Origin of the sequence: Streptomyces sp. NPDC046215, assembly GCF_040646215.1 — a bacterium.
In the GTDB taxonomy this organism is placed as follows: domain Bacteria; phylum Actinomycetota; class Actinomycetes; order Streptomycetales; family Streptomycetaceae; genus Streptomyces; species Streptomyces stramineus.
This window is the reverse complement of sequence record NZ_JBEYZW010000037.1, coordinates 1-56,870: the sequence shown is the minus strand read 5'-3', so window position 1 is coordinate 56,870 and position 56,870 is coordinate 1. Positions and strand designations below refer to the sequence as shown.

The following is a 56,870-nucleotide window of genomic DNA, read 5'->3' as shown; positions in this document are numbered from 1 at the left end:
GCACCGCGGTCGACCGCAGCCCCAACACCGCCGCGCGCGTCGCGGCCGAGCTGGGCCTGCCCTCCCCCGCCGTCATGGACCTCAACGTCGTGTGCGCCGGCTTCACCCACGCCCTCGCCTCCGCCGACCACGCCATCCGGGCCGGGGCCGCGCGCAACGCCCTGGTCGTCGGCGTGGAGAAGTTCACCGACGTGGCGGACTGGACCGACCGGACGACCTGCGTCCTGGTCGGCGACGGCGCGGGCGCCGCCGTGGTCACCGCCAGTGACGAGCCCGGCATCGGGCCGGTCATCTGGGGTTCGGTGCCGGGCATGGGCCACGCCGTCCGGATCGAGGGCACCCCGTCCCGGTTCGCCCAGGAGGGCCAGTCCGTCTACCGCTGGGCCACGACCCAGCTGCCCCCGATCGCCCGCCAGGTGTGCGAGCGCGCCGGGGTCACCCCGGAGGACCTGGCGGCGGTCGTCCTGCACCAGGCCAACCTGCGGATCATCGAGCCGGTCGCCCGGAAGATCGGCGCGGTGAACGCCGTGATCGCGACGGACGTCACCGAGTCGGGCAACACCTCGGCGGCGAGCATCCCGCTGGCCCTGTCGAAACTGGTCCAGCGCGGCGACATCCCGTCGGGTGCGCCGGTCCTGCTGTTCGGCTTCGGCGGCAACCTTTCCTATGCGGGGCAGGTCATTCGCTGCCCTTAGGGGTTGCGTGCCGGTCATTCGGCTGCGGGTCTGTCGGTTGCCGCCTGCGGCGGCGAGCGCCCTGCGGGCGCGTCCTCAATCTCCCCCAGCTACCGCTGGGAGGTGCCCCCGGACGGGCTGAATAGCCCGTCCGGCGCTTGAGGACGCGCCCGCAGGGCGCTCGCCGCCGCAGGTGGCCACGACGGGCCCCAGCCGTAGGCCGCGGCGGCCTACGCCGCGCGGACGCGGGCGACCGGGTGCAGCGCCGCGTACTCCAGCGGCGCCGACGGGTCGATGGACACGTCCAGCGGCGCGGGCTCCGCCCCCGCCCGGACGAGCAGGTCGCCCACCGCGGCGATCATGGCGCCGTTGTCGGTGCACAGCCGCAGCGGCGGCACCCGCAGCGCGATCCCCCGCGCGGCGCAGCGCTCCTCGGCCAGGGACCGCACCCGCGAGTTGGCGGCCACCCCGCCGACCACCACGAGGGTGCCCACCCCGTGCTCGACGCACGCGGCGACGGCCTTGCGGGTGAGGACGTCGGCGACGGCCTCCTGGAGGGAGGCGGCGCCGTCCGCGACGGGCAGCTCCCGTCCGGCCTGCCGGTGCTGCTCCGCCCAGCGGGCGGCGGCCGTCTTCAGCCCGGAGAAGGAGAAGGCGTACGGGTCGTCGCGCGGCCCGGTCAGCGGCCGGGGGAACGCCACCGCCCGTGCGTCGCCCTCCCGCGCGGCCCGGTCGACGGCCGGGCCGCCGGGGTAGGGCAGGCCGAAGACCCGGGCGACCTTGTCGAAGCACTCGCCCGCCGCGTCGTCCAGGGTGTCGCCGAGGTGGACGATCGGGTCGCGGGCCAGATCCCGGACGAGCAGCAGCGAGGTGTGCCCGCCGGAGATGATCAGCACCATGCAGGGGTCGGGCAGCGGCCCGTGCTCCAGGGTGTCGGCGGCCACGTGCCCGGCGAGGTGGTGGACCCCGTACAGCGGCACGCCCAGCGAGTACGCGAAGCCCTTCGCGGCGGCGACCCCCACCTGCAGCGCCCCCGAGAGGCCGGGGCCGGTGGTCACCGCGACGGCGCCGATGTCGGCCATGGTCAGGCCCGCGTCGGCGAGCGCGGCGTGCACGACGGGCGCGGCCGCGTGCACGTGTGCGCGGGCCGCAATCTCCGGGACGACGCCGCCGAAGCGCGCGTGCTCGTCCATGCTGGAGGCCACGGCGTGGCCCAGCAGCTTTCCGTCCCGCACCAGACCGGCACCGGTCTCGTCGCAGGACGACTCGATACCCAGCACCACCGGTGAACCCACCATGCCGCGCCTCCTGCCATCCATTGGTAAATGCACATTCTATGCAACAAGGCGCCGGTCCGCCGGACCGGCAATGCCACCGCCCCTGCCACCGCCCGCCCCGTCCGCGACCCGGCGTTCGCGCCCCTCCCGCCCTCCGTCAGCTCTAAGATCAACTTCGTGGGAGCGCGGGGACGCGCCGCGGACACGGGAAGAGAAGAAGAGAGATGGCCGACGCTATCGTCGCTGGGGCAACGGGACGGCACGCACTGGCGCTGCGCTGCCGGCGGATCACCGACTCCGGCTGGTTCTCCACCGTGGTCTTCACCGCCATCCTCGCCAACGCCGCCGTCCTGGGGCTGGAGACCTACGCCGGCCTCGTGACCCGCTGGCACGACCTGCTGAACCTGGCCGAGCACGGCTTCCTCACCGTCTTCGCGGCCGAGCTCGCCCTGCGGGCCCTGGCCCACGCGGACCGGCCCGGCGACTTCTTCCGCGACCCCTGGAACCTCTTCGACCTCGCCGTCGTCCTGCTGGCCGTCCTGCCGGTGACCCGGGACAACGCCACGGCCCTGCGCCTGCTGCGGCTCGCCCGCGTCCTGCGCGCCGCCCGCTTCCTGCCGCAGCTGCGCGTCATCATCGTCGCCGTGGGCAAGAGCCTGCCCGGCACCGTCAGCTTCGTGCTCGTCGGCGCCCTCCTGCTGTACGTGTACGCCATGGTCGGCTGGGTCTTCTTCGCCGATGCCGATCCCGAGCACTACGGCTCCATCGGACGCGCGGCCCTGACCCTCTTCCTGCTGATGACCCTCGACGGCCTCGGCGACGCGGTGCGCGCCGGGCTGGAGATCTCCCGCTGGAGCATCCTCTACTTCGCCTCCTACGTCCTGCTTTCCTCTTTCGTCCTGGTCAACCTCCTCATCGGCGTGGTCATCCAGTCGCTGGAGGAAGCACACCGCTCCGAGGCCCGGCGCGAACGGTCCGCCGCGGCGTCTCCGCAGGACGACGGCGCCCAGGACGACACCGCGCTGGTCCACGAGCGGATCGCCGCCGCCCGCGCGGCCCTCGACGACCTGGAGGAGCAGCTCGCCGCGCGGCGGCCCGGCGCGCGGAACTGAAGACCGGTGCGCGCCGGGCGGGCCGGAGCTCTCGGCCGGATCCCGGCTTCGCCACCGTCGCCGCGGGTCAGTAGAGTTCCGGTACCCCTGCCCGCAGTGAATTCCCGAGGTGCGCCCCAGTGAGCCACGCCCCCGTGACCGTCGTCGGCATCGGTGCCGACGGCTGGCCCGGCCTCGCCCCCGGCTCCCAGGAGGCGCTGCGCCGCGCCGAGGTGACGATCGGCGGCCCCCGGCAGCTTGACCTGCTGCCCCCCGACTGCGCCGGCGAGCGCGTCGCCTGGCCCTCCCCGCTGCGCCCCGCCGTGCCCGGCCTGCTCGCGGAGCACGCCGGCCGGCGCGTGTGCGTGCTGGCCAGTGGCGACCCCATGTTCTTCGGCATCGGACGCACCCTCCTGGACGCCCTCGGGGACACCGCCCGTCTGCGGGTGATGCCGCACCCCTCCTCCGTCTCCTACGCCTGCGCCCGCCTGGGCTGGCCGCTGGACGACACCGACGTGCTCAGCCTCGTCGGCCGCCCCCTGGCCGCGCTCACCGCCGCCCTGCACCCCGGCCGCCGGCTCCTGCTGCTCAGCGCGGGCGCCGGCACCCCCGCCGAGGTGGCCGCGCTGCTGACCGCGCGGGGCTTCGGGCCCAGCCGGATGACCGTGCTGGAACAGCTCGGCGGCGAGCGGGAACACCGCGGCGACGGCACGGCGGACGGCTGGGCGCACCCGCCCGGTGACGCGCTGAACGTGATCGCCGTCGAACCCCGCCGCGCGCCGCACGCCCCCCGGCTGCCCCTGACCCCGGGGCTGCCGGACGAATCCTTCGAGCACGACGGGCAGTTGACGAAGCGTCACGTGCGGGCGGTGACGCTCGCCGCCCTGGCCCCCGCCCCCGGGGAGCTGCTGTGGGACGTGGGCGGGGGCTCCGGCTCCATCGGCATCGAATGGATGCGCGCCCACCGCTCCTGCCGCGCCGTCACCGTCGAGCGCGACCCGGTACGGGCCGCGCGGATCACCCGCAACGCCGAAGCGCTCGGCGTCCCCGCGCTGCGCGTCGTCACCGGCGCCGCCCCCGCCGCGCTGGCCGGGCTGCCCGCGCCCGACGCCGTGTTCGTCGGCGGCGGGCTCACCGCCCCCGGCCTGCTCGCGGCCTGCTGGGACGCCCTGCCTGAAGGGGGCCGGCTCGTCGCCAACACCGTCACCCTCGAATCCGAGGCCCGGCTCGCCGACTGGTACCGCCGCCACGGCGGTGAGCTGACGCGCCTCGCCGTCGCCCGGGCCGTCCCCGTCGGGGGCTTCACCGGCTGGCGGCAAGCCATGCCGGTCACCCAGTGGGCCGTGGTCAAGACCGCGGAAGCCGCCGCCGAACCCGCACAAGGAGACCTCCAGCCATGACCGTGTACTTCATCGGCGCCGGCCCCGGCGCCGCCGACCTGATCACGGTGCGCGGCGCGCGGACCCTGGCCCGCTGCGGGGTCTGCCTCTACGCGGGCAGCCTCGTCCCCCGGGAACTGCTCGCCGAGTGCCCGCCGGACGCCAGGCTCGTCGACACGGCCCGGATGGACCTGGACGCGATCACCGAGGAGTTCCTCGCCGCCCACCGGGCCGGCCAGGACGTGGCCCGGCTGCACTCGGGCGACCCGGCCGTCTTCAGCGCCGTCGCCGAGCAGATGCGACGGCTCGACGCGGCCGGCATCCCCTACGAGATGGTGCCCGGCGTCCCCGCCTTCGCCGCGGCGGCCGCGGCGCTCGGCCGGGAACTGACCGTGCCCACCGTCGGCCAGACCGTCATCCTCACGCGCATCGCCCAGCAGGCCACCCCGATGCCGCCCGGCGAGGACCTCGCCACCCTCGGCCGCAGCGGCGCCCTGCTCGTGCTCCACCTCGCGGCCCGCTACGCCGACCGCATCGTCGCCGAGCTCCTGCCGCACTACGGCCCCGACTGCCCCGCGGCGGTCGTCGCCCTGGCCAGCCGCCCCGACGAGCTCGTCCTGCGCGGCACGCTCGCCGACATCGCCGGGCAGGTGAAGGAGGCGGGCGTGGTCCGCACCGCCGTCATCCTCGTCGGCCGGACGCTGGGCGCGGAGCAGTTCCCGGACAGCCACCTCTACTCGGCGCACCGCGACCGCGACCACGCGCAGTGCAGCGCGGCCGCGGGCGGGGCGGGGGAGTAGGCGCCGGGGGAGCTGCGCTACTCCCGCGTAGCGCCGACGCCCCGGCATCCCGTCGGCACCCCGACCGGCCGGGCGATACAGGGATAGCCTGGACATATCACCCGGGAGGCGTCATGGCATTCCTACAGTTGGTCGACTGCAAGACCCGCCGGTACGAGGACATGGACCGGCTCATGGACAGCTGGCTCGAACTCACCGAGGGCAAGCGCACCGCCACCCACTCGATCGTCGGCCGGGACCGCGCCGACGGCGACCACTACGTGGAGATCATCGAGTTCCCCTCGTACGAGGCGGCGATGAAGAACTCCGGCCTGCCGGAGACCAACCGCGTCTTCGAGGAGATGGTGGCGCTCTGCGACGGCACCCCCACCTTCACCGACCTCGACGTGGTCCGGGACGAACAGCTCCACAAGGCGGCGGCCCGCCGCTTCTTCGAGGAGATCGCCCCCGGCGGTGACCTCCGCCTCGTGGATGAGCTGTTCGCCGCCGACTACCGCGACCACGACATCAGCAAGGAAGCGGAGGCCACGGTCGGCTCCGAGGTCATCAAGGCGGACGTCGCCGGCTGGCGGAAGGCGTTCGACTTCGGTTTCACCCTGCAGAGCCAGCTGGCGGAGGGCGACCAGGTCGCCACCCGCTGGACGTGGCGGGCCGTGCACCACGGCGACTTCATGGGCATCGCGCCCACGGGCCGCGAGGTGGTGATGACCGGCGTCACGATCTTCCGCTTCCACGCCGGGCGGATCCAGGAAGGCTGGTGGTTCTACGACCTGATGCGGCTGATGCGGCAGGTCGAGGCGGTGGAGGAGTAGTACCCGCGCTGTGGGGCGGGTCACTGAGCGCGGCGCCGTCGTGTGGTCCACTTGACCGTTCGTGACGTTCAGTCAACCACGCGACAGCGAAGGCTACATCTATGTCCAAGCGCATAACGGGGATGCGCCGCACGCTTCTCGGTCTCACCGCGGCCGTGGCCGCGGGGGCGGTCCTGACGGCCGGTCCGGCCGTCGCCGCCGGTCCGGCCACCGAGCCGGACACCGGCCGGGCCGCGGGATCGCACGCGCCGACGCAGGCGGCCCTGGACGGCCTCGTGGCCGCCGGAATGCCCGGCGTCGCGGCCGGGACCCGGACGCCGCAGGGCACCTGGTTCGGCACGTCCGGCTATGCCGACACCGAGGCCGGACGCAAGCGGACCGCTGCCGACCACTTCCGGGCCGGCAGCATCACCAAGACCTTCGTCGCCACCGTCGTGCTGCAGCTGGAAGCCGAGGGCAAGCTGAGCCTGGACGACTCCGTCGAGCGCCGGCTGCCCGGCGTGCTGAAGGGCAACGGCTACGACGGCAGCAACATCACGATTCGTCAGCTCCTGAACCACACCAGCGGGGTGTTCGACATGGTGTCGACCCCCGAATGGAACGCGACGATGAACGGCCCCGCCTTCTTCGAGCACCGGTACGACATCAAGACGCCCCAGCAGATCGTCGACATGGCGCTGAAGTACCCGGCGGACTTCGCGCCGGGCAAGGGCTGGAAGTACTCCAACACCAACTTCGTCCTCGCCGGGATGATCATCGAGAAGGTCACCGGCAAGCCGTACGCCCGCGAGGTCGAGCGGCGCATCGTCAAGCCGCTGGGGCTGCGCGAGACGACCTTCCCCGGCACCGACCCGAAGCTGCCGGCACCGCACCCGGTCGGCTACTCCAAGCTCTACGCGGCGAACCCGGGCCCGCAGATCTTCGACGCCACCGAGTACCGGCCGTCGTGGTCCGGTGCGACGGGGGAGATCGTCAGCACGAGCGGCGACCTCAACCGGTTCTTCGCCGCCCTGATGCAGGGCAAGCTGCTGCCGCGTCAGCAGATGGACGCGATGTTCACCACGGTCGCGACGGGCGAGCAGTACCGCTACGGGCTGGGGCTGATGTCCCGCTCGCTCTCCTGCGGCGTGACGGTCTGGGGCCACGACGGCGTCGTCTGGGGCTCCCTCTCGGGCGCGGCGGCCACGCGGGACGGCAAGCACGCACTGACCTTCAACATCAACGGCGACTGGCTGGCGGAGAGCCCGCCGTTCGAGAACATGTTCGAGGGCGAGTTCTGTGGGACGAAGGTGGGGGCGCCGGCGCGCGGCTGACGGGGTTGGGGGATCGGCGGACGGGCTCCTCAGACACCTCTGAGAGCGGTCACCCGCCCGCCGAGCCGCCGCCCAGGTCGAGGACCATCGAGTCGTACACCGGCGCTTCGTCCCACGGCTGGGACCGGCCGACCCGCCGGTACCCCCACGCCGCGTAGGCCGACTGCGCCGGCAGCGCTTCCGGTTCGGGCCGCATCGTCAAAGTGACCCGCTCGGCCACCGGCCCGGCGAGCAATTCGGCATGCAGAGCCGTGGCAATTCCGCGCCGCCGCCAGGGCTTGCGCACAGCCAGCTCGATGATGACGAACGTCCGATCCCCGGTCTCCCGAGTGCAGTCTTCCGGCAGCGGTTCGAGCAGCCCGTCCCACCACCCGGTGTCGGCGGGTAGCAGGTATCCGAACGTGAACCCGATAACCTCCGCCCCTTCGCAGGCCAGGGCCAGGCGGAATCCGGGCCGCTGTGCCTGCCGTTGAAACCTTTCGATGAACTCGGCGATCTCGCGGGGCCCCTCACAGTACGGCGGCTCGACATAGACCTCCTCATATGCGGGCAGGAACCTGTCGAGCTGCCGGGCTGCATCCGTCCCCTTCCAGAATTCGTACGTCACCTCGGACACCGGTCTCCTCTCAGCGGACGTAATCGGCCAGCGCCTCGGCCGACTCCCTTGCGCTCGCCGTATCGACGCCGGTGAGCAGATCTCGGACTTCGGCGAGGCGACGTAGGACGCGTCCGGATTCCACCTCGGCGAGATGTTCCATACTGGCGACGGCTTCGGCGGCCCCTTCTTCGACATCCTCAGCCTGCACCAGGCTCCGGGCGAGGGTCAGTCGGTACAAAGCCCGATTACGGCCGTACGTACGGTTTTGATGGGCGAGCGCAGCACGCAGAAAGGGGACGGCGGCCCGATGGTGCCCCGCCTCGGCGTTGAGTAAGCCGTGTGTGTAATCAAGTTCTGCATGCCCATGGAAGGCCGCCCACTCGGGTGCCGGCCGCCCCGGCCGATCGGCCAGCCGCATGGACTCCGCGAGCCGGCCCCGGGCTGCCCTGTGATCCCTCATCCGGGCCAAAGCGCGTGCTTCGCGGGCGGCGATCAAGGACAGCAGGGTCGGTGATCCCAGAGGAGCAGCGCGGTGGTAAGCGGCGCGGGCCAGGTCATACCCATCACGCGGCCGGTTCTCGTGAACGGCCTGCATGCTGAGGCTGGCGAGCACGAGAATCTCCAGGCCGTCATCACCCAGCACGGTGGCGGCGGTGAGCGCTTCGCCCCAATACCGGCGCGCGGCCTCCTGATCGTCTGCATCGTAGAAGAGCCATGCGCATTGCTCGGCAGTCTCTCCTGCGAGGAGCTGAAGCTGACGGCCGATGGTATCCGGGTACGTCCCATTGTTGATGATGCGGCGGATCCGGCGCAGATGGCGGATCGCAAGTGACCTGACGGCGTCGCCCCCGTAGGCGTCATCGAGAGTGTAGAGCGAGCGCAGACCTTCGCGGAGCTCAGTGATGTGCGGCGTGCCGATCGCCGTCGACGGCCCGAGGGTGAGGCCGGCAGCGGTGCCGAGCGTGTCGGCGACGAAATGACGTCGGTCCACACGCGTCCCCTCCTCCTGTCTGCCCGCCGCCTCCACCGCATCGGGCTCTGGCCCCGGAAATCCCATGGCCAGGGGGCTCATGCCGAACATTGCGTGCAGCACCCGCCAGGCTCGGGCACGAGGTCGTGGGGGGCCGGGTCGGCGCCACCGACGCAACTGTCGGTCGGTTAAGGCTACTTGCTCGCCGACCATGCGGGCCGTCTCCTGGAAAGCCCGTAAGAAGGCGGTGGGCTGATCCCATCCCCGTGCCGCGCACTCACGAGCGAATGGCGTGTCCTGCTCCGTCATCTGTACCCCCGATGAGCCTGCGGGTACCGACCGTAGCGACTGCGGCCGGTGCCGAAGGTCCGCTTTCCAGGAAGACCGTCCAAAAGTCCGCCAAAGTCCGGCCCGGAGTCCGCCGCATGGATCGCACACGCAGTTCTCTGTTCATGGGACCGCATGAGAAGAGGAGGAGCGTGGCCATGACGAAGCACCCCAAGAGAACAGGGCACGGCCAAGACCGGTGCCGAGCCGTGCAACCAAGTGGGGTGCGCCGGTGCCGGTAACGCGCCCCTCCCACTCGCACACCACGGAGAGCTGTCGGATCGGCCGGCACCGGGACTGCCTCGGGGCGACACCGCTGCGCCGGATCGGCTCGCCTTCCCGCTCGGCTCAGACGGAGCCGCTTCCCTGCAAGTGCACCTGCCATCGGCCCGAGGTGACGCGATGACCCAGACTTCCCCCGACACCACCTGGGACGCCGCCCGCTGGCTCCTGTGCCGCACAGACCTCCCGTACCGCGCCCGTGACACCTGGGCCCGGGGAGCCAGTGCCGGCATCCGCGTCAGCGAGCACTTCGACGCCCTGTACCTCCCGGCTCCCCTGGTCGAGAGGGCGCTGGTCATCCGCGACCGTGACGCCGTCGAGGCCCACCTCCGCGACGCCGGTCTCACCCACGGCGTCATCGTCCCCCGGACCCGGCTCGACTACGTCCTGCTCGTACCGCCCGGCACGAGCGCCACCTGGGCCGAGCCCCGGACGGAATGCCGCGGCCGCGGCTACCCGAGCCACTACGTCACCGCGCCCCCGCCCACCCGCCGCGAGCCGCCCGGCGCCTACTGGATCCTGCCTCCTCCGACGGACCGGGCTCAGCTCTGCCCTCCGGAGCTGGTACGCGACCTGCTCACCCACCGGAGGCCCCAGTGAGCGGCGCCGACCAGGGTGTGGGCGGGTGGCTGTCCCAGGGACTGCTCTTCCCCTCCGGCCGACAGGCATGGAAGCAGGGGCAGCCGGTTCAGGCGCTCACCGGGCATCTCTTCGATGCCGTCCAGATCGCCGCGTCGGCGGTGGAGAACCTTGCCGGAGAACCGGGGGACCAGGGCGCGCAGCGGGCGTTCCGCGAGCGCGGAGTCCACTCCGCCGTGATCGCCGACCCGCTCGGCTGGTACTACGCCCTCGTACCGCCGGGCACCGCCGAAGGGTGGGACGGCGACGCCCTCTGCATCGGCTCGTCGCACAGCATCGCGGTACCGGCCCCTCACCGCACGGACCCACCAGGCGTGCACTGGCTTCTGCCCCCGCCCGAGGGCGAACGGATGCTGTGCGACGCCTACGCCGTGTGGCAACTTACCGCTAGTGAGGACGAGCGGCAGTGAGATGGTGCTCGTGGTGCAAGGAGAGTCGGGAGGGGACCGTAGCGGTAGGTACGGTCGATGGCGACTGCGTGGCCTGCCACTATTACGCGTGCGAGGACTGCAGAGACAGGCACGGCATCGTGCCGCTCAGTCGGCAACAGCCGCAACGGCTGGACGGGGCCCCGCAGTACTACCGGTGCTGAATCGGGGAACCCGCCCGCGCCCGGCCACCGAAGCCCGACCGGCCGGTCGTCACCCGAACCCGGCCAGAACACCCCGCACCCACGCCGCCGCCCCCGCCGGGTCCTCCGCGACCGGTACCCCCTCCGGGGCCGGCGGGCGGCGGACGACCACGACCGGCACGCCCGCCTCGCGCGCAGCGACCAGCTTCGCGGACGTCGCCGCCGCCCCGCTGTCCTTCGTGACGAGGACGTCGACGGCGTGCCGCCGCAGCAGCGCCCGCTCGCCCTCGACCGTGAAGGGCCCCCGGTCGAGCAGGACCTCCATGCGCGGCGGCACCGGCGGCTCGGGGGCGTCCACGGACCGCATGAGGAACCACATATTCTCTAGGTGGGCGAAGGCGGCCAGGCCCATCCGGCCCGTGGTCAGGAACGCCCGTTCCCCCAGCGTGGGCAGCACCCGCGCCGCCTCGTCCAGCGAGCCGACCGGGTGCCAGTCGTCGCCCGGGCCCGCGACCCAGCCGGGGCGGCGGAGGGCGAGCAGGGGAACATGGACCCCGGCGGCCGCTCGTGCCGCGTTGAAACTGATCGTGCCGGCGAAAGGATGGGTGGCGTCGATGAGTGCGTCCACCTGCTGCTCGCGCAGCCAGCGGGCCAGGCCCTCGGGCCCCCCGAACCCCCCGATCCGCACCTGCCCCGCCGGCAGCCGCGGCTCGGCGACGCGTCCGGCGAGTGAGCTGGTGACGCGCAGGGCGGGGTCACCGGCCAGGACGTCCGCGAGCCGCCGCGCCTCGGTGGTGCCGCCGAGGATCAGGACGTGGCGTGGCCTGTGCACCGCTGCTCTCCCGTGTCGGGTCCGCCGGGTGCGCGGCGCGTCGTCCGCGTCCGGCCCGGCCGGTGCCGCCGTGGCACCGACTGGTCAGGGTACGGGGCCCGGCCTGCCCGGCCCCGGCCGGGGACGCGCCGCGGCGGCGGTGCCGCGTGGCTGAGTCCCAGGCCCCCACCGGCGCGCGGGGCGCGCAGCTCGCGCACACGGGGATGCGGCACGGCTGGACCACCGGCGCCTGCGCGACCGCGGCCACCACGGCCGCGTACACCGCGCTCCTCACCGGCGACTTCCCCGACCCGGTGACGATCACCCTGCCCAAGGGGCAGACGCCCGCCTTCGCCCTGGCCGCCGAGAAGCTGGGGGACGGGCGGGCGATGGCGGCGATCGTCAAGGACGCCGGCGACGACCCGGACGTCACGCACGGCGCGCTGATCCGGGCGACGGTACGGCCGCTGCCGCCCGGTTCCGGAGTGGTGTTCCGGGCGGGCCCCGGAGTGGGGACCGTCACCCGGCCGGGGCTGCCGCTGGACGTCGGGGAACCCGCGGTCAACCCGGTGCCCCGGCAGATGATGCGGGAGCACGTGGCGGAGGTCGCGGCCCGGCACGGCGGCACGGGCGACGTGGAGATCGAGGTGTCGGTCGACCACGGCGAGGAGATCGCCCGCTCCACGTGGAACCCGCGCCTGGGCATCCTCGGCGGCATCTCCATCCTCGGCACCACGGGCATCGTCGTGCCGTACTCCTGCTCGGCGTGGATCGACAGCATCCGGCGCGGTGTGGACGTGGCCCGTGCGGCGGGCCGCACGCATGTGGCGGGCTGCACGGGCTCGACGTCGGAGAAGGTCGCGGTGGCCGTGCACGGCCTGCCGGAGGACGCCCTGCTGGACATGGGCGACTTCGCGGGGGCGGTACTGAAGTACGTACGCCGCCACCCGGTGGACCGGCTGACGATCGCGGGCGGCTTCGCAAAGCTCTCCAAGCTGGCGGCGGGCCACCTCGACCTGCACTCGGCCCGTTCCCAGGTGGACAAGGGCTTCCTGGCCGAACTGGCCCGCCACGCCGGCGCGGACGAGGAACTGGTGGCGGCGGTCGCGGGCGCCAACACGGGCTTGGACGCCCTGCAGCGCTGCGCGGCGCGCGGCGTCCCGCTCGGCGACCTGGTGGCGGCCACGGCACGGGACGAGGCGCTGGCGGTCCTGCGGGGTGCGCCGGTCACGGTCGACGTGATCTGCATCGACCGCGCGGGCACGATCGTGGGCCGCGCGGAACCGAGGGGCCCGCGGGACGGCTGACCACGCCGTACTCACTGGCGAGCGTGGCCGGCGCCCGTCAGAATGCCCGTACACCTTCGCCCGGCGGGCCTTCGAGGCCGCCCTCACGAAGCCGGTCCGGCTGACGGAAGACCCCTTGGCCGAGCTCAGGCGGACGATGTGACCGACCGATGCGGTCAACTCCCTGTCCGACGATACGTGGCGTTGGTGCAGCCTCCGGCGACCTCATCCTCGTACAGTTCCGGGTTGTCCGGCGTCCCGCCGACCATCAGGTGCTGGTCCGTGGAGGGCACGTCTTCCTTGGGGGTCCCCTCGTTGAAGTGCAGTGTGAGTCTTGGGTACTTCCCGGCGGAGGTCTCGGCCTCGGCGTAGCTCCAGTCCCCCGAGCCGTCGAAGAGCCGCGCTTTGCCGGCGCTGTCCTGCCCCGCCTTGCCCGTGCTGTCGACGGCGAAGAGATCGAACGGCCACTTCTCCACACGCAGGGTGTCCGCTCCCTCGTCACGGGGAGCACCGGGGGCGAGCCGGATCTTCATTCCATGAGGGCCGGTGTACGTACCGGGGAGGTGACGCTCCAGCACCAGGGGATTCGGCTCGGGACAGCCGTCCGATACGGCCCCGACGATGACGGTGCAACCGACAGGAATGAGCACACACAACGCCAGGGCGAGGGCGAGCCGACAGGGCCACGTGCCGAGCGCCCGTTTCAGGACGGCCGGCGGCTTCATGCGGTGAGTCATGACGGCCCCTGGGGCCAGTTCCTCTCGGCTCGACCACACATGTGGCTATCCCTTCATCATGTCCTTCATGGACGCCACCTCGCCGGCCGGCGGCGGCTGTACGTTCACCTTGAGGCCGTACTCCAGAAACTCGAGCGTCGTGGTGCTTTCGCCCTTGGAGCCCTTGCTGGATTCCCTGGTCTTCGCGGGCAGGTCGTTCGCGTCCACCCATACGTCAAGGTCGAGCGTCTTCGCGCCGCCGTACATCGCGGGCTGGGCATAGCTGTCCCGCTGCTTTTCCGTCAGCAGGTCGCCCTTGTACGCCGCGAGTTCCGAAAGGGTGACTGTTCCCTTGTAGTGGGTGGTCTTGCGCCCGCCCACCTTCTCTTCGCCGACCTTCTTGACGTCCTTCGACGTCGCGAGGACCGCGGCCTGGAGGCCCGCGGAGCGCATCGAATCAGACTTGGGGGCCTGACGTGCTTCGCCGACCTCGACCTTCATCCATGCCTTGCCGCCGACGGGTTCACCGCTCTTGATGTAGAGGTTGCCGCCGGTGTTCATCATGCGGATCTCGCCGGTCGGGTTGTCGGCCGACTTGGGGCCGGTGCCCTTGAGGTCGGAGGCCCACGGCTTTTCCGAATAGAGCATCTCCAGCGAGGTCTCGCCTTCGTGGTCCTTGCTCGTGCCCTTGGCCTTGTAGGAATTCTGCTCCGCCGCCTTCCCGGCCGCGGCCTTCAGGTCGGCGACGGGGTCAGCCTTGCCGTTACCGCCTCCTCCACAGGCCGTCAGACCCAGCACCAGACCGGCCGCCACGACAACCAGGGAACTACCGCGGAACGTTCTCAAAGCACTACCCATCTTCACTCAACGTCGAAAAGGAACTCCGGCGTCGTTCTCGGCGGAACGCCCGACAGCCGCCCTTGCGGGTGGGAGGAGGAAAGGGTTCCGCGCCTGGGGAGCCGACACCGGCAGGCGAAGTGCGATCTTATGTGCAAAAGCGCGTCACCGACACCACTTTTCCGATCACGTCCGGCATCCCGCCCCCACCCCGAACCGCCGCCGGTACGCCGACGGCGTCAGGCCCGTCTCGCGGCGCAGCAGGGTGCGGAGGTTGGCGGCCGTGCCGAGGCCGCTGCGGCGGGCCACCACGTCGAAGGGGGACTCGCCCCGTTCGAGCACCCGGCAGGCCAGGGCGAGCCGCTCTCCCGTGAGCCAGGCCAGCGGCGTCGTGCCCAGTTGTGCCCGGAAGCGCCGGTGCAGGGTGGCCGGGCTGACCGCGGCCCGTGCCGCGAGGTCGGACACCGTGAGGGGCGTGTCCAGCCGTTCCTGGGCCCAGGCCAGGACCGGGGCCAGGGAGTGGTCCGGCAGGTCGGGCACCGGGCGCTCCACGAACTGCCGCTGCCCACCGTCCCGATGGGCCGCGAAGACCAGGCGTCGGCTCACGGAGTTGGCGACCTCCGCGCCGTGGTCGCGGCGGACCACGTGCAGCCCGAGGTCGAGCGCGGCCGCGCTCCCGGCGGCGGTGAGGATGTCCCCGTCGTCCACGAACAGCACGTCCGCTTCGAGCCGGACGGAGGGGAAGCGGGCCCGGAAGGCGTCCGCCCACTGCCAGTGGGCGGTGGCCCGGCGCCCGTCGAGAACCCCGGCCTCGGCCAGGGTGAAGGCGCCGCTGCAGAAGCCGATCAGGCGCGCGCCGCGCGCGTGAGCCCGTCGGACGGCGTCGAGCACGGCGGGGCGGCGCGGCACCTCCACGTCGGGCCGGTTGGGAACGATCAACGTGTCCGCGGAGTCGGCCGCCTCCAGGCCCGCGACGCCGGTGAGGGTGAAGAATCCGTCGCGCATCAGCGTGCCCGGCTCAGGGGAGCAGAGCGCGAAGTCGTAGAGGTCACGGCCGAGCTCGGGTCTGCGGAGGCCGAAGACCTCCGTCGCGCAGCCGAGCTCGAAGGGGTTCGAGTTCTCGTCCACGATCACGACGACCCGGTGCGGGGCCGTCCCCCGTTCCGCTTGCGAGGATTCTTTCGTCATGTGCGATTCCTAGCACTTACGCCGCCCGGGTGACTGACGAAGGATCATCTTCATGAGCAACGCACCTGTTTCCCTCAGCACGGCGCTGGCTTCCTTCGACGCCCGGTGGAGCCCCCGCATCGTCACGCGGGTCAACGACTACGACGTCCGCATCGCCAAGGCGGAGGGGGAACACATCTGGCACGTCCACGACGACACCGACGAGTTCTTCATGGTGCTCGACGGCGAACTGCACATCTCCTTGCGCGAGCCCGCCGGGGAGCGCACGGTCGTGCTCCCGCAGGGCTCGGTGTTCACCGTCCCCCGGGGGACCGAGCACAAGCCGCACGCTCCGGCCGGTGCTGCGCTCCTGTTGTTCGAGCCCACGGGAACGCCGACCGTGGGGGACCGCCACGACGCGATCCCGGACCACGTGGACGCCACGACCGGCCACGCGCTCGGCTCCTGACCCGGCCGGGGCCCCTCGCTCGCCACGCGGGGGGAGCACGGCGTGTCAGCGTGCCTAACCGCCGACGTTTACGCAGGTGGGAGGGGGTGTGGGTCGCCTGTCGGCGACTCGGCGACGGCGCGCGGAACCTTTGACAGCCCCTGCCTCACGGTGTTTAGTGTGCGATGTCGGTTCGGCATATACGACGTGCCGTCCGGCCGTGCAGCACGCCGTGCAAAGCGAGAGCCCCGCCCCCGTAGCCCGCGAAGCCGTTGGGGATGAGGCTCTCTACATCACCGCGGGGCCTCGACCCACCGGGCCGGGGCCTTTCGCGTCAGGTGACGGTCAGACCCACTCCCGCACGGCCCTGACGGCCGTGTAGAGCGGGCCGAGCCAGCGGGCCCAGCGGTAGAGCCGGTCCCACCTGTCGCCGCGGTGACCCTCCGGACCGTAGGAGCCCATCGGCCACCCCTTCCCGGGGCCCAGCGTTCGTGGACCCCATGGAGTGACCCACGAAGCACGGAACGGTCCCGGCAAAGCGCTTGGTAACCCCATACATTACCGGCACATCACCCATTTCACGGTGAGCCATGACCCCAACGGCCCAGCCGTGCGCCCGGAGCCCGCCCGGCCCCTGAGGGGCCATCAGCCCGGTGCCGGCCGGACGGGTGCCGCCGCCGGCGCTCCGGAGCCCGCCCGGCGCGGTGCCGCCCGCCGCCGCGGATCCTCGATTGTCAGTGGTCGTCCTTACCGTGGAACGGTGACCAACAAGGTGCGGTATACGAGCGGGGACGCGACGGCTCCGGAGGGCGCCGGCCCCATGGTGCCGGCGCATGTGTGCAACGACGCGGGCGGCTGGGGCAAGGGGTTCGTGAAGGCGGTGTCCCGGCGGTGGCCGGAGCCGGAATCCGCCTATCGTGCCTGGTACCGGGGCCGCGACGAGCCGGGGAGCGACTTCGCCCTGGGGGCGGTCCAGCTCGTCCCGGTGGGGTCGGACGGGCCCGGCAGGTGGGTGGCGAACATGATCGGTCAGCATGGTGTCGCCCGCCGTGGGCGGCCCGGGGTGCCCATACGCTACGAAGCGATCGACGCGGCCCTGCACACCTTGGCCGGGCACTGCATACGCCTCGGCGCCTCCGCCCACATGCCCCGCATCGGCTGCGGCCTGGCCGGCGGCACGTGGGACCGCGTCGAGCCGCTCCTGCGAACCCGCCTGGTGGAAGAGGGCGTTCCCGTCACTGTCTACGACATGCCGGGCGCCTGAGCCGACCGGGTGAACCGTGACGGTTCCCTGCCGGCTCGGCCGAGCGGGCACGGCTGACCCGGAGCCGCCGACGTCCCGCTGCCCCGTTCCTCCCACCCCTCGTCCCGCAGAGCCGCTGAACGCGCCCCATCGGCAGCCGGTTCCCCCCGGCCGCCGGTGGGGCGCCCACCTCACCCCTCCGGATACCGCCGCGGTGTCCAGACGATCTCCTCCGTGCCGTCCACACCCCGCCGGACCGCCCGCGTCTGCGTCGAGCCCACGATCAGGATCGTGCGCATGTCCACCTGCTCCGGGTCCAACTCCCCGAGCGTGACGATCCGTACGCTCTCCTCCGGGCCGCCCACGTCGCGGCCCAGCACCACCGGCGTGTCCGGCGTGCGGTGTTCCAGCAGCAAGTCGCGGGCCTTGCCCACCTGCCAGAGGCGGCTGCGGGAGCCGGGGTTGTACAGGGCCAGGACCAGGTCCGCCGCCGCCGCCGAGCGGAGCCGGGAAGCGATGACCTCCCACGGCTTGAGGCGGTCGGACAGGCTGACGACCGCGTAGTCGTGGCCGAGCGGCGCCCCCGCCCGGGACGCCGCCGCATGGGCCGCCGTCATGCCCGGCAGCACCCGGACCGGCACCTCGCGGTACGGGCCCTCCGAGGCGACCTCCAGCACCGCCGTGGCCATCGCGAAGACGCCCGGGTCGCCGGAGGAGACCACCGCGACCCGCCGGCCCTGCCGGGCGAGGTCGAGGGCGAACTCGGCGCGCTCGGACTCCACCTTGTTGTCCGAGGGGTGGCGCCGCTGGCCGGGCCGGACGGGCACCCGGTCGACGTACGTGCTGTAGCCGACGACGTCCTCAGCCGCCGCCAGCTCGCCGCGCGCCTCGGGCGTCAGCCACAGCGGGCCGGCCGGGCCGAGGCCCACGACGACGACCTCGCCGCGCCCGGCCGCGGGCTTCGCGTCGACGCGGCTGGGCAGGACCGCCACGGAGAAGTACGGCACCGACTCCGGGTCCACCTCCGCCAGCGCCTCCGTGCGCTGCCCCGGCATCGTGGCCCGCTCGACGTAGCGGGCGTCCGCCAGTCGGCCCGAGCGCTCCAGGGCGCCCCGCACGGCGGGGAACGTCCGGCCGAGCTTCATCACGACGGCGGAGTCGGTCGAGACCAGGCGGGCCGTCAGCTCCTCCTCGGGCAGGGTGCCCGGCAGGATCGTCAGAACCTCCTCGCCCTCCACCAGGGGTGTGCCGAGGGCCGCCGCGGCGGCGCTCACCGAGGTGACACCCGGGATCACCTCGGTGGGGTAGCGGTCCGCGAGCCGCTTGTGCATGTGCATGTACGAGCTGTAGAAGAGCGGGTCGCCCTCCGCGAGCACCGCGACCGTGCGCCCGGCGTCCAGGTGCGCGGCCAGCCGGGCGGCCGCCTCCTCGTAGAACTCCTCCATCGCGCCCCGGTAGCCGCCGGGGTGGTCGGTGGTCTCCACCGTGACGGGGTAGACCAGCCGCTCCTCGATGTGGTCCGCGCGCAGATGGCGTTCGGCGATCGAGCGCGCGATGGAACGGCCGTGCCGGGCGCTGTGGTACGCCACGACGTCGGCCGCGGCGATGACCTCGACGGCCCGCAGGGTCAGCAGGGACGGGTCGCCGGGGCCGAGGCCCACGCCGTACAGCCGGCCCGTCGTCATAGGCTGCTCGTTCACTCTTCCTCGCTCGCCATCGCGTTGATCGCGGCCGCGGCCATGGCGCTGCCTCCGCGCCGGCCCCGCACCACCAGGTAGTCCAGGCCCAGGGGGCTGTCCGCGAGGGCGTCCTTGGACTCGGCGGCACCGATGAAGCCCACGGGTATCCCGATGACGGCCGCCGGGCGGGGCGCCCCCTCGGCAATCATCTCCAGGAGCCGGAAGAGGGCCGTCGGCGCGTTGCCCACGGCGACGACCGCCCCGTCGAGCCGGTCGCGCCACAGCTCCAGCGCGGCGGCGCTGCGCGTGGTGCCCATGCGCCGGGCCAGCTCCGGTACGGACGGATCGGCGAGGGTGCACAGCACCTCGTTGCCGGCGGGCAGCCGCTTGCGGGTGACGCCGCTGGCGACCATGTTCGCGTCGCACAGGATCGGCGCCCCGGCGCGCAGCGCCGCCCGGCCGCGGGCCACGACCTGCGGGCTGAAGGCGAGGTCCCGTACGAGGTCGACCATCCCGCAGGCGTGGATCATGCGGACGGCGACCTGGCTGACGTCCGGCGGCAGGGCGCCGAGGTCCGCCTCGGCGCGGATGGTGGCAAAGGACTGGCGGTAAATTGACGCGCCGTCCTTTTCGTAGTCGAACACTCTGCCTCGCTCGCTGTTTCGCTCTGGGGGTCGTACCGCGTCAGCCGCTGGGGCTGTGGCTCCGTAGGGGAGCGCCTTGTCCTGCTATGCCGTTGATGCCCGGGCCGGTGCCGGTGCAGACCGTGCGGCCGCCACCGCCCCGGCCAGCTCCGCCGCCGAGGCGGCCCGTGCCGTGGTGCCGGCCGCGGGGGCCCGGACGGTGACCTCGTAACCGTCGGCGGTCGCCAGGACGTCGACCCAGCTGCCGCCGGGCCGGCCACAGCGCCGCTCGCACCCGGACCAGTACACCGGCAGCCCGGCCGGGCCCCGGTGTCCCGGGTCCGCCACGAGGCAGGCCGCCGCGTCCGCCCGTACGTCCGCGAGGGACTTGGCGCAGCCGGGCCGGCCCGCGCACGCGCCCGCCCGGTGCCAGGGCGACGCGGCGGAGGTCACCAGACCGGCCGCCGCGAGGGCCGCCAGCCGCGCCGGAGCCCCGGGCCCGGAGGGCTCCCCGGCGGGGCGGCCGGGGACGACGATGCCGCGCCAGGGTGTCACACGCAGCTCGCCGCTCCCGTACGCGACGGCGGTGCGGGCGAGAAGCCGCCACTGGGCGGACGTCAGCCGCCCGAGGGGCGCCCCCACCGACAGGGCGGTGGTCCCGCCCGGGCCGTCGACGAGCCCGGGCTCCACCGGGGCGCCGGACGGGAGGGCGACCGCGGCCGGTTCCGCGGCGATGCCGGCGGCGGCGAGCCGCCGGCCCAACGCGTCGACGCGCGGCCGGTGTTCGACGGGCAGCTCCCTGACCCGCCAGGCGGTCGCGCCGTGCGCGCGCCGTTCGGCGAGGAACCACTCGGCCGCCAGGACGGCGGCACGTGGCCCGTCGGCGGCGGCGATCCGCAGGCCCGGGGAGGCGGCGGCGTAACAGAGCACCGCCCGCCCGCCGCCGACTGCGATCAATGTCACATCGGGGGCGAGGGCCGCGATGTCGCCCCGGCCGTCGTCCAGGCCGAACAGGAAGCGCCCCGACAGTTCGGTGACCTCCGGGTTCGCGCACAGCAGGCCGTCGAGCTCGCGGGCCCAGCCCTGCACGTCCCCGTGCCCGGCGCCGTCGAGGCCGCACAGCGGTGACGCGGCGACGTTGCGCACCCGCTCGTGCCGGTCGGACGGCAGCAGCCCCGCCTCGCGCAACCGTTCGCCGAGCGCGCCGCCGCACCCGCCGGCGAGGCCCCGCAACTGCACGTTGCCGCGCGAGGTGAGGTCCAGATTCCCGTCGCCCAACTCCTCGGCCAGCTCCGCCAGCACCAACGCCTGACGAGTCGTCAGCAGCCCGGCGGGCACGCGGACGCGGGCCAGCGCCCCGTCGTCCGCGGCGTGCAGCCGCAGCGCACCCGGGCAGGCGTCACCACGGACCCGGGGCGCCCGCCCGGCGGCGGTCGTTTCCTCCCGGTCCGAGGGGGAAGAGGGGGTGACGGACATGGCGGCGAGCATACCGACGATCGCATCCGGCACACCGGCCCGTACGGCGCCTGCCAGCGCTTACTATGCTGAGCGGCGACCGGTTCCCGTCCTTCGGCTACCGGCCGCCAAACGCCAGCGACGGCGACAGGGGAGGAAGCCGGTGAGACTCCGGCACGGTCCCGCCACTGTGAGCACGGCAGCGATGCCGCGCGAGTCAGGAACTCCCGCCGTCCTCCAACCGCCCGGGGCGCGGACCCCGAGGAAGGCCAGCCGCCGCATGCGCACTTTCCGGTCCGGCACGCCCCGGGCGACCCTCCATGCCCTGGGGAGCGCCGCGTGATCCTTCTCCTGTCGACGTCCGACACCGACCTGCTCAGCGCCCGCGCGGCTGCCGCTCACGGAGGCCCGGTCCCATTCCGGCCGGCCAACCCCTCCCGGCTCGCGCTCGACGACCTTCCGGCCCTCCTGGACGGCACCGACCTCGTCGTCGTCCGCCTCCTCGGCGGCATCCGCGCCTGGCAGGAAGGGCTCGACCTGCTCCTCGCCGGCGACCGGCCCGTCGTCGTCCTCACCGGCGAACAGGCGCCCGACGCCCAGCTGATGGAGGCGTCCACCGTCCCCATCGGCATCGCCGCCGAGGCCCACGCCTACCTCGCGCACGGCGGCCCCGCCAACCTCGACCAGCTTGCCCGCTTCCTCTCCGACACCGTGCTCCTCACCGGCCACGGCTTCGAGGCGCCGGCCCCCGCCCCCACCTGGGGCCCCCTGGAGCGCGCGGCGAAGCCCGGTGCCACCGGCCCCGTCGTCGCCGTGCTCTACTACCGCGCCCACCACATGAGCGGCAACACCGGCTTCGTCGACGCCCTCTGCGAGGCCGTCGAGGACGCGGGCGGCCGCCCCCTGCCCCTCTTCGTCGCCTCCCTGCGCGCCCCCGAGCCCGGCCTCATCGAGGCGCTCGGCACCGCCGACGCCGTCATCACCACCGTCCTCGCCGCCGGCGGCACCAAGCCCGCCACCGCCTCCGCGGGCGGCGACGACGAGTCCTGGGACGCCGGCGCCCTGGCCGCCCTCGACGTGCCGATCCTCCAGGCCCTGTGCCTGACCGGCCCGCGCAGCGCCTGGGAGGAGAACGACGAGGGCCTCTCGCCGCTCGACGCCGCCACCCAGGTCGCCGTCCCCGAGTTCGACGGCCGCATCATCACCGTCCCGTTCTCCTTCAAGGAGGTCGACGAGGACGGCCTGCCCTCCTACGTCGCCGACCCCGAGCGCGCCGCCCGCGTCGCCGGGATCGCCGTGCGCCACGCCCGGCTGCGCCACATCCCCCCGGCCGACAAGCGCCTGGCGCTGGTCCTCTCCGCCTACCCCACCAAGCACTCCCGCATCGGCAACGCCGTCGGCCTCGACACCCCCGCCAGCGCGGTGGCCCTGCTGCGCCGGCTGCGCGAGGAGGGCTACGACTTCGGGAACGAGGCCGACGAGCCCGTGCCCGGCCTGGAGTCCGGCGACGGCGACGAACTCATCTACGCCCTGATCGAGGCCGGCGGCCACGACCAGGAGTGGCTCACCGAGGAACAGCTCGCCCGCAACCCCGTCCGCATCCCCGCCGCCGACTACAAGCGCTGGTACGGGAAGCTGCCGCAGGACCTGCGCGCGTCCGTCGAGGAGCACTGGGGGCCGCCGCCGGGGGAGATGTTCCTCGACCGCAGCCGCAACCCCGAGGGCGACATCGTCCTCGCCGCCCTGCGCCGCGGCAACCTCCTGATCCTCATCCAGCCGCCGCGCGGCTTCGGCGAGAACCCCATCGCCATCTACCACGACCCCGACCTGCCGCCCTCGCACCACTACCTGGCGGCCTACCGCTGGATCGCCGCCTCCGCCGACGACGGCGGCTTCGGCGCCGACGCCATGGTGCACCTCGGCAAGCACGGCAACCTGGAGTGGCTGCCCGGCAAGAACGCCGGCCTGTCCGCCTCCTGCGGGCCCGACGCCGCCCTCGGCGACCTGCCGCTGGTCTACCCCTTCCTCGTCAACGACCCCGGCGAGGGCACTCAGGCCAAGCGCCGCGCCCACGCCACCCTCGTCGACCACCTCGTGCCGCCGATGGCCCGCGCCGAGTCCTACGGCGACATCACGCGCCTGGAGCAGCTCCTCGACGAATACGCCGCGATCTCCGCGATGGACCCGGCGAAGCTGCCGGCGATCCGCGCCCAGATCTGGACCCTCATCCAGGCCGCCAAGCTCGACCACGACCTCGGCCTGGAGGACCGCCCGGACGACGACGGCTTCGACGACTTCCTGCTGCACGTCGACGGCTGGCTGTGCGAGGTCAAGGACGCCCAGATCCGCGACGGCCTGCACGTCCTGGGCGGCGCGCCCACCGGCGAGGCGCGGGTCAACCTCGTCCTGTCGATCCTGCGCGCCCGCCAGATCTGGGGCGGCACGGCGGCCCTGCCGGGCCTGCGCGAGGCGCTCGGCCTCGACGAGTCGGCGGCGACGCGCACGACCGCGGACGAGGCGGAGGCACGGGCACGCGCCCTGGTCCAGGCGATGGAGGACGCGAACTGGGACCCGGCGGCGGTGGCCCGGGTCACCGAGGGGCAGCCCGAAGGCGTCGCCGCGATCCTGACCTTCGCCGCCACGGAGGTGGTCCCGCGCCTGGCCGCGACCACCGACGAGATCGACCATGCCGTCCACGCTCTCGCCGGCGGCTTCGTCCCCGCGGGCCCCTCCGGCTCCCCGCTCCGCGGCCTCGTCAACGTGCTGCCGACCGGCCGCAACTTCTACTCCGTCGACCCCAAGGCCGTCCCCAGCCGCCTCGCCTGGGAGACCGGCCAGGCCCTCGCCGACTCCCTGCTGGACCGCTACCGCACCGACGAGGGCAGCTGGCCGGAGTCGGTGGGCCTGTCCCTGTGGGGCACCAGCGCGATGCGCACCGCGGGCGACGACATCGCGGAGGCGCTGGCGCTCATGGGCGTCCGCCCGCTCTGGGACGACGCCTCACGCCGCGTCAACGGCCTGGAGCCGATCCCCCTGGCCGAGCTCGGCCGCCCCCGCATCGACGTCACCCTGCGCATCAGCGGCTTCTTCCGTGACGCGTTCCCGCACGTCATCGGCCTCCTGGACGATGCGGTGCGGCTGGTCGCGGCGCTGGAGGAGAGCCCCGAGGACAACTACGTCCGCGCCCACACCCAGGCCGACCTCGCCGGCCACGGCGACGAACGCCGCGCCACCACCCGCATCTTCGGCTCGCGCCCCGGCACCTACGGCGCGGGCCTGCTCCAGCTCATCGACAGCCGCGACTGGCGCACCGACGCCGATCTCGCCGAGGTCTACACCGTCTGGGGCGGCTACGCCTACGGCCGGGAGCTGGACGGCTGCCCGGCCCGCGAGGAGATGGAGACCGCGTACAAGCGCATCGCGGTGGCGGCGAAGAACACCGACACGCGCGAGCACGACATCGCGGACTCCGACGACTACTTCCAGTACCACGGCGGCATGGTCGCGACGGTGAAGGCCCTCAAGGGCAGGGCCCCGGCCGCGTACATCGGCGACTCCACCCGCCCGGAGACGATCCGCACCCGCACCCTGGTCGAGGAGACCTCGCGCGTCTTCCGCGCCCGCGTGGTCAACCCCCGCTGGATCGAGGCGATGCGCCGCCACGGCTACAAGGGCGCCTTCGAGCTCGCCGCGACGGTGGACTACCTCTTCGGCTACGACGCCACGACCGGCGTCGTCCCCGACTGGATGTACGACAAGCTCGCCCAGACCTACGTCCTGGACCCCGAGAACCGCGCCTTCCTCCAGGAGGCCAACCCCTGGGCCCTGCACGGCATCGCCGAACGACTCCTGGAGGCCGAGGGCCGCGGCATGTGGGCCAAGCCGGACGCGGAGACCCTCGAAGCGCTCCGCCAGGCGTTCCTGGAGACCGAGGGCAGCCTGGAGGGCGACGAGTAGGGACGGCCGCCCCCGCGCCGTGCCGGTCACGGTGCGGGGGCACTCACCCCGCGGCGAGCTCGCGGACCACGCTCATGTCGTCGAACGGCAGCAGCGCGTCGCCGGTGATCTGGTAGGGCTCGCTGCCCTTGCCCGCGACCAGCACGACGTCACCGGGCCGGGCGGCGGTCAGCGCGCAGAGGATCGCCGCCCGCCGGTCCGCCACCCGGTGGAAGGGCGTCCCGGTGACGGCGAGGCCGGGAGCGATCTGGTCCAGGATGGCCTCGGGGTCCTCGCCCCGCGGGTTGTCCGAGGTGAGGACGCACAGGTCGGAGTAGGCCCCGGCGATCGCGCCCATCGGCGCGCGTTTGGTGACGTCACGGTCCCCGCCGCAGCCGAACACGGTGATCACCCGGCCGGTCGCGTAGCCGCGGACGGTGGTGAGGACCTGCTCCAGGGAGTCCGGGGAGTGCGCGTAGTCCACGATCACGCCGATGCCCCGGGGAGTGCGGTACCGCTCGAACCGCCCGGGCGTGGGCGGCATCCGGTCCAGAGCGGCCACGAGTGCGGGCAGGTCGTGGCCGAGCAGGTGGCAGGCCGCCAGCGCGGCCAGCGCGTTGGCGACCGAGAAGCGGCCCGGCACGGGGACGGCCGCGGGGTACTTGCGGCCGTCGTGGTGGAGCGTGAAGCGGGTGCCCGCGGCGTCCACGAAGAGGTCGCTCGCACGGTAATCGGCCGGGGCGTCCAGGCCGTAGGTGGTGACCGCGCCGGGCATCAGGGCGTGGATGTCCCTGCTGACGGGGTCGTCGGCGTTGACCACCGCGCGTTCGCACAGGCCCCTGAAGAGCCCGAGTTTGGCGTTCTTGTAGTTCTCCATCGTCCCGTGGTCGTCGAGATGATCCTGCGTCAGGTTGGTGAAGATTCCGACGTCGACGGGCACGTGGTCCAGGCGCCGCTCCAGCAGGCCCATCGACGTGGCCTCCAGGACCACGCTGGTCGCGTGCCGGTCGCGCATGTGGCCCAGCAGGTACTGGAGGTCCGGCGCCTCCGGGGTGGACAGCACCGACCGCGGCATCGGGACGGCCTGCTCGCCGATCCGGCTGCCGGAGGTGCCGATGACCCCTACCGTCGCGCCCTCGGCGCTCCGCAGCACCGACTCCACCATGTACGAGACGGACGTCTTGCCGTTCGTACCCGTGACCGCCACGACGTCCATCGCGCTGCCGGGCTCGCCGTAGTAGCGGGAGGCGACGAGCGCGGCGGCCGCCCGGACGTCCGCCACCCGCGCCACGCACACGCCCGCCCCCGCAGCCGGTGGCGGGGCGCCGCCCTCGGCAAGGACGGCGACCGCTCCCCGCTCCAGCGCCCGTGCGACGAGGCCGGGGCCGCCGCCCTCGTGGCCCGGTACCGCGATGTAGAGCGAGCCGGGTGCCACCTGGTGGGCGTCGAAGGTCATCCCCGCGGTGACCGAAGCGTCCGCCTCGCCCTGGAGGATGTGGTGGTCGTGCCCGTCAAGCAGTGCGCTCAGTTTCACAGCTGTCCCCTCGGAGGCGGCCGACGGCACACCTCTCGCGCGGCCCGGCCGGGTGGCGAGGGCGGCGGTGCACCGGAAACCGCGTTGATGACCATGACCCGGCGGAGCCGGGGGTCGTGCCGGCCGCGGGTACCGGCCTCTTCGGCGCCGTGCGGGCACGGGCGGAGCGGGGACCGGGGCACCGGCGGCATTGCGCGTGAAGGCGAGCGGGCCCCGCAGGGGGATATCTGCGTGCGAGCCGTGGGCCGGACCGGCCGGGCCTCGCTACCTGTTCACCGCCGGCGGCCGCACGGCCGAGCAGCGGGTGGCCGCACCGTCGGTCCGGCTCCAGAGGGTCGAACAGGTGGCCGGGCGGAGCAGGGGCCTGCCCGGCACCTTTGCAGTGTACGTCCGGCGGGAGGCCCGGACGGGCACAACGGGCCGGTGCACGCCGCCGGCCGGCTTCCTTGGGTGCCGTGGTGCTCTCAGGACTCCTGCCCCGGCCCGCCGCGCGAGGTCCGCGGGCCGGGACGGATCAGCCGCGGAGGTGGCCGTACCGGGACTCGAGACGGGCCCGGGACTCCTCGTCGAGCGGCTCGCTGAAGCCGGCCGACCACGGCACGGGGCACGGGCCCGGGTGGACGGGGTCGGGGCAGGCGAGGGCCGTGAGAGCGTCGAGGAGCTCGCGCAGCTGCCCGGTGTCACCGAGGACGCCGACGCGCAGCTCGGTCACAGTCCGCTCACCGGGCTCCTGCCCCGGGTGTTCCACGCGCCACTGCTCCGGCAGCTCCTCGTACAGCCCGGCCACCGTCGGCTCTCCCTCTCCTTCCGGCCCGGCAGGCCGGCCGCCGCCGACGAGGGAGAGCGCCCACGCCGTGACCGGGGACGCCTCCGACGCGGCGTGCTCGTCCAGGAGCCGGCGGGCCCGGTCGGCGAGCGCTCGCGCGTCCGGTCCGGTGGCGTACATCCCAAGACGCAGCTCGAACAGATCCATGGTCTCCGGCTCCAGGTTCCTCGTTCCCGCTGATGCCGTGACCGTAGCGGTACCCGGCGCGACACCCCCTCGGGTGTGGGGGTGCACCACCGCTGCGCGGCGGTGTCCTCACTCTCCCCCAGCTACCGCTGGAAGGTGCCCCCAGCGGTAGCTGGGGGAGGTAGCCGGGGGAGTTTGAGGACGCGCCCGCAGGACGCTCGCCGCCGCAGGCGGCAACAGCGGACGCGCCGTAGGCGGCAACGCTCGCCACCGCGGGCGGCAACGACGGACCCTCAGCCAGCGGGGCCCCGCCTACGCCGAGACGCGCCGCCACGCCTGGGTGGAGAGCGCGGCGCACGACATCTGCTGGACCTCGCGCCTGCTGCCGCTCGGCAGGCCCGCGTCCTGGAGGCACTTCCCGCTGGCCGCGTTCTGGATCTGGAGGGCGCCGTTGGGGAAGGCGAGGAACAGCCACTGCTGGTTCCAGCCGCCGTTGCAGTCCCAGATCTGGACACCCGCGCCGTCCGCGCCCGAGCTGTCTCTCAGGTCGACGCACTTGTTGCTGTCACGGGAGACCAGATTGACCGTGGCGTGCTGGGTCGTCAGCTCCGCGAAGAGCTGGTTGGTGACGCCCTTGCAGCTGAACTGCTGGACGACGGTGCCGTTGGCGTCGGAGCCGCCGCGGACGTCGAGACACTTGCCGGTGGCCACGTTGACGTACCGGTAGAGCCCGGCGGCCGCAGCGGAAGGGGCGGAGGGGGCCGACGGCGCCGCCTCGGCGGCGCCGGTGGCGCCGAGCAGGCTCGCGGTGGCGGCGAGGGCGAGGGCGGCGGCGCGGGAACGTGTACGCACGGACATACTCCCAGGAACGGGGGCCGGCACTGCGGGCCGGCCCGTCGGGGCACATGACATAAGCGCATGACAGGTCGCATTGCCGCCGGGGCGGCACGCTGGACATCCCACTGGAGGAACCGCTCCGTCGGTACCCGTGAACCGGCCATCCTGTGCGCGCGGTGTCGGCATTCCGTGAAGGCGACCCCGTGTTGTGAAGATCACGAAGCCCTCCCCACAGGCCCTTCAGGGCACGGAATGTTCGCTGCGAACGGTGGGATCCGACCAGGTTGAGCGGATATGCAGCGAAACCGCGCGAGCCGCCCGGGCGTCCTGGACAACGTCCTGATCATCGCGGAAGAGGAGAGTCCGACCGTGGAACCCGCAGGAGCACGCCCGACCCGCCGCACCGTACTGACCCTCGGAGCCGGGACGGCGTTCGCCGCCGCCCTGCCCGGCGGTACGGCCCACGCCGCCACGCCCGGAGCCGGCCTCTCCCGGCAGCTGAGAGAGCTGGAGCGGGCGCACGCCGCCCGGCTGGGCGTGTACGCCCACGACACGGCCACCGGCCGGACCGTGCTGTACCGCGCGGACGAACGTTTCCCGATGTGTTCGCTGTTCAAGACCGTCGCCGTCGCCGCCGTCCTGCGCGACCTCGACCGCCACGGCGAGTTCCTCGCCCGGCGCGTCCACTACACGGCGGACGACGTCAAGAAGGCGGAGTACGCCCCCGAGACGGGGAAAGAGAAGAACCTCGCGCACGGCATGACCGTCGCGGAACTGTGCGACGCGGCCATCACCCAGAGCGACAACGCCGCCGCGAACCTGCTCCTCCGCGAGCTGGGCGGTCCGACCGCCGTCACGGACTTCTGCCGCTCGACCGGGGACGGGGTGACCCGGCTCGACCGCTGGGAGCCCCAGCTGAACTCGGCCGAGCCGGACCGCCTCACCGACACCACCAGCCCTCGCGCCATCGGGCAGACCTACGCCCGGCTCACCCTCGGCAACGCGCTCGTGCCCTGGGACCGGAAGCGGCTGACCGGGTGGATGCTCGCCAACACCACGAGCGTGAACCGCTTCCGCAAGGGGCTCCCCGCCGACTGGGCCCTGGCCGACAAGACCGGCGGCGGGAGCTACGGGACCAACAACAACGCGGGCATCACCTGGCCGCCCGGCCGGCCGCCGATCGTCCTGTCCGTCCTGACCACCCGGCACGAGGCCGCTGCCGCGGCGGACGACGAGCTGGTGGCCCGGACCGCCGCGTTGCTGGCCGGGGCGCTCGGCTGAGCGCGGCGCCGGGACCTGCCGGCGGGTGCGGGGTGCACCACCGCCGCGCGGCGGTGTTCTCAAGCTCCCCCAGCGGTAGCTGAGGGGGGCAGCCGGGGGAGTTCGAGGACGCGCCCGCCGGGCGCTCGCCGCCACAGACGATCACCATCGAAGGCCCGCCGGAGGCGCACGCGTGACCGGGCGGCGGCCCTGCGGTGCAGGACCGCCGCCCGGTCGTGCGAGGCGGTGACGCGCGGGCCCCGGCCTGAGCGGGGCCCGCCCCCGAGCCGTGCCGCCGTTACTTCTTCTTCTTCTCCTCAGTGACACGCCAGACGCCACCGTGGTCCGGGTCGACCAGGACCTCGTACTTCTTGCTGCCGCACTTGACCTCGACCTCCCACACGTAGCGGCTGCCGCCGTGCTTGGCGCCGAGGTTCTTCTTCTCCAGCTCCGCACCGGTGGCCTTGCCGCCACCGATCTTGTGCTCGGCGATCTCGATCGCCTTGTGGATGTTGATCTTCTTGTGGTGGTCCCGGCCGTGGCCGCGGCCGTGGTCCCGGCCATTGTCGTGGTCCCGGCCGTTGTCGTGGTCGTGGCCACGGTCACCGGCCGGTACGGCACGGACGCTCTCGACGGCCGCCACCGGGGCCTGCGGCGCCTCGGGCGTCGACGGGGTGGGCGTGCTGCTCTGCGCGACCGCGGCCGGCGCGATCGCCAGCAGGGCGGCGGCCGACACCCCCCAGGTGAGGGCGGTGCGGGCGAGCGTACGACCGGACGGCTGGGGCTGACGTCTCTTCAGCGACATGCGTGGTTCTCCTTCTGTGGCGGCTCGTCATATTTTGTCGGCGCGTGAGCACCACTCCCCGCTGACGGCCTGCCGCAGACTTCGTCAGCCGATTTCTCCCACGTTGGGGTGCTGTCATACCGTCAGATCGGCTAGCCCGGGTGGCGGGAACCGGCGGCGCGGGTAGTGCGGAACGGGCGCCCCGGACCCGGACCGGACGCGGGCCCGGCCCGTCCGGCCCCGGAAGGCGGCCCCGGAAGTCGATGCTCCGCACCGGCCGGCGCGGACGCACCGCCGGTTCCGCCGGACGGCGGCAGCACCGTCGCCCCGGCGCCGGGGGCGCGCCGCGCGCCGGCGCGCGTGACGTACCGACCGGTGCCCGCGCGGTCCCGCCGGGCATTTGGGCCGCCACTCGCTGATCACTAAGATCCTCGGATGATCATCACAAGACGGCTGGCGGCGGGCGCGTGCGCTCTGCTCGCCGCCCTGGCCGGGGGCATCGTGCCGGCGAGCGCCGCCGACGGGCCCTCGAAGAATTCCCCGAAAGTCGAGCTGGTGCTGGACGTCAGCGGCTCGATGAAGGCCCGGGACGTGGACGGCCAGTCGCGCATGGCGGCCGCCCAGCAGGCGTTCAACGAAGTGATCGACGCGGTGCCCGGCGGGGTGCGGCTCGGCATCCGGACCCTCGGGGCGAACTACGCCGGCGACGACAAGGAGACCGGCTGCCGGGACAGCAAGCAGCTGTACCCCGTCGGCCCGGTGGACCGGACCGAGGCCAAGGCCGCCGTCGCGACCCTCCGCCCGACCGGCTGGACGCCCATCGGCTACGCGCTGCGCGGCGCCGACCAGGACCTGGGCACCGACGGCGGCACCCGCCGGATCGTGCTCATCACGGACGGCGAGGACTCCTGCGGCCAGCCCGACCCGTGCGACGTGGCGCGCGAACTCGCCGCCAAGGGCACCCACCTGACGATCGACACCCTCGGCCTCGCCCGCGACGACAAGACGCGCGAACAGCTGAGCTGCATCGCCGAGGCCACCGGCGGCACCTACACCTCCGTGCAGCACAAGGACGAGCTCTCCGGCCGCATCAAGCAGCTCGTGCGCCGCGCCGAGCAGCCGGTCGAGACCCCCAAGGCCACCCAGGGCGCGGACAGCTGCGCCAAGGCGCCCGAGCTCGGCGCCGGCCTCTGGACCGACCGGGCGGCGTTCTCCGAGCACCGCTGGTACCGCGTCAAGGTGAAGCCCGGTCAGGAACTGCGCGCCGGCGCGAGCATCGGCGCCGACCGCGCCGTCGACCGGGACCACGGCATCCTCCTGCGCGCCGTCAGCCAGGGCGGTCAGGAACTCGTCCGCGGCTCCGACGCGAGCAGCGGGCGCACGGACGTGGCGGCCACCGGGCTGCGCTACCCGATCGGCGAGAAGAAAGACGACAAGGAACCGCGGACCGTGTGTCTGGAGGTCTCCCACTCCTTCTCCGCGCCCCCGTCCGTCAAGCGTGACCCCGGGCTCCCCGTCGAACTGGCCGTCGACCTGGTGAAGTCCCCCGACAACCCCTCCGACCTGGCCGCCTTCGGCCTGGGCCGGGGCTGGATCCTGCTGGCCGTACTCGTGGTGACCGGGCTGCTCACCGGACTGGTGTGGGGCTGGCTGTCCCGCTGGCGTGTCGCGGTATGGAGGGCGAACTGATGCGCAGAACTCGTGTGACGGCCGCCGCGCTGCTCGTCGGCGCGGCCCTGCTGGCCTCCGCCGCCCCGGCCGCGGCCGAGGACGCGCCGACGGAGGCGGGCACCACCTTCCGCACCGCCACCGCCGTCGAGCAGGGACAGAAGGCGACGGCGAACGCGTCGACGGGCGACTACCTCTACTGGCAGTTCCCCGCCGGAGCCGGCCAGAAGATGACCGCCAAGGCCACCGTGAACCTTCCCGAGGCGGCCTCCCGGCACGGTGCGGCCACCTGGCAGCTCGACGTCTTCGACGGTCTGCGCCGCCGTCAGGCGTGCGCGTCGGGCGAGGCCACCCAGCGGGCCTCCGCGCAGGACACCTCGGTGACCCTGACCTGCACGCTGCGCACCGTCCGGCCCTGGTCGGAGCGGTGGGCCAACGACCCGCTGCCCGGCGCCTACTACCTCCGGCTCACCGTCACCGACACCCCCGACCAGGATCTGGGGCTGCCGGTGAAGGCGGAGGTCACGGCGGACGCGAAGGACACCGGCGGGGCGCGCGCCGAGGGCGGCGAGCTGGGCGCCCCCCTGCACGCGGCGGCCGTCAAGGAGCCGGAGAGCGGCTGGAACGGCGGCTGGTGGTCCGACCGCTGGGCGTGGACCGTGGGCGGAACGGTGCTCGGCGCGCTCGCCGCCGTGGGCGGCTACACCCTCACCCGCCACCCGCGCGGGGCCACTCGCCCGCCCGGGCAGTAGCCGAGCGGTTCTGAGAAGGGCGCGGGCGCCCGTGGTCCTCAAGGCCACGGGCGCCCGCGCGTCGTCAGGGGGCCGTCGCCGGGTCGTCGCGCACGGCGCGCCGGAACAGCGCCGTGAGGTCCCCGGTGAAGTACGAGCTGTACGAGACGTCCGGGGTGTCGCCACCGGTGTGATAGCCGCCGATGACACCGATCAGCGCGTACCCGCCGCGCTCGCGCACCAGGAACGGGCCGCCCGAGGTGCCGCCGACATAACCGGCGCACGGGATCTCCAGGAAGTCGCCCGGGGCCCCCGGATCGGTGCTGGTGTAGCGGCGGGTGGAGGAGAGGCAGTCGAGCGGCTTGGGGTGGGTGGAGTCGCTGTTGCCCGGGTAGCCGATGAGACGGACGCGGCGGTGGGTGAAGCCCGGGCCGGCCGCGAGGCGGAAGCCGCCGACGGCGCTCTCCACCCGGGTGCCGTCGGCGCGCGGGCCGAGCCGCACGACGGTGTAGTCCCAGCGGGCCCCGCGGCCGGTGCCCAGCTCGCGGTACCGCCGGTCGATGTGGATCTTCTCGACGGGGAAGACGCCGTGCGGCTTGAGGCCGTCGTGGTACCGGGGGACGAACGACAGGCGCCGCCGGGGGTCGGGGGAGAGCAGGCAGTGGGCCGCGCTGACCACCAGATCGCGGTGCGGGCTGCGGACGACCGTGCCGCCGCAGAACCGCCCGGTGCCCGTGCCGTCGGTCCAGAAGAACGTCCCCACCTGCGGGATCCCGTCGAAGGGGCGGCCGGGCGGTACGCGCCCGGCCCCCGCGGGGCCCGCGGCCCGTCTCCCGCCGGCCGCGGGCAGGGCCGCGGCCATGCGCCCGGCCGTCCAATAGGCGTCGGCCGCGCGGGCGCCGACGGCGCCCACGGCGGTGGCCGCGGTCTCCGGGCCGGCCGGGGCGGCGGCGAGCGCGGCCGGGCCCGCCGTGAGGGCCGGGAGGCCGAACAGCGCGGCCGCGAGCGCGCGGAGGGCGAGCGGTCCGCGCGCTCGCGGCCGGCTGCCGAAGGGTCTGGGCATCAACGGTTCCTCCCTGGCACCCGGGCGCACGGCCGCGGGGACGCCACGGTCCGGCCGGGCGGGACATCTTCGGGGCGAGCGTGTCATCCTCCTGCGCCGGGGGCGGGGGTGAACAGGCCGCAAAGCGTCAGGATTCACCGGAACGCTCCCAAGCCGCCACCCCTATCAACCACTGGTTAAGTCCGGTCACCCATCCGTAACCTGCGATGGACTAGTGCGAGACCTTCCTCCCATGACAGGATGCTGATCGCGGCAACCTCCGGCTTAACTGGCCGTGAGGTGACGGGGGAAGAACGGCCGATAAGGACGGGACGGATGGCAGCCGGGGGCGACAGGTCGGCAGGTGACGTGAGCAGCCCGCTCGCGCAGCGGCTCAACTACCTGTTCGCGAACATGCATCCGCCCGGGGCGCCGTACACCAACGGGCACGTGGCCGAGGAGATCAGCCGCGGCACCGAGGAGTACGGCGGGGTGGGTCTGACGGAGCAGTATCTCTCGATGCTGCGCAACGGCAGACGCGCCAACCCCAGCCCGGACGTGCTGCGCGCCCTGGCCAAGTTCTTCGCGGTTCCGGTCGGCTATCTGATGGGTGATCTCTCGGCTTCCCAGGCCGAGCGGGTGGAGGAGGAGGTCCGCTTCCTCGTCGCCATGAGGGATCAGCGCGTGCGGGCGATCGCCCTGCGGTCGGTGGGGCTGCCGCCCGAGGTCCAGGACAGCCTCAATACGATCATCGCCCAGTTCCGGCAGCAGATGAACCTCCCGGCCGACCCGCCGGACGCGGGCAGCGAGGAGCGCCCGTGACCGTCACGGCGGATGACCGGCTCTTCACCAACTGGCGGCGTACCGAGGACGAGGACGGTGCAGGCATGCGCGTGGGGCGCACAAGGCGCCGGTGCAAGCAGCTCATCCACGAGCTCGCGCTGCCCGCGTCGACCGATCTGCAGGGCCTGTGCGACGTCGTCGCGCGCCGTGTGGGCCGCACCATCCGCCTGGTCCCGATGAGCCTCGACGGCGTCGTCTCGGGCATGACCGCCACCACCGACGACGCCTACTGGGTCATCTACGAACAGAAGACCTCGCCCTGGCACCAGGTCCACATCGTGCTGCACGAGCTCGGCCACCTCCTGCTCGGCCACGACCAGGACCCGGCCGTCACCGAGGACGCCCTCAAGGTGTGGACGCCCTCCGTCGACGTGGCGACCGCCATGCGCCGCATGGGCCTGACGATGGGGCTGGCCCGCCACCACTGCTACGACAACCTCACCGAGCGCGAGACGGAGATCCTCGGCACCCTCCTCATGGAGAAGGTCGTGCCCCCGCCGCCCGGCCAGGAGACCCTCCTGGAGGGCGAGGCGGCCGAGCTCGCCGCTTCCCTCGGGCCCGCCCTGCAGCACGTGCGCAGGCAGCTGAGAGAAGGGGGCGCCGGCGGTGTTTGACGTTCTGTACCTCACCTTCAGCGCCGTCACCTGGGCGATCGTCGGCTACAAGACCCGCGCCTGGCTCCGTGACCGCGGCAACGTCGACCTCGGCCTGACCGCGCTGATGACCTCGGGCGTGCCCGTCGTCTTCCTGTTCTCCGCGCCCAGCGTCTACCGCGCGTTCGACCGCCTGACGGGCGTGGCCAACCTGGCCATGGTCTTCCTCTACTCCGCCGTGGTGCTGTTCGCGTCGGGCGCCACGGTGCTCCTCCTGCGCTGGACCAGCCGGGGCGACGAGGCGGCCCATGCCCGCGCCGCCCGGCGGTCGCGGTGGGCCGTCACGGCCGTGGGCGTGGCCTGGGCGGCCGCGATCGTCTGCTTCGCCGTCGGACGCCCCGACGACGTGGAGCACCCGCGCGACTTCAGCACCGCCTACGCCCATGAGCCCGGAGTGGTCGCGTTCCTGGTGCTGTATCTGGCCATCTTCGGCACGAGCCTCGCCGGGCTCGGCTCGCTCTGCCCCCGCTACGCCGCGCAGCTGGGCCCCTCCTGGCTCTCCAAGGGCCTGCGGACGCTCGCCGTGGGCTGCTGGCTGGGCCTGCTGTACTGCCTGTGCAAGCTGGTCGGCTTCGTCCTGACCTGGGCCGGCCACGACGTGTACTGGCTGTCCAACGGGGTGGCGCCGATGACCGCTTCGGTCGCCGCGCTGCTGGTCCTGCTCGGCTTCTCGCTGCCCGCCGCCGGCCCCCGGGTCGCCGCCTGGCGCAGGATGCACCGGCTGGAGCCGCTGTGGCAGGCTGTCACCGCGCACGCCCCCGAGGTCACCCTCACCGAGCGCCGCTGGACGGGCCGCTGGCCCTTCGCGGACCTGGAGTGGCGCGCCAACCGCCAGATGGCCGAGATCCGCGACATCCAGCGCGGCATCCGGCGCCACGTCGAGGCGGCGGCCTTGGACATCGCCCGGCAGAAGGCCACCGCCGCCGCCCTGGACGAGCGCGGGCTCGCCGCGGTGGTGGAGGCCGCGGCACTCCGCCGAGGCCTGCAGAACCAGGTCACCGGCCATGTGCCGACGCCGCACGCCGACAGCGTGGTGGTGACCGTCAGCGCCGATCCGGCGGAGGAACACGAACACTTGGCACGCGTCGCGGATCTCTACCACGATCCGATGGTCGACGCGGTGCTCACCGAACTGCGGGAGATCAGCGCAGCACGCCGTCCCTGACGGCGTGGGCCCACAGACCGGGCGGCCATGGACGGGGGTCAAGGCCGCCTGCGCCACAGGCCGGCGCCGGGTCCGTACGAGATACGGATCCGGCGCCGCCCGTGCGTGTCACCCCCACCGGTGCGCGACGACCGCACCACCGGCCGCCCGTGCCGGGAAACCACCCCTCTAGAGTCGGGTGCCATGCAGAACACCGCCCTGACCGGCGCGTCCGCGCCCCTCGACGTCACAGCGCTGATCACCGACCCCTACGGCACCTACGCCCGGCTGCGAGAGGCGGCCCCGGTGCACCGGATCACCGGCCCGGACGGCCGGCCCGCGTGGCTGGTGACCCGCTACGACGACGTGCGCGCCGCCCTCGCCGACCCCCGGCTCTCCCTGGACAAGCGCAACGCCGCCCCCGGCGGCTACAGCGGTTTCTCGCTGCCCCCGGCCCTCGACGCCAATCTGCTGAACATGGACCCGCCCGACCACACCCGCGTACGCCGCCTGGTGGCCAAGGCGTTCACTCCCGGCCGGGTCGACAAGCTCCGCGAACCGGTGCGGGAGGTCGCGGGCCAACTGCTGGACGCCGTCGAGGCCGAGGGGCGGGCCGACCTGGTCGCCGCCTACGCGGCCCCGCTGCCCATCACGGTCATCTGCGACCTGCTCGGTGTTCCGCAGGAGGACCGCCTGGACTTCCGGGCCTGGACCGACGCCTTGATCGCACCGGACCCCGGGCGGCCGCACCTGATGAAGGAGGCCGTGGGCAACATGATGCGCTTCTTCACCGGCCTCATCGCGAGCAAGCGCGCCGACCCCCGCGACGACCTGCTCTCGGACCTGATCGCCGTCCGCGACGGCGAGGGCGACGGCACGGCGGACCGGCTCTCCGAGGACGAGCTCTCCTCGCTGGCCTTCCTCATCCTCTTCGCCGGCTACGAGAACACCGTCCAGCTCATCGGCAACGCGGTGCTCGCCCTCCTGGACCACCCCGAGCTGATGCGCGGGCTGCGGGCGGATCCGGGCGGCCTGGGCGCGGCGGTCGAGGAGATCAACCGCTGGGACGGGCCCGCGCCGCTGGCGATCCGCAGGTTCCCGCTGGAGGACCTCGAGATCGGCGGCGTGACCGTGCCGGCCGGGGAGACCGTGCTGCTGTCGCTGGCCTCGGCCAACCGTGATCCTCATCACTTCGCCGAACCGGAACGGCTGGATCCGAACCGCGCGCGGACCGGGCAGCTCGGGCTCGGTCACGGCATCCACTACTGCCTCGGCGCGCCGCTGGCCAGGATGGAGACCGAAACGGCCCTGGCCGCGCTACTGGAGCGACTGCCGGGACTCACGCTCGACGTGCCGCGCGAGGAGCTGGAGTGGCGTCCCTCGATGCGCGCGCGTGGCCTGATTTCGCTCCCCGTTCGGTGGGGCTGAGCAAAGCCGAACAGATTTTTGGTGCATAACCCATCCTTGATGCGGTAGAACTGTCCTCGAGCCCGCCCGGTGTGCATCCCCCGTCGCACCGGGCGGGCCTTCGGCGTTCGGCACACCCGGGTGACATCGGGGCAGGGGCCCGCCCCTCCCGCACGCGGCGCGGCTCAGCTGCCGACGCCCGTGGGGAACTTCAGCAGGGCCACCGCCGCCAGCATCTGCACGCTCACCGCCGCCACGGCCTTGTGGGTGGGCAGGTGGTGCTGGCCGCGGATCAGCAGGGCGGCGAAGGCGTAGCCGAAGCCCGAGGTCGTCCAGGCGGCCGCCCGGACGGCGAAGGAGTCGCCGGGCAGGCACGCGTCGAGCGCGAGGCGCGGCAGGTCGGTCGCCCAGAACAGCACGACGAACAGCGTGACGGTGGGACCGAACTTGCCGTTGCCGCCGAGGCGGCGCGCGATGGCGTGCGTGGCGACGCCCAGCAGCAGGCTCGCGAGGAGCAGCACCCCGTCGGCGATGGCCATGGCCTCCAGCGCGAGGGCGGGGCTGACGCGCCACTGCCCCCAGAAGGAATCCCGCCCCATCGTCCCCAGCGCTCCGCAGACCAGGCACAGGAACGCGGCGGCCCCCCAGACGCTCCGGTCCCGGGCCTCGTCGAGGGTTTCGACGGGCCGGTACCAGAGCCCGAATATGAGGCGGTGCCAGAGCAGCCTGCGCCGCGGGGCGGCGGGCTCGCGCGGGGGAGAGGACGAGGGGGAGGGGCTCACAGGCATGGATGCAATTTCTATCACCGCCCGGCTCCGCCGCAGGTGGCCGGGGAGGGAAACGGCTCCCGCGACGCTGACCCGGCATCAGACCGGGGTCGGCTCCTTGGGGCCGGGATCGGCCTCCGGGTCGGCGTCGGGACCGGCGCCGGCCTCGCTCGCGCGCAGGTACTCCTCGCTGATCTCGCGCGGCCCGAACGGCCACACCTTCTCGTAGCGCGCCCACAGCAGGAAGGCCGCACAGCCCGCCGCGACCCAGGCGAGGGACCATTCGATGGGGTGCCGGCCGGGGGAGTTCTCATCCGCGTAGCCGTAGATGACCAGCCAGCCGACGAGCGCCACCAGGCTGGGCAGCGGGTAGAGCCACATGCGGTACGGGCGGCGCAGCGCCGGCTGGCGGCGGCGCAGCACGGTCACGGCCAGGACCTGGGCCAGCGCCTGCACGATCACCATAACGGTCGTCAGCAGCTGGATGAGCGTCGCCAGGTCGGTGTGACGGCCGATCAGGAAGCCGACGGAGGTGAGGACGCCCATGGACACCAGCCCCAGCACCGGGAAGCGGTGGCGCGGGTGGAGCCTGCCGAAGGGGCGGAAGAAGACCTTGTCCCGCGCCGCGTCGAAGGGGACGCGGGAGCCGCCGAGCAGCCCGGCGAGGACGGAGGCGACGGCGGTGATGAGGATCAGCACCGTGACGGTATTGGCCGCGGCCTTGCCCCACGCCTCCTCCAGGACGGCCGAGGCGACGGAGGAGGAAGCCGTCGAGGCGGGGTCGAGCATCTGCTTCCAGTCGATGACGCCCAGGGTGCCGATCTGGAGCAGCAGGTAGATGCTCATGATGCCGAGGATGGAGTACACGATGGCCCGCGGCAGGGTCCGGCCGGGGTTCTTGATCTCGGCGCCCAGATAGGCGGCGGTGTTGTACCCCAGGTAGTCGTAGATGCCGATGGTCAGCCCCGCCGCGAAGCCGATCCAGAAGTGATTTGACGTCAGCTCGAAGGCACCGGCCGGATAGGTGAAGGCCCGCTCGGGGCTGAAGTGGGTGAAGGCGGCGAGGATCACCAGCACCACGGAAGTGATCATCACGCACCACAGCACGACGGTCAGCTTCGCGATGTACTCGACCCGCCGCCACAGCAGCCCGACGATCAGCGCGATCACGACCAGCCCGGTGACGTCGCCCTGCGCCTGCGTCATGTCCGGCCAGAGATAGCCCAGGTACTGGACGAAACCGATGATGCCGGTGGACATGCCGAGCGGGATGAACAGCATCGCCGTCCACACGAACAGAAAGGGCATCAGCTTCCCGGTGCGGTACTGGAACGCCTGCCGCAGATAGACGTAACTGCCCCCGGCCCCGGGCAGCGAGGCGCCCAGCTCCGCCCAGATCAGCCCGTCGGCGAGCGCGAGGACCGCCCCCGCCACGAAGCCGATGACGGCCTGCGGCCCGCCGAAGGCCGCGACCATCAGCGGAATGGTGACGAACGGGCCGATGCCGCACATCTGGCTCATGTTGATGGCCGTGGCCTGGAAGAGCCCGATGCGGCGCACGAACCCGACCCGCTGCTCCGGCTGTGGTTCCGTCTCTGCCATGGCGGTCGGCCCTTTCTCGTCGAACGACTCGTGGAGCGGCGAAGTATTCGCGGCGGCCTTCGGCGGTCCGTTCCCAAGGAGCGGATCTTCCGGGTAGGTTCCGTTCGCGAGCGGGGCGTCGGCCGGGGCATTTCGGTGGGGGAGGACGCTAAGGAATCGTGCGGGTCGTGTCAACGATCCCGGCGGACGGCGAGGGGGCAGGGGATGCGCGGAGGACAGGGGCCGTCGTGGGCGGATCCCTCGCGGGGTGCGCCGCGGCGGACGCCGCCGTACGGGCCGGGGCCGAGGAGGTCGTGGTCTGCGAACGGGCGGCGGGCAGGCTCCGGGACCGCGGCGTGGGCATCGCCGTCCACGACCTGCGCTACGCCGAGCTGGAGGCGGCGGGCCGTCCGGCCCCGGACATCCCCTGGCGGCGCCTGACCCGGCGCGCCTGGATCGTCCGGGACGGCGGTGCACGCGCCGGACGGACGGTGGGCGCGGTGCCGTTCCCCTTCCGCTCCTGCAACTGGGGCTCGCTCCGGCAGGAGTTACGCGCCGCATGCCCGGCGCCGTCGCCTACCACCAGGACACGGCCGCCGAGGAGGTGCGGCCCGAGCCGGACGGAGCCGTGCTGTGCCTGGCGGGCGGCCGGGAGAAGCGCTTCGACCTGGTCGTCGGCGCCGACGGCTATCGCTCCGTCGTCCGGGCCGCGACGCGCGCAGCCGCCGTCGCCCGGCCGCACGCCGGCAGCGGCGCGGTCAAGGCGCCGCAGGACGCCACGGCCCTGGAGCGCTGCCTGCGCTCCGCGGCGAACTGGACGGGCGCGGCGGCCGCCTGCGACGCCGAACGCGCGCCCACCGGGCGGGCCGTGGTGGAGCTGGGACGCCGGCTCGGCCGGGCCCGGGTGCAGTCGGCCCCGGACCGGGCGGCCCTGGATCAGCGCGGGCCGGAGGAGTGGTGGCGGGCGGCGGCCGACGGCGAGCGGGGCTTCGGCGGCCACGCGCTGCACCGGCCCTGAGGCCGGCGCCGGGGACGCGGGCGGCCTGTGGGCCGCGGTGGTGTGCGGACGTCGGGGGCGGGCCGTCAGCGGTCGGTGTCCGCGGGGGCGGCGCGGATACCGAACCAGGCGGCGACCCCCAGGACGACAGCGGTGATGCGGCGCATGTGAAGTTCCTTCCCCATCAGCTGTGTTGGTGTGGTCCGGGTGAGGTCGTGGTGCGGCCGCCCGGGTCGCCTGAGGGTTGCCCAGGGCGCCGCACGCACATGCGCTGATCACTCGAATAGGGGCCGGACGGGTGATGGTTGGGGCACGGACGGGTGAATCCGTCAGGTGTCAGCCCGCGGCCGCCGGGAGGACGACCTCGAAGCGGCAGCCCCCCGGCACGTTGCGGACCGTCGCACGGCCCGCGTGGGCCTCCACGATGCCGCGGACGATCGCCAGGCCCAGCCCCGCGCCCGCCGGCGGCGTCCGCGCCTGCGAGCCGCGCCAGCCCGCCTCGAAGACCCGCGCCAGCTCGCCCTCGGGGATGCCGCCGCAGCCGTCCTCGACCGAGACAACGACCGTGTCCGCCGCGCGCCGCGCGGCCACCGCGACCGTCCCGCCGGCCGGGGTGCGGCGCACGGCGTTGACGAGGAGATTGCCCAGCACGCGCGACATCTCCTTGCCGTCCACTTCCACCGGGACCGCGTCGACGCCGTCGCCCACCAGGCGCACCCCGTGCTCACGCGCCAGCGGCCCCGCCCCGGCCAGGGCGTCGCCCACCAGGTCGTACACCGACATGCGGGTGGGCCGCAGCGCGAGCGTCCCGGCGTGGATGCGCGACAGCTCGAAGAGGTCGCCGACCATGGTGTCGAGCCGGTCCACCTCGGTGCGCATCTGCCGGAAGTACCGCGGCGGGTCGGCGGCCACCCCGTCCTCCAGCGCCTCGGCCATGGCCCGCAGCCCGGCCAGCGGGGTCCGCAGGTCGTGCGAGATCCAGGCGACGAGCTCCCGCCGCGAGGCGTCCAGGGCCCGCTCCCGCTCCCGTGACTCCGCGAGCCGCGCGCTCGTGACCGCCAGTTCGCGCCCGAGCTCCGCCAGCTCCGCGGTGGCGCCGCCGCCCGGGGCGGCGAAGCCGCCGTCGTCGCCGAACGAACGGGCGGCGCGGGTGAGGGCGTCGCTGCGCGCCACCACCCACCGGCCGAGCAGCAGGGCCGTGGCGAGCGAGACCGCGGCGGCCATCGCGCAGACCGTCGTGACGACCGTCAGGTCGTGCGAGGAGAGGAACATCGCCCGCGCCACGGCGAGCGTCCCGGCCAGCATTGCCGTCACCGGGACGGCGGCCACCACGGTGAGGGACACCGCCACCGAGCGGTGGCGCAGCAGCCGCAGGGCGAGTGCGCCCAGCAGCCCGGCGGCCGCGGCGCCGAGGAAGGCGAAGAGGGCGATCAGCAGGACGTCACGCATGCCCGGCCCCGTCCGCCGCCGGAGCGGCGTCCGCCCCGAACCGGTAGCCGACACCCCACACGGTCCGGATCAGCCGCGGCCGCGCCGGGTCCTCCTCGACCTTGGCGCGCAGCCTGCGCACGTGCACCGTCACCGTCGACAGGTCCCCGAACTCCCACCCCCACACCTCGCGCATCAGCTCCTCGCGGCCGCAGGCCCGGCCGGGGTGGCGCATCAGATAGGCCAGCAGGTCGAACTCACGGACCGTCAGGGCGAGTTCGCCGCCACCCCTGGTGGCGCGGCGACCCGCCGGGTCGAGGGTGAGGCCCGCCGCGCGCAGCGGCGGGGCGGCGGGGGGAGCCAGGGCCCGCGCCCGGTCGCGGCGCAGCACGGACGCGACGCGCAGCACCAGTTCCCGCGGGCTGAAGGGCTTCGTCACGTAGTCGTCCGCGCCGACCTCCAAACCGAGGATGCGGTCCTCCTCGTCACCGCGCGCCGTCAGCATGATCACCGGGACCGGGCCGTCGTCGCGCAGCCGGCGGCACACCTCCAGGCCGTCCATGCCGGGCAGCATCAGGTCCAGGACGACGAGGTCGGGCCGCACGGCGGCGGCGCGCTCCAGGGCGGCGGGGCCGTCGGCGGCGAGGTCGACGGTGAAGCCGGCCCGGTCGAGATAGCAGGCCACCACCTCGGAGACGGTCGGGTCGTCGTCCACGACGAGGACCCGGGCGGGGGTGTGCGTGCGCATGCCGCAAGGGTCGCACCGCGAGGCGGGGGCCGCCCGGCCGGTCCGGTGGCCGGGCCGGTGGCCCGCGGGCGTCAGACCCCCGGCAGGCCCGGCCCCGCGCAGCGGACGTCACCGCCCGGCACGGCCCCGTCCACCAGGTACGCGGCGACCGTGTCGTCCACGCAGCCGTTGCCGCGGCTGGCGAACACGCCGTGCGAGTAGTCGTCCTCCAGGGTCACCAGCCGGGAGCCCGGCAGGGCGCGGCCCAGGGACCGGGCGCCCGCGAGGGGGGTGACCGGGTCGTGCTCGGAGGCGACGAGCAGGACGGGCGGGACGTCCGGCCCGCCCAGCGCGGTGCGCCGTGCCGGGCGGTGGTGCCAGTACGCGCAAGCGGACGCCTCGATGCCGGTGAGGACGGGCAGCGGGTCCTCGCGGCGCAGCCGGCGCAGGTCGGCGGTGACCCGCCCCGGTGCCGGGCCGGGCCCGTCGGCGCACTTCACGACGCGGTTGGCCGCCTCGTAGTTGCGTGACTCGGGGCCGTCGAACGGGGCCTTGGGCCGCAGCCCGGCGACCGTGCCGTCGCGGAGGTAGGCGCGCAGGGCGTCGCCCAGGGGCGCCCAGCGTTCGGTCCGGCCCAGCGCCCGGTACACCGCCCGGTCGAACTCGGCCGGGCCGAAGCCGTCGACCGGGTGCGCGGCCAGCCCGGACCGCACCCGCTCGTAGGCGCCGCGGACCTCGCGGGCGGAGCCGCCGAGGGCGAAGCGGCCGTCGTGGGCGGCGAGCCAGCCCAGCAGGGTCTCGCGCTGGCGGAGCATCGCCCGGGCCTGGAGGAGATCGAAGTCGTACCAGTCCTGCGGGCCGACGGCGCTGTCCAGGACCATCGCCCCGGTCCGGTGCGGGAAGCGCGCCGCGTAGGCCGCGCCGAGGTAGCTGCCGTAGGAGACGCCGAGGAAGCCGGTGCGCTCCTCGCCGAGCGCGGCCCGTATCGCGTCCATGTCGCGGGCGGTGTTCGCGGTCGACAGGTGGGGGAGGGCCGCGCCCACGGCGGTCGCGCAGTCCGCGGCGAGGCGGCGCAGGGCGGTGAGGTGGTCCCGCTCGGCGGCCCGGCCGCGGGGCACCGGGTCGGCCGCGGGCGCGGCGAAGAGATCGCCCATCGGGCCGCAGCCGGCGGGGGCGCTGCGGCCGACACCGCGCGGGTCGAAGCCGATGACGTCGTAGGCGCGGCGGACCCGCTCGGGGAGTTTGGCCCGTTTCGTCACCGCGTAGGACAGGCCGGACCCGCCCGGGCCGCCGGGGTTGACGAGCAGGATGCCGCGCCGTTCGGCGGGGGTGCCCGAGGCGCGGACGCGGGAGACGGCGACCTCCAGGCGGGGGCCGCCGGGGCGGGACGGGTCGAGCGGCACGCTCAGTGTCCCGCACTCGGCGCGGGAGGGGGCGGGCGGCGCGGGCACGGAGTCGGGGCAGGCGCCGAATTCGATGCTCGTGGGCGGCGCGGCCGCCCGGGCCGGGGCGGCGGGGGAGAGCGCGGTGGCTGCCGCGACGAGGGCGCAGAGCGCGGGGACGGACCGGTTCACGGGTCTCGCAATCGGGGTCGGGTGTGACGGGCGTGGCTGACGAGCACGCAGATGACAATGAAAACGATTATCGATAACGTGGGGTCCGGTCAAGACGGGCCCAGGGCTCCGAGGGGCTCCCCCCGGCATGCCCGGGGCCCGACGGCATTACCAAGAGGGAGAGTTGTGGGACATCTGCTGATGGTCGAGAGCTGGGTCGGATCGATGAGCAGACTGCTGCCGCGAGCCATCCGCGAAGGCGGCCACGAGTTCACCTTTCTCACCCGCGACCTCCACCACTACCTGCGGTCCGCCCCCGAAGGCACCGCCCACCCCCTGCTCGCCGCACGCAACGTCGTCACCGCGGACACCAACGACCTCGCCACCCTGCTCCCGCACATCGAGCACCTGCACACCGTGCTCCGCTTCGACGGCGTCCTGACCTCCTGCGACTACTACCTCCCCGCGGCCGCCGCGATCGCCGCGCACCTCGGCCTGCCCGGGCCGCCGGCCGGAGCCGTCGCCGACGCCTGCCGCAAGGACGCCACCCGGCGCGCCCTCGCCGCCGCGGACCTGCCCCAGCCGCGCTTCGCCGTCTGCCCCGACTGGGCGGCCACGGCCGAGGCCGCCCGCACCCTCGGCTACCCCCTCGTCCTCAAGCCCGTCGACCTCTGCGCGGGGATGTACGTCCGCGCGGTCGCCGACGAGAAGGAGCTGGCCGCCGCCTACCGCGCGCTCGCCGACTTCCCCGTCAACGCCCGGGGACAGCTGCGCGCCCCGGTCGTCCTCCTCGAAGAACTGCTGCACGGCCCCGAGGTCAGCGTCGAGACGGTGTCGTCCGGCGGCACCGCCCACGTCGTCGGCATCACCGACAAGAGCGTCGGCGGCGCCCCGGCCTTCATCGAGACCGGCCACATGTTCCCCGCCGCCCTCACCGCCGAACAGGCCCGGACGGCCGCCGACACGGCGCTGCGGGCGCTCGACGCCCTCGGCCTCGACGACATCGTCACCCACACCGAGATCAAGCTCACCCCCGACGGCCCCCGCGTCGTCGAGGTCAACCCCCGCCCGGCGGGCAACCGCATCACCGAGCTCGTCCGCCACGTCACCGGCATCGACCTCGCCGCCGCCTGCGTCGACGTCGCCCTCGGCCGGCAGCCGGACCTGGCCGTCCGCGAGACGGGAGTGCGCAGCGCCGCCATCGGCTTCCTCATACCCCACGCGCCCGGAACGCTGGAGGGCGTCGAGGGCGCGAAGGTGCTCGCCGGGCACCCCGGCGTGCTGGAGGCACAGCTCGCCGAGCCCGGCACGACCGTCAAGGCGAGCGGCAGCAACAACGACTACCTCGGCCACGTCATGGCCGCCGACCGCCACGGCCCCGGCGCCCGCGAGCGCGTCGAGGAACTCCTCGCCGGCCTCCGCCCCCGGATGGTGAACCGGTGACCGCGACCGCCACCGCCACTTCCCTCCCCGACCTCGAACAGCGCGTCAAAGTAGGGGAGTTCGGCCCACACCCGGACACCCTGCGCGTCACCGTCGCCTTCACGACCAGCCAGGCCGTACGCCACGACGGGCGCGGCGGCGGCTACCGCAACGAAGTCCTCAGCCTGCGCATCGGCGAAGCCGTCGGGTCCTGCGCCGTCGAGCCCGGCGCCCTGTCCGCCGCCACCGTCGAGGAGTGCGCCGGAGCGCCGGCCGGCACCCTCCTGGCCCACCCCGTGCCCGCCGTCCGCACGGCGGCCCTGGACGCCTACCTGATGCACGTCACCCCGCACACCCCCGCCCACGGCGCCAGCCCCTGGCCGCTGCCCGCCGGGACGTCGCTGCGCAAGTCCCGGGCCCGGGCCCGCGGTGTCGCCGACCTGCTCGACGCCGCCCCGGGGCAGCGCGTCCTGGTCATCGGCGTCGTCAACTCCCTGCTGGAGGCGCTGCGCGAACGCGGCCTGTCCTACGTGCCCTGCGACCTCAAGGGCGGCACCACCGAATGGGGCGAGAGCGTCCGCACCGACGCGCTCGCCGCACTCGACCACTGCGACGCGATCCTCGCCTCCGGCATGACCCTCGGCAACGGCACATTCGAACCGCTGCGCCGGCACGCCCTGGAACACGGCAAACAGCTCGTGATGTTCGCCCAGACCGGCAGCGCCGTGCTGCCGCGGCTGCTGGGCTCGGGGGTGAGCGCCGTGTGCGCCGAGCCGTACCCCTTCTTCTGGCTCGACGGCGGCCCCGGCGTCGTCCACCGCTACCGGTGTCCCGCCGGAGGCGCCCGATGATCCCCGCGCCCCCCACCGCGCCGCCGGCCAACCGCGACCTCCTGGCCCTCCTCGGCCGCACGCCCCTCGCCCGCATCACCGCCGACCTCCCCTGCCCCCACCCCGGCTTCTGGGCCAAGCTCGAAGGGCTCGGCGCCGGCGGCATGAAGTCCCGCGCGGCGGTGTCCATGCTCATGGGCGCCCGCGACCGCGGCGAACTGCTGCCCGGCGCCCCCGTCGTGGAGTCCACCTCGGGCACCCTCGGCATCGGCCTCGCCTTCGCCGGGCAGGCCCTCGGCCACCCCGTCATCCTCGTCGGCGACACCGAGCTCGAACCCTCCATGCGGCAGCTCCTGCGCGCCCACGGGGCCCGCCTCGAACTCGTCGACCGGCCCGCGGCCGAGGGCGGCTGGCAGGCCGCCCGCCTGAACCGGCTGCGCGAGGTGCTCGCCGCCCACCCCGGCGCGTACTGGCCCGACCAGTACAACAACCCCGACAACGTCGCCGGTTACGCCTCCCTCGCGGCCGAACTCGCCTGCGGGCTCGACCACCTGGACATCCTCGTGTGCAGCGTCGGCACGGGCGGCCACAGCGCGGGCATCGCCGCGCCGCTGCGCCGCCACTGGCCCGGGCTGCGGCTCATCGGCGTCGACGCGACCGGCTCGGCCATCTTCGGGCAGCCCGCCCGGCCGCGCCTGATGCGCGGCCTCGGCAGCAGCATCCACCCCCGCAACGTCGCCCACGCCGCCTTCGACGAGGTCCACTGGGTGGGCCCCGCCGAAGCGGCCGGGGCCTGCCGCCGGCTGGCCCGCCACAACTTCGTCAGCGGCGGCTGGAGCACCGGCGCGGTGGCCCTCGTCGCCGCCTGGGCGGCCCGCGTCCACCCCGGCGCGGTCGTCGCCACGGTCTTCCCCGACGGCCCGCACCGCTACCTCGGCACGCTCTTCGACGACGACTTCACGACGGCGTACGGCCTCGACCTGACGGCTGCCGCCACCCGCCCGGTGGAAATCCCGCACCCGCTCGCCGCGGAGGCCACCGGGTGGTCACGGTGCACGACGGTGGTGGACCCGGTGGGGGGCGTCGGCGCGGCGACGCTGTGGGGGCCAGGGGGCGCGGCTTCCGGTGCCTCCGGCAGCGGCCCCTGCGCCGTGCCGGGCGGCTGCGCGCCGGGCGGCTCCCCGCCACCGCGCGTCGCGGCACCGGCCGGTGGCGGTGCCGCGGCCGATGCGGGGCCGACCCCCCTGCCGGCCGCCGGCCTCACGCCGGACGGCGTGCTGTCTCCGGGCGCGGGCACCCGGGATGAGGCGGCGGCTGTACGGCGCTCCGTACTCGCCGCCGGTGCGGCACCGGTCGTCGCTCCGGACGGGTCGGTGTCCGTGCCTGTCGGCGGTTCCGCGCCGGGCGGCCCGCTGTCGTCGCGGGCGGTGGCCCAGGGCGAGGTCGCGGCCCTCACCGGTCCCGCGCCGGCCGGCGCGCCGCCCCCCACCGGCACTCCGCCCGCGAGCCCCACGCCCCCGCCCGGCGGCGCCGGCCCCACCACCCCGCCGTCCCCCGGAGGAAACCCGTGAAGAGCACCCTGCGCACCACCCGGCTCCGGCTCGCCGAGCCGCTGCGCATCTCACGGTCCGTCATGGACGCCCGGGACGCCGTGTGGCTGTCCGTCGAGCACGGCGGGGCGCGCGGGCACGGCGAGGCCGTCGCCAGCGTGTACTACGGGCTGGACTCCGCCACCCTCGGGCGGCTGCTCCGCGAAGCCGCCGTGGAGCTGGGGAGGTTCGCCGAGCCGGAGAGCGCCCTGGAAGCCCTGCGGGACGGCGGGCTGCTGCCCGCCGGCACCCCGCCCGCCGTGACCGCCGCCGTCGACGCCGCCCTGCTCGACCTCGTCGGCAAGCGCGCCGGCACCCCCGCGCACCACCTGCTCGGCACCCCGGAGCCGCCCGCTGCCGCGACCGCCCGCACCATCGGCATCATGCCCCCGGTACGGGCCGCCCTGCGCGCCCGCTGCCTGGCGGACAGCGGCTTCACCGTCCTGAAGATCAAGGGCGGTTCCCCCGACCCCGGCGACGACATCGGCCGCGTCAAGGCCGTACGGGAAGGAGCGCCCCACGCCCGGCTGCTCCTCGACCCCAACGGGGCCTGGACTCCCGCCCGGGCGAAGGAACTGCTGCCCCGCTTCGCGGAACTCGGCGTCGAGGCCGTGGAGCAGCCCACCGCGCCCGGCGACCCCGAGGGCCTGGCCCGGCTCGCGGAGACCTCGCCGCTGCCCGTCATCGCGGACGAGGACGCGGTCGGCCTGGAGGACGCCCGCCGGCTCGCCGGACGGGTCCACGGCGTGAACGTCAAACTCGCCAAGTGCGGCGGCCCCCACGCGGCGCTCCGCATCGCCGAGGCCCTCGCCGGCAGCGGCACCGGCCTCATGCTCGGCTGCCTCACCGCCAGTTCACTGGGCATCGCCCCCGCCGTCCACCTCGCCGACCGGGCCCGCTGGGTCGACCTCGACGGCCACCTGCTGCTCGCCGACGACCCCTGGCAGGGCATCGGCGGAACCGACGGCACCGTACGGGCGGCCGACCGCGCGGGACTGGGCGTGCGCCCCAGGACCGCAGCCACCCCCGAGTCCGGCCCGCCGGCCGCCCCGGCCCCGGCCCCGCCTGCGCGCAAGGAGATACCGCACCGTGAACACCTGGCGTGAGATACGCGGCTTCCCGCTCGCGATCCGCCTCCTCCTCGTCAACCAGCTCGGTGTCAACACCGGCTTCTACCTCCTCATCCCCTACCTCGCCACCCACCTCGGCCAGGACCTGGGCATGTCCGCCGCCGTCGTCGGCATCGTGCTCGGCGTCCGCAACCTCAGCCAGCAGGGCCTGTTCCTCATCGGCGGCTCGGCCGCCGACCGCCTCGGCGCCCGCGGCGTGATCATCGCCGGGTGCGCGCTGCGGACCGTCGGCTTCGCCCTCTTCGCCCTCGGCGACGGGCTGCCGGTGCTGCTGGCCGCCTCCGTCCTGAGCGGCCTGGCGGGAGCCCTGTTCAACCCGGCCGTCCGCGCCTACCTGGCGCAGGAGGCGGGGGAGCGCAAGGCGGAGGCGTTCGCGCTGTTCAACGTCTTCGCGACGACCGGTGCGCTGATCGGCCCGCTGCTGGGCAGTGCGCTGCTGTTCGTCGACTTCCGGGTCTCCGCGCTCACGGCCGCCGGCATCTTCGCCGTGCTGACCCTCGCCCAGGCGCTCGCCCTGCCCGCCCGCGAGGTGACGCCCACCGGCGGCAGCGTCCTCGCCGACTGGCGGGAGGTCCTCTCCCACCGCGCCTTCCTCGCGTTCTCGCTGGCCATGGTCGGCATGTTCACCATGGAGAACCAGCTCTACCTCCTCCTGCCCGACGGCGCCCGCCGCGCCACCGGCTGGGACGGCGCGGCCGGCCTCGTCTTCCTCATCGGCACGGTCGCCAACCTCACGCTTCAGCTGCGCGTCACCCGTGCGCTGAAGAATCGTTCCAGCCGGGCCCGGTGGATCGCCGCCGGGCTCGCCCTCATGGGCCTCGCGTTCGTGCCGCCCATGGCCGTGGCCGGCGCGGGGGAGCCCGCCGGCGCGGCCGGGGCGGCCCTCGGCCTGCTGCCCGTCCTGGCCGGGGCGCTCCTGCTGTACGTCGGGGTGATGGTGGCGCAGCCGTTCGTGATGGAGCTGATCCCCGCGTTCGGCCGCTCCGAGCTGACCGGCACCTACTTCGGCATCTTCTACGCCGTCTCCGGCATCACCGCCGCCGTCGGCAACACCGTCGTCGGCTGGGCCATGGACGCCGGAGGCCGCGGCGGCGCCGCCTGGCTGCCCTGGGCGTGCTGCCTCGCCCTCGGGCTCGCCTCCGCGGCCGGCGTCGCCTGGCTGCACCGCCTGCGCGCCCTGCCCGTACCCACCGAACCCGCCACCGCGACGGCATAGACAGGAATCGGCACCATGAGCGGAACCCCCGGCGGCAACCTCCTCACCGACCACCCCGAACTCTACGAAGCCCGCTTCCCCGACCCCGGCCGCCTGGCCGCCCGCTGGGCGGAGGACCGCCTGCGGGCCCACGCGTGCGGCCCCGCGGTCCTCGACCTCGGCTGCGGCACCGGCCGCGACGCCGCCCACCTGCACGCCGCGGGCCGCGACGTGACCGGCGCCGACCTCTCCGAGGCGATGCTCGCCCACGCCCGGACCCGGCACCCCGGGCCCGCGTACGTCCGCGCCGACCTGCGCGGCTTCGACCTCGGAGCCCGGGTCTTCGACGCGGTCGTGTGCCTGGACAGCGCCCTGCTGTACTGCCACACCAACGACGACGTGGACGGGCTGCTCAGGTCCTGCCGGCGGGCCCTGCGCCCCGGCGGGCTGCTCGTCGCGGAAATGCGCAACGGGGCGTTCTTCCTGGGGAACACCGAGCTCCTGGACGCCCCCGCGACCGGTGGCTTCACCTGGCAGGGCACCACCTACACGTCCCTCACCACCCTCCGCGTCGACCGCGCCGCGCAACTGCTGCGCCGCCGCCGCGTCTGGACGGCCGACGACGGCTCACCGCCGGTGGAACAGCACTCCGCCTGGCGGCTGCTCTTCCCCCAGGAGCTGCGGTACGCGCTGGCCGCGCACGGCTTCACGGTCCTGGAGCTGCACGACGGCCCCGGGCCCCGGACGGAACCACCGTGGCGGGAAGGGGCCCCGGCCCCGGCCGGCACCGCGGACGGCGACCGGCTGCACGTCGTCGCCCAGCTCAGAACGTCCTCGATCCCCCGCCGGGCCTGAGCCCCCCGGCCCCTGACCTACGGAGCACCCATGCACGACCCCCACCTCCACCCCGGCCTCCGGCGCCGTGGCTTCCTCGCCGCCGCGGGCGGCACCGCGGCCGCCCTCACCCTCACCGCCTGCGGCGGCGGACCCGCCGACCGGGCCGGCGCGGACAACGGCGGCAAGCCCCGCCGGGGCGGCCGCCTCCGCGCCGCCTTCGCCGGCGGCGGCGCGGCCGAGACCCTCGACCCGCACCTGAGCAACCTCTTCGCCGACGCCGCCCGCGCCAAGGCCCTCTTCGACAAGCTCGCCGACTTCGGCTCCGATATGACGCCCCGGCCCCGCCTCGCCACCCGGTGGGAGCCCAACGCCGCCCTCGACCGCTGGACGGTCACCCTGCGCGACGCCGTCTTCCACGACGGCAGGCCCGTCACGGCCGAGGACGTCCTCTTCAGCTACCGCCGCATCGCCGACCCCGAGAAGACCTACCGCGCCAAGGCGTCCCTGGAACCCGTCGACCTCGACGCGAGCCGGGCCACCGGCGCCCGCACGGTGGAGTTCCGCCTCAAGCGGCCCACCGCCGAATTCCCCAACATCCTCGCCTCGTTCGGCGCCTACATCGTCCCCGAGGACACCGGGAAGTTCGACAAGCCGGTCGGCTCCGGCCCCTTCCGCTTCGTGTCCTTCGCCCCCGGCCGCTCGGCCCTCTTCCGCCGCAACGACGCCTACTGGGGCGGCGCCCCGCACCTGGACGAGCTCGAATTCGTCGTCGCCAACGAGGAGTCCGCGCGCGCGGGCGCCCTCCTCGGCGGACAGGTCGAGTACGCGCACGAGCTCAACCCCGCCACGGCCCGCGCCCACGAGGGCAAGGGCCGGATCGAGATCGTCCGGCTGCGCAACAGCGCCATGCAGGGCTTCGTGATGAAGACCGACCGGCCGCCCTTCGACGACCCGCGCGTGCGCGAGGCGTTCTTCCTCATCGCCGACCGCAAGGAGCTCGTCGACGGCGCCCTGTCCGGGGCGGGCGAGATCGGCAACGACCTCTTCGGCAAGGGGTACGCCCACTACGCGGCCGGCCTGCCGCAGCGCACCCAGGACCTCGACCGCGCCCGGCACCTGCTGCGGCAGGCGGGGGCCGGGGACCTGCGGGTCACCCTCGACACCTCCCCGGTCGCCGCCGGCTTCACCGAGGCCGCCGGCATCTTCCGCGACCAGGCAAAGAAGGCGGGCGTCACCATCGACGTCCGCACCGGCAACAAGGACAGCTACTGGAAGGACATCCTCGACTCCGGCACCCTGGCCAGCTACCGCTCCGGCGCCATGCCCATCGAGTCGCACATCTCCCAGCGCCTCCTCACCGACTCCACCACCAACGCCACCCACTGGCGCCACAAGGACTTCGACGCCCTCTACCAGCGCCTCCAGTCCACCAAAGACCTGAGCGAGCGGAACGGGCTCTACGAGCGGATGCAGCGCCGGCTGCACGCCGAAGGCGGCTTCCTCGTCTGGGGCTTCGCCGACTGGATCGTGGGCACCGGCCGCCGCGTGCGCGGAGTCGCCCCCGACGCGCCCGCCAACACCCTGGACTGGGCCCGCTTCGACACCGTGTGGCTGGCGTGAGCGAGCCGCGCCCCCGCGCCGCCGGACGGCAGGCCCCCTGGCGATCCTGGGCCGCCCGGCGGCTGCTCCTCGGCCTCGCCCAGACCGCCGCCGTCGTCCTGCTGGTCTTCGCCCTCACCGAGGCCCTGCCGGGCGACGCGGCGGTGGCCCTCGCCGGGGACGACCCCGATCCCGCCCGGATCGCCGCCCTCCGCGAGGCCCTCCACCTCGACCGGCCCGCCCACGAGCGCCTCGCGGACTGGGCCACCGGCCTGCTCCACGGCGACCTGGGGGTGTCCCTCGCCTCCGGGCGGCCCGTCACCTCCGCCCTCGCCGACGGCTTCGGCCCCACCCTGCTGCTGGCCGCCCTCGCCCTCACGCTGCTGGTGCCCGTCGGGGTGGGCCTCGGCGTGCTCGCCGCACGGCGCGAGGGCGGCCCCCTCGACCGCATCGTCAGCTCGGTGACGCTCGCCGTCTACGCGGTGCCCGAATTCGCCTTCGGCATCCTCCTGGTCACCGTCTTCGCCCTGCGCCTGGGCTGGCTGCCGCCCACCGCCGTCGGCTACGGCACCGACCTGCTCGCCCACCCGGCGGCGCTCGTCCTGCCCGTCCTGGTGCTGATCTCCCGCCCGGTCTGCTCCCTCGGCCGACTCGTCCGGGCCGGCATGATCGACGCGCTGGCCTCCCCGTACGCCGCCCAGGCCCGCCGCTACGGGCTCTCCGGCGCCCGCGTCCGCTGGGCCCACGCCCTGCCCAACGCCGTCGCCCCGGCCGCCCAGCAGCTCGCCCGGACCGTCGACTGGCTGCTGTGCGGGGTGATCGTGGTGGAGGCCCTGTACGTGATCCCGGGCCTGGGCACCGTCCTCATGGACGCCGTCGCCGCCCGGGACGTCCCCGTCGTCCAAGGGCTCGCCGTGGTGTTCGGCCTGGTCGCGGTCGTCCTCAACCTGGCCGCCGACATCGTCGCCCGCCGCTTCGCCCCCCGGGCGGGGGTGACGGCATGAGATACGCCCCCACGGCGCAGCCCCGCCGCCTCCGCCGCTTCCTGCCCGGCGCGGCCCTCGCCGGCCTCCCCCTGCTCCTCGCCCTGCTGGGCCCCCTCCTCGCGGGCGAAGCGGGCCCGCGCGGCCTGTCCTTCACCCTCGGCGGGGGCCACCGGCTCGGCACCGACTTCGTCGGCCGCGACGTGGTGCGGCAGGTCCTCCTCGGTGGACAGTCGGTCGTCACCGTGTCCCTCGCGGCCACCGCCCTCGCCTACGCCGTGGCGCTGCCGCTGGGCCTCGCGGCGGCGCTCACCCGCCGGGCCTGGCTGGAGGAGACGCTGATGCGGCCCCTGGACGTGCTGCTGGCCGTCCCGTCGCTGCTCCTCGTCCTCCTCGTGGCGTCCGTGTACGCGCCGGGCCCCGGCGGCCTCACCCTGCTCGCGGCGCTCGTCACCCTCCCCGACGCGGCGCGCGTCGTCCGCGCCGGCGCCACCGAGGCCGCCTCGCGCCCCGCGGTGGAGGCCCTGCGCATGCAGGGCGAGACGTGGTGGCGGATGGCCGTCGGCTACGTGGGCCGGTCGATGGCCCGCACCCTGGCCGCCGACGCGGGGGTGCGGCTGACCGGCGTCCTGTACCTGGTCGCCACGGCCGCCTTCCTGGGCGTGGGGGTCCAGCCGGACGCCGCCGACTGGGCCGTGATGGTGGACCGCAACCGCACCGGCCTGTTCGTCCAGCCCTGGGCGGTCGTGGTGCCCGCGCTGCTCATCGTCGCCCTGTCCGTGGGCACCAACCTGCTGTTCGACGCGGCGCTGACGAAGAACGACGGGCCGCGTGGCAGCGCCCGTGACCGGAAGGGAGCACGACCGTGACAAGGCTCCTGGCGAGCGGTGCGGTGGCCGAGATCGAAGGACTGCGGGTCGAGATCGGGGGCCGGGCCGTCGTCGACGGCGTGGACCTCACCGTCCGCCCCGGCCGCGTCACCGCGCTCGTCGGCGCGTCCGGCAGCGGAAAGACGACGACGGGCCTCGCCCTGCTCGGCGAGTACCCGCCCGGCGCGCGGGTCACCGGCGAAGTGCGGGTGAGCGAGGGGCTGGTCGGCTACGTGCCCCAGCACCCGGCGTCCGTCCTCAACCCGGCCCGGCGCGCCGGCGCGCTCCTGCACGACATCGCCCGCCACCGGGTGCGCGACCTCCCCCGCCGGGCACGGCGGGCGGCGGCGCGCGAACGGGTCCGGGCGGCCCTGGCCGCCGCCCAGCTCCCCGACGCGGACGAGGTCCTCGCGCGCTACCCGCACCAGCTGTCGGGGGGTCAGCAACAGCGGGTCGTCCTCGCCCAGGCGCTGCTGCTCGGCGCCCGGGTGGTGGTCGCGGACGAACCGACCACCGGGCAGGACGCCCTCACCAAGCAGCGGGTCGTGGCGGAGCTGGCGGCAGTGGCCCGGCAGGGCATCGCGGTGCTCCTGCTCAGCCACGACCTGGCGGTGGTGCGGGAACTCGCGGACGAGGTACTGGTGATGCGCGAAGGGCGTGTCGTCGAAGCAGGCCCAGTGGAGACGGTGTGGAGCGCCCCCCGGCACCCGTGGACGCGGGAGCTCCTGGCGGACGAGGAGCCGGTGGCCGGCGCCGCGGACACGGCCGGCTTCCGGCACGGGCCGAAGACACCCCCGGTGCTCCGGGCCGTGGGGCTCACCGCCCGGCACCGGGGCACCGCCGACCTGCTCCGGGACGTCTCCCTGGAGATCCGCGCGGGGGAGTTCCTGGCCGTCGTCGGGCGGTCCGGCAGCGGCAAGACCACCCTGGCCCGCTGCCTCGCGGGCCTCCACCCGGCGTACGACGGGGTGGTGCAGCTGGACGGCACGCCCTTGCCGCGCAGCCTGCGCCGCCGCACCCGCGCCCAACTCGCGGCCGTGCAGTACGTCTTCCAGGACGCGCGGGCCGCCTTCGACGAGCACCGGCCGGTGCTGGACCAGGTCGCGCGCACGGCGGTCCGGCTGCGGGGCGTGACACCGCGGGCCGCCGAGGAGGAGGCCGCGGCGGTGCTCGCCGGGACGGGCCTGCGCGGGGAGCTCGCGCACCGCCGCCCCGGCCTGCTGTCCGGCGGCGAACTCCAGCGCGCCGCCCTGGCCAGGGCCCTGCTGGCCCGCCCACGGGTGCTGGTGTGCGACGAGATCACGTCGGGCCTCGACACGGTGGCCCGGCGGGGCATCCTCCGCCTGCTCACGGACCTCACCGGCGGCCGCGGAGCGGCCGATGAGGACCGGCCCGCGCTGGTCCTGATCACCCACGACCTGGAGGTGGCCGCCCTCGCCGACCGGGTCGCGGCCCTGGACGAGGGGGGCCTCACGGCCTCGGTGTGCGGGGGTGCACCACCGCTGCGCGGCGGTGTCCTCAATCGCCGGACGGGCTGAATCGGCTGAGCTCAGCGGAAGGCCTGCCGGCCGGGG

The 56,870-nt window shown here is 74.2% G+C and carries 49 protein-coding genes, 1 pseudogene and 1 riboswitch (1 of these 51 running past the window's edge); of the genes and pseudogenes, 30 read left to right on the top strand and 20 right to left on the bottom strand.

Annotation, left to right across the window (positions count from 1 at the left end; translation table 11 throughout):
* Positions 1-695: the 3' portion of a beta-ketoacyl-ACP synthase III gene (locus tag ABZ951_RS18105; RefSeq protein ID WP_344091805.1), read on the top strand. Its footprint begins 244 nt before the window's first position; only the last 695 of its 939 coding nucleotides appear in the window; its start codon lies off the left edge, out of view; its stop codon occupies positions 693-695.
* A gap of 209 nt (positions 696-904) precedes the next feature.
* On the opposite strand, the gene tsaD is transcribed toward ABZ951_RS18105, so the two are convergent.
* Positions 905-1,972, bottom strand: a complete 1,068-nt coding sequence (tsaD, locus tag ABZ951_RS18100) for a tRNA (adenosine(37)-N6)-threonylcarbamoyltransferase complex transferase subunit TsaD (RefSeq protein ID WP_344092224.1) — start codon at positions 1,970-1,972, stop codon at positions 905-907.
* Between the two features lie 203 nt (positions 1,973-2,175).
* Between tsaD and ABZ951_RS18095 the strand changes: the two genes are divergently transcribed.
* The 5 genes from ABZ951_RS18095 to ABZ951_RS18075 all read left to right on the top strand — a co-directional run bounded on the left by ABZ951_RS18095 (position 2,176) and on the right by ABZ951_RS18075 (position 7,346).
* Positions 2,176-3,063, top strand: coding sequence for an ion transporter (locus ABZ951_RS18095; protein ID WP_344092226.1), 888 nt, complete (start codon positions 2,176-2,178; stop codon positions 3,061-3,063).
* A 119-nt stretch (positions 3,064-3,182) separates the two neighbouring features.
* A complete protein-coding gene (gene cbiE, locus ABZ951_RS18090; RefSeq protein ID WP_344092228.1) occupies positions 3,183-4,442 on the top strand; it encodes a precorrin-6y C5,15-methyltransferase (decarboxylating) subunit CbiE in 1,260 nt (419 codons plus the stop codon).
* A complete protein-coding gene (cobM, locus tag ABZ951_RS18085) occupies positions 4,439-5,221 on the top strand; it encodes a precorrin-4 C(11)-methyltransferase (protein ID WP_344092230.1) in 783 nt (260 codons plus the stop codon). The genes cbiE and cobM overlap by 4 nt, the downstream gene beginning before the upstream one ends.
* 113 nt (positions 5,222-5,334) lie before the next feature.
* On the top strand, positions 5,335-6,033 hold the full coding sequence (locus ABZ951_RS18080; RefSeq protein WP_344092232.1) for an ester cyclase: 699 nt from the start codon (positions 5,335-5,337) through the stop codon (positions 6,031-6,033).
* A 101-nt stretch (positions 6,034-6,134) separates the two neighbouring features.
* A complete protein-coding gene (locus tag ABZ951_RS18075) occupies positions 6,135-7,346 on the top strand; it encodes a serine hydrolase domain-containing protein (protein WP_344092235.1) in 1,212 nt (403 codons plus the stop codon).
* A 49-nt stretch (positions 7,347-7,395) separates the two neighbouring features.
* Here the strand turns inward: ABZ951_RS18075 and ABZ951_RS18070 are convergent, their stop codons facing one another.
* Positions 7,396-7,962 (bottom strand): GNAT family N-acetyltransferase, encoded by a 567-nt coding sequence (locus ABZ951_RS18070; RefSeq protein ID WP_344092238.1) that lies wholly within the window; start codon positions 7,960-7,962, stop codon positions 7,396-7,398.
* 10 nt (positions 7,963-7,972) lie between these two features.
* Positions 7,973-9,016: a hypothetical protein gene (locus tag ABZ951_RS18065; protein WP_344092240.1), complete on the bottom strand. Its 1,044-nt coding sequence runs from the start codon at positions 9,014-9,016 to the stop codon at positions 7,973-7,975.
* Between the two features lie 627 nt (positions 9,017-9,643).
* Here ABZ951_RS18065 and ABZ951_RS18060 point away from each other — a divergent pair.
* Together ABZ951_RS18060 and ABZ951_RS18055 are read left to right on the top strand one after the other, a co-directional pair.
* Positions 9,644-10,123, top strand: coding sequence for a hypothetical protein (locus ABZ951_RS18060; RefSeq protein ID WP_344092242.1), 480 nt, complete (start codon positions 9,644-9,646; stop codon positions 10,121-10,123).
* Entirely contained in the window at positions 10,120-10,572 is a 453-nt protein-coding gene (locus ABZ951_RS18055; protein WP_344092244.1) for a hypothetical protein, read from the top strand. The genes ABZ951_RS18060 and ABZ951_RS18055 overlap by 4 nt, the downstream gene beginning before the upstream one ends.
* 231 nt (positions 10,573-10,803) lie before the next feature.
* Here ABZ951_RS18055 and ABZ951_RS18050 read toward each other — a convergent pair whose 3' ends face one another.
* Entirely contained in the window at positions 10,804-11,565 is a 762-nt protein-coding gene (locus tag ABZ951_RS18050; RefSeq protein ID WP_344092246.1) for a cobalt-precorrin-6A reductase, read from the bottom strand.
* A gap of 203 nt (positions 11,566-11,768) precedes the next feature.
* On the opposite strand from ABZ951_RS18050, the gene ABZ951_RS18045 reads away from it, so the two are divergent.
* Positions 11,769-12,851 (top strand): cobalt-precorrin-5B (C(1))-methyltransferase, encoded by a 1,083-nt coding sequence (locus tag ABZ951_RS18045; protein ID WP_344092279.1) that lies wholly within the window; start codon positions 11,769-11,771, stop codon positions 12,849-12,851.
* Positions 12,852-13,006: 155 nt separating this feature from the next.
* Here ABZ951_RS18045 and ABZ951_RS18040 read toward each other — a convergent pair whose 3' ends face one another.
* The 3 genes from ABZ951_RS18040 to ABZ951_RS18030 all read right to left on the bottom strand — a co-directional run bounded on the left by ABZ951_RS18040 (position 13,007) and on the right by ABZ951_RS18030 (position 15,571).
* Positions 13,007-13,567 carry a hypothetical protein gene (locus tag ABZ951_RS18040; protein ID WP_344092248.1) on the bottom strand — a complete coding sequence of 187 codons (561 nt, stop codon included), beginning with the start codon at positions 13,565-13,567 and terminating at the stop codon, positions 13,007-13,009.
* 45 nt (positions 13,568-13,612) lie between these two features.
* Entirely contained in the window at positions 13,613-14,359 is a 747-nt protein-coding gene (locus tag ABZ951_RS18035; RefSeq protein ID WP_344092251.1) for an LppX_LprAFG lipoprotein, read from the bottom strand.
* Positions 14,360-14,569: 210 nt separating this feature from the next.
* Positions 14,570-15,571 (bottom strand): helix-turn-helix domain-containing protein, encoded by a 1,002-nt coding sequence (locus ABZ951_RS18030; protein ID WP_344092253.1) that lies wholly within the window; start codon positions 15,569-15,571, stop codon positions 14,570-14,572.
* 52 nt (positions 15,572-15,623) lie between these two features.
* Here ABZ951_RS18030 and ABZ951_RS18025 point away from each other — a divergent pair, with 52 nt between their 5' ends.
* Positions 15,624-16,019 (top strand): cupin domain-containing protein, encoded by a 396-nt coding sequence (locus tag ABZ951_RS18025; protein ID WP_344092255.1) that lies wholly within the window; start codon positions 15,624-15,626, stop codon positions 16,017-16,019.
* A 799-nt stretch (positions 16,020-16,818) separates the two neighbouring features.
* Positions 16,819-17,262, top strand: coding sequence for a macro domain-containing protein (locus tag ABZ951_RS18020; RefSeq protein ID WP_344092281.1), 444 nt, complete (start codon positions 16,819-16,821; stop codon positions 17,260-17,262).
* Positions 17,263-17,432: 170 nt separating this feature from the next.
* Here ABZ951_RS18020 and ABZ951_RS18015 read toward each other — a convergent pair whose 3' ends face one another.
* The 3 genes from ABZ951_RS18015 to cobG all read right to left on the bottom strand — a co-directional run bounded on the left by ABZ951_RS18015 (position 17,433) and on the right by cobG (position 21,031).
* Positions 17,433-18,926, bottom strand: a complete 1,494-nt coding sequence (locus tag ABZ951_RS18015) for a precorrin-2 C(20)-methyltransferase (RefSeq protein ID WP_344092283.1) — start codon at positions 18,924-18,926, stop codon at positions 17,433-17,435.
* An 11-nt stretch (positions 18,927-18,937) separates the two neighbouring features.
* Positions 18,938-19,564 carry a precorrin-8X methylmutase gene (locus ABZ951_RS18010; protein WP_344092257.1) on the bottom strand — a complete coding sequence of 209 codons (627 nt, stop codon included), beginning with the start codon at positions 19,562-19,564 and terminating at the stop codon, positions 18,938-18,940.
* Between the two features lie 84 nt (positions 19,565-19,648).
* Entirely contained in the window at positions 19,649-21,031 is a 1,383-nt protein-coding gene (gene cobG, locus ABZ951_RS18005) for a precorrin-3B synthase (protein WP_361280214.1), read from the bottom strand.
* Between the two features lie 120 nt (positions 21,032-21,151).
* Positions 21,152-21,225: riboswitch (cobalamin riboswitch) on the top strand.
* Between the two features lie 112 nt (positions 21,226-21,337).
* Between cobG and cobN the strand changes: the two genes are divergently transcribed.
* Entirely contained in the window at positions 21,338-24,955 is a 3,618-nt protein-coding gene (cobN, locus tag ABZ951_RS18000) for a cobaltochelatase subunit CobN (RefSeq protein ID WP_344092262.1), read from the top strand.
* Positions 24,956-24,998: 43 nt separating this feature from the next.
* On the opposite strand, the gene ABZ951_RS17995 is transcribed toward cobN, so the two are convergent.
* The 3 genes from ABZ951_RS17995 to ABZ951_RS17985 all read right to left on the bottom strand — a co-directional run bounded on the left by ABZ951_RS17995 (position 24,999) and on the right by ABZ951_RS17985 (position 28,272).
* A complete protein-coding gene (locus ABZ951_RS17995) occupies positions 24,999-26,468 on the bottom strand; it encodes a UDP-N-acetylmuramoyl-L-alanyl-D-glutamate--2,6-diaminopimelate ligase (protein WP_344092264.1) in 1,470 nt (489 codons plus the stop codon).
* Between the two features lie 514 nt (positions 26,469-26,982).
* Positions 26,983-27,441 carry a hypothetical protein gene (locus ABZ951_RS17990; RefSeq protein ID WP_344092266.1) on the bottom strand — a complete coding sequence of 153 codons (459 nt, stop codon included), beginning with the start codon at positions 27,439-27,441 and terminating at the stop codon, positions 26,983-26,985.
* A 291-nt stretch (positions 27,442-27,732) separates the two neighbouring features.
* The gene (locus ABZ951_RS17985) at positions 27,733-28,272 is read right to left on the bottom strand and encodes an RICIN domain-containing protein (RefSeq protein ID WP_344092269.1); all 540 of its coding nucleotides are present in this window, start codon (positions 28,270-28,272) and stop codon (positions 27,733-27,735) included.
* Positions 28,273-28,626: 354 nt separating this feature from the next.
* Between ABZ951_RS17985 and bla the strand changes: the two genes are divergently transcribed.
* A complete protein-coding gene (bla, locus tag ABZ951_RS17980) occupies positions 28,627-29,538 on the top strand; it encodes a class A beta-lactamase (protein ID WP_344092286.1) in 912 nt (303 codons plus the stop codon).
* A gap of 277 nt (positions 29,539-29,815) precedes the next feature.
* On the opposite strand, the gene ABZ951_RS17975 is transcribed toward bla, so the two are convergent.
* Positions 29,816-30,322 (bottom strand): PepSY domain-containing protein, encoded by a 507-nt coding sequence (locus ABZ951_RS17975; protein WP_344092271.1) that lies wholly within the window; start codon positions 30,320-30,322, stop codon positions 29,816-29,818.
* Between the two features lie 414 nt (positions 30,323-30,736).
* Between ABZ951_RS17975 and ABZ951_RS17970 the strand changes: the two genes are divergently transcribed.
* Entirely contained in the window at positions 30,737-31,990 is a 1,254-nt protein-coding gene (locus ABZ951_RS17970; protein WP_344092273.1) for a VWA domain-containing protein, read from the top strand.
* On the top strand, positions 31,990-32,721 hold the full coding sequence (locus tag ABZ951_RS17965) for a hypothetical protein (RefSeq protein WP_344092275.1): 732 nt from the start codon (positions 31,990-31,992) through the stop codon (positions 32,719-32,721). The genes ABZ951_RS17970 and ABZ951_RS17965 overlap by 1 nt, the downstream gene beginning before the upstream one ends.
* A gap of 64 nt (positions 32,722-32,785) precedes the next feature.
* Here the strand turns inward: ABZ951_RS17965 and ABZ951_RS17960 are convergent, their stop codons facing one another.
* On the bottom strand, positions 32,786-33,763 hold the full coding sequence (locus ABZ951_RS17960) for a trypsin-like serine protease (RefSeq protein ID WP_361280210.1): 978 nt from the start codon (positions 33,761-33,763) through the stop codon (positions 32,786-32,788).
* Between the two features lie 315 nt (positions 33,764-34,078).
* Between ABZ951_RS17960 and ABZ951_RS17955 the strand changes: the two genes are divergently transcribed.
* From ABZ951_RS17955 to ABZ951_RS17940, 4 genes are all read left to right on the top strand, one after another.
* Positions 34,079-34,564, top strand: a complete 486-nt coding sequence (locus tag ABZ951_RS17955) for a helix-turn-helix transcriptional regulator (protein ID WP_344097391.1) — start codon at positions 34,079-34,081, stop codon at positions 34,562-34,564.
* Positions 34,561-35,199, top strand: coding sequence for a hypothetical protein (locus ABZ951_RS17950; RefSeq protein WP_344097394.1), 639 nt, complete (start codon positions 34,561-34,563; stop codon positions 35,197-35,199). The genes ABZ951_RS17955 and ABZ951_RS17950 overlap by 4 nt, the downstream gene beginning before the upstream one ends.
* Complete coding sequence (locus tag ABZ951_RS17945; RefSeq protein ID WP_344097397.1) at positions 35,192-36,403, top strand: MAB_1171c family putative transporter; 1,212 nt, start codon at positions 35,192-35,194, stop codon at positions 36,401-36,403. Before ABZ951_RS17950 ends, ABZ951_RS17945 begins: the two co-directional genes overlap by 8 nt.
* 183 nt (positions 36,404-36,586) lie before the next feature.
* Positions 36,587-37,810, top strand: coding sequence for a cytochrome P450 (locus tag ABZ951_RS17940; protein ID WP_344097399.1), 1,224 nt, complete (start codon positions 36,587-36,589; stop codon positions 37,808-37,810).
* Between the two features lie 164 nt (positions 37,811-37,974).
* On the opposite strand, the gene ABZ951_RS17935 is transcribed toward ABZ951_RS17940, so the two are convergent.
* Positions 37,975-38,577, bottom strand: coding sequence for a hypothetical protein (locus ABZ951_RS17935; RefSeq protein ID WP_344097401.1), 603 nt, complete (start codon positions 38,575-38,577; stop codon positions 37,975-37,977).
* 78 nt (positions 38,578-38,655) lie between these two features.
* A complete protein-coding gene (locus ABZ951_RS17930) occupies positions 38,656-40,158 on the bottom strand; it encodes an APC family permease (protein WP_344097404.1) in 1,503 nt (500 codons plus the stop codon).
* Between the two features lie 538 nt (positions 40,159-40,696).
* On the opposite strand from ABZ951_RS17930, the gene ABZ951_RS17925 reads away from it, so the two are divergent.
* A complete protein-coding gene (locus tag ABZ951_RS17925) occupies positions 40,697-41,155 on the top strand; it encodes a hypothetical protein (protein ID WP_344097407.1) in 459 nt (152 codons plus the stop codon).
* A 315-nt stretch (positions 41,156-41,470) separates the two neighbouring features.
* Here ABZ951_RS17925 and ABZ951_RS17920 read toward each other — a convergent pair whose 3' ends face one another.
* The 3 genes from ABZ951_RS17920 to ABZ951_RS17910 form a co-directional block, all read right to left on the bottom strand.
* Entirely contained in the window at positions 41,471-42,583 is a 1,113-nt protein-coding gene (locus ABZ951_RS17920) for a HAMP domain-containing sensor histidine kinase (RefSeq protein ID WP_344097409.1), read from the bottom strand.
* The gene (locus ABZ951_RS17915) at positions 42,576-43,310 is read right to left on the bottom strand and encodes a response regulator transcription factor (RefSeq protein ID WP_361280206.1); all 735 of its coding nucleotides are present in this window, start codon (positions 43,308-43,310) and stop codon (positions 42,576-42,578) included. The genes ABZ951_RS17920 and ABZ951_RS17915 overlap by 8 nt, the downstream gene beginning before the upstream one ends.
* Before the next feature lie 71 nt (positions 43,311-43,381).
* On the bottom strand, positions 43,382-44,863 hold the full coding sequence (locus tag ABZ951_RS17910) for an alpha/beta hydrolase (protein WP_344097413.1): 1,482 nt from the start codon (positions 44,861-44,863) through the stop codon (positions 43,382-43,384).
* Between the two features lie 165 nt (positions 44,864-45,028).
* Here ABZ951_RS17910 and ABZ951_RS17905 point away from each other — a divergent pair, with 165 nt between their 5' ends.
* The 10 genes and pseudogenes from ABZ951_RS17905 to ABZ951_RS17860 all read left to right on the top strand — a co-directional run bounded on the left by ABZ951_RS17905 (position 45,029) and on the right by ABZ951_RS17860 (position 56,834).
* Complete coding sequence (locus ABZ951_RS17905) at positions 45,029-46,285, top strand: ATP-grasp domain-containing protein (protein WP_344097415.1); 1,257 nt, start codon at positions 45,029-45,031, stop codon at positions 46,283-46,285.
* Positions 46,282-47,115, top strand: a complete 834-nt coding sequence (locus tag ABZ951_RS17900) for a DUF364 domain-containing protein (RefSeq protein WP_344097417.1) — start codon at positions 46,282-46,284, stop codon at positions 47,113-47,115. The genes ABZ951_RS17905 and ABZ951_RS17900 overlap by 4 nt, the downstream gene beginning before the upstream one ends.
* Positions 47,112-48,170: pseudogene (locus tag ABZ951_RS17895) on the top strand (cysteine synthase family protein); the annotation flags it as partial. The gene ABZ951_RS17900 and the pseudogene ABZ951_RS17895, both read left to right, overlap by 4 nt.
* Positions 48,171-48,661: 491 nt before the next feature.
* On the top strand, positions 48,662-49,789 hold the full coding sequence (locus tag ABZ951_RS17890) for a dipeptide epimerase (RefSeq protein ID WP_344094137.1): 1,128 nt from the start codon (positions 48,662-48,664) through the stop codon (positions 49,787-49,789).
* On the top strand, positions 49,773-51,029 hold the full coding sequence (locus ABZ951_RS17885) for an MFS transporter (RefSeq protein ID WP_361280203.1): 1,257 nt from the start codon (positions 49,773-49,775) through the stop codon (positions 51,027-51,029). The genes ABZ951_RS17890 and ABZ951_RS17885 overlap by 17 nt, the downstream gene beginning before the upstream one ends.
* A gap of 15 nt (positions 51,030-51,044) precedes the next feature.
* A complete protein-coding gene (locus ABZ951_RS17880) occupies positions 51,045-51,863 on the top strand; it encodes a class I SAM-dependent methyltransferase (RefSeq protein WP_344094066.1) in 819 nt (272 codons plus the stop codon).
* Between the two features lie 30 nt (positions 51,864-51,893).
* Positions 51,894-53,465: an ABC transporter substrate-binding protein gene (locus tag ABZ951_RS17875; protein WP_361280201.1), complete on the top strand. Its 1,572-nt coding sequence runs from the start codon at positions 51,894-51,896 to the stop codon at positions 53,463-53,465.
* The gene (locus tag ABZ951_RS17870) at positions 53,462-54,448 is read left to right on the top strand and encodes an ABC transporter permease (RefSeq protein WP_344094070.1); all 987 of its coding nucleotides are present in this window, start codon (positions 53,462-53,464) and stop codon (positions 54,446-54,448) included. The genes ABZ951_RS17875 and ABZ951_RS17870 overlap by 4 nt, the downstream gene beginning before the upstream one ends.
* On the top strand, positions 54,445-55,296 hold the full coding sequence (locus tag ABZ951_RS17865) for an ABC transporter permease subunit (RefSeq protein WP_344094072.1): 852 nt from the start codon (positions 54,445-54,447) through the stop codon (positions 55,294-55,296). The genes ABZ951_RS17870 and ABZ951_RS17865 overlap by 4 nt, the downstream gene beginning before the upstream one ends.
* The gene (locus tag ABZ951_RS17860; RefSeq protein ID WP_344094075.1) at positions 55,293-56,834 is read left to right on the top strand and encodes an ATP-binding cassette domain-containing protein; all 1,542 of its coding nucleotides are present in this window, start codon (positions 55,293-55,295) and stop codon (positions 56,832-56,834) included. Before ABZ951_RS17865 ends, ABZ951_RS17860 begins: the two co-directional genes overlap by 4 nt.
* Positions 56,835-56,870 lie beyond the last annotated feature (36 nt).

Coding starts and splice junctions, on each gene's coding strand:
- tsaD (WP_344092224.1), bottom strand. CDS start 1,972: ATGGTGGGTTCACCGGTGGTGCTGGGTATCGAGTCGTCCTGCGACGAG.
- ABZ951_RS18095 (WP_344092226.1), top strand. CDS start 2,176: ATGGCCGACGCTATCGTCGCTGGGGCAACGGGACGGCACGCACTGGCG.
- cobM (WP_344092230.1), top strand. CDS start 4,439: ATGACCGTGTACTTCATCGGCGCCGGCCCCGGCGCCGCCGACCTGATC.
- ABZ951_RS18080 (WP_344092232.1), top strand. CDS start 5,335: ATGGCATTCCTACAGTTGGTCGACTGCAAGACCCGCCGGTACGAGGAC.
- ABZ951_RS18075 (WP_344092235.1), top strand. CDS start 6,135: ATGTCCAAGCGCATAACGGGGATGCGCCGCACGCTTCTCGGTCTCACC.
- ABZ951_RS18065 (WP_344092240.1), bottom strand. CDS start 9,016: ATGAGCCCCCTGGCCATGGGATTTCCGGGGCCAGAGCCCGATGCGGTG.
- ABZ951_RS18060 (WP_344092242.1), top strand. CDS start 9,644: ATGACCCAGACTTCCCCCGACACCACCTGGGACGCCGCCCGCTGGCTC.
- ABZ951_RS18045 (WP_344092279.1), top strand. CDS start 11,769: ATGCGGCACGGCTGGACCACCGGCGCCTGCGCGACCGCGGCCACCACG.
- ABZ951_RS18040 (WP_344092248.1), bottom strand. CDS start 13,567: ATGACTCACCGCATGAAGCCGCCGGCCGTCCTGAAACGGGCGCTCGGC.
- ABZ951_RS18030 (WP_344092253.1), bottom strand. CDS start 15,571: ATGACGAAAGAATCCTCGCAAGCGGAACGGGGGACGGCCCCGCACCGG.
- ABZ951_RS18025 (WP_344092255.1), top strand. CDS start 15,624: ATGAGCAACGCACCTGTTTCCCTCAGCACGGCGCTGGCTTCCTTCGAC.
- ABZ951_RS18020 (WP_344092281.1), top strand. CDS start 16,819: ATGGTGCCGGCGCATGTGTGCAACGACGCGGGCGGCTGGGGCAAGGGG.
- ABZ951_RS18015 (WP_344092283.1), bottom strand. CDS start 18,926: ATGACGACGGGCCGGCTGTACGGCGTGGGCCTCGGCCCCGGCGACCCG.
- cobG (WP_361280214.1), bottom strand. CDS start 21,031: ATGCTCGCCGCCATGTCCGTCACCCCCTCTTCCCCCTCGGACCGGGAG.
- ABZ951_RS17990 (WP_344092266.1), bottom strand. CDS start 27,441: ATGGATCTGTTCGAGCTGCGTCTTGGGATGTACGCCACCGGACCGGAC.
- ABZ951_RS17975 (WP_344092271.1), bottom strand. CDS start 30,322: ATGTCGCTGAAGAGACGTCAGCCCCAGCCGTCCGGTCGTACGCTCGCC.
- ABZ951_RS17970 (WP_344092273.1), top strand. CDS start 30,737: ATGATCATCACAAGACGGCTGGCGGCGGGCGCGTGCGCTCTGCTCGCC.
- ABZ951_RS17965 (WP_344092275.1), top strand. CDS start 31,990: ATGCGCAGAACTCGTGTGACGGCCGCCGCGCTGCTCGTCGGCGCGGCC.
- ABZ951_RS17960 (WP_361280210.1), bottom strand. CDS start 33,763: ATGCCCAGACCCTTCGGCAGCCGGCCGCGAGCGCGCGGACCGCTCGCC.
- ABZ951_RS17955 (WP_344097391.1), top strand. CDS start 34,079: ATGGCAGCCGGGGGCGACAGGTCGGCAGGTGACGTGAGCAGCCCGCTC.
- ABZ951_RS17940 (WP_344097399.1), top strand. CDS start 36,587: ATGCAGAACACCGCCCTGACCGGCGCGTCCGCGCCCCTCGACGTCACA.
- ABZ951_RS17935 (WP_344097401.1), bottom strand. CDS start 38,577: ATGCCTGTGAGCCCCTCCCCCTCGTCCTCTCCCCCGCGCGAGCCCGCC.
- ABZ951_RS17930 (WP_344097404.1), bottom strand. CDS start 40,158: ATGGCAGAGACGGAACCACAGCCGGAGCAGCGGGTCGGGTTCGTGCGC.
- ABZ951_RS17925 (WP_344097407.1), top strand. CDS start 40,697: ATGCCCGGCGCCGTCGCCTACCACCAGGACACGGCCGCCGAGGAGGTG.
- ABZ951_RS17920 (WP_344097409.1), bottom strand. CDS start 42,583: ATGCGTGACGTCCTGCTGATCGCCCTCTTCGCCTTCCTCGGCGCCGCG.
- ABZ951_RS17915 (WP_361280206.1), bottom strand. CDS start 43,310: ATGCGCACGCACACCCCCGCCCGGGTCCTCGTCGTGGACGACGACCCG.
- ABZ951_RS17880 (WP_344094066.1), top strand. CDS start 51,045: ATGAGCGGAACCCCCGGCGGCAACCTCCTCACCGACCACCCCGAACTC.
- ABZ951_RS17875 (WP_361280201.1), top strand. CDS start 51,894: ATGCACGACCCCCACCTCCACCCCGGCCTCCGGCGCCGTGGCTTCCTC.
- ABZ951_RS17865 (WP_344094072.1), top strand. CDS start 54,445: ATGAGATACGCCCCCACGGCGCAGCCCCGCCGCCTCCGCCGCTTCCTG.